Here is a 55282-nt window from a genome sequence, read left to right as displayed (position 1 = left end):
AGACCACGCGCGCCGCCTCGGTGTCGGCGTCGGAGCAGCCGATGACCTCGATCTTTTCGCCCTCGCCAAGCGCACTCCACAAGCGCTTCTCGAATACGTGCGGGTTGTTCGCGATCAGCGCGTTCGCGGTGTGCAGGATGCGGTTGGTGGAGCGGTAGTTCTGCTCCAGTTTGATTACCTCCAGGCGCGGGAAATCGTCCTGCAGGCGCACGAGGTTTTCCGGGCGCGCGCCGCGCCAGGCGTAGATCGACTGGTCGTCATCGCCGACCACCGTCAGTCCATCACTGACGCCAACCAGCAGGCGCACCAGTTGGTACTGCGCGGAGTTGGTGTCCTGGTACTCGTCGACCAGCAGGTGGCGGATGCGGTCCTGCCAGCGGTTACGCAGCTCCGGATCGTCGCGCAGGCAGTCCACCGGGCGCTTGATGAGGTCGTCGAAATCCACCGCGTTGTAGGCGCGCAGGGCGTCCTCGTAGCGTGGGTAGAGGTTGGCGGCGGCGATGGCCTCCGGGGCATCGGTCATCTGACTCGCCTCGTGCAGCGCCTCCGCCGGCGTCATCAGGTCGTTCTTCCAGCGGCTGATGTGGCCGACCAGTGCGTCCACCTCGGAGCCGGTGTCATCGCGGTAGGTGATTTCGCGCAGCAATTGCCGGCAGTCGCCCGGATCGAGGATCGAGAAGCCGGCACGCAGCCCGGCCGCCTGCAGTTCACGGCGCAGGAAATTGAGCCCGAAGGTGTGAAAGGTGGAGACGCTAAGCCCGCGTGCCTGCTCGCGCGCCAGGCGGCCCTGCACCCGCTCGCGCATCTCGCGCGCCGCCTTGTTGGTGAAGGTGATGGCAACAATGCGGCGCGCCTCGAGCCCGCGCTGCTCGATCAAGTGCGCGATCTTCTCGGTGATCACGCGCGTCTTGCCCGACCCCGCTCCGGCCAGCACCAGCAGTGGGTGGTCCGTGGTGGTCACGGCGGCCTGTTGTTGAGGATTCAGTTCAGACACCGGGGTGATCGATTCCTTCTCAGCGGGGCGCGTAAACTAACCCACGATCCAGCATTCATAAAGACAGTAACGGTGAGGGTAAGCCATTGACCGATGTGTCGGGCACTGCAGCCGCGGCCGGGACGGACGGGTCGCTCCCGCGTCTGACCCAGTTTGATTTTCATCAGCGCCTGATGGATGTGCCGGGCTCGGCGGTGATTCTGTTCACGCGCCAGGGCTGTGGCGCCTGCAAGGTGATGGGTCGGGTCCTGGCGGAGTGGCAGGCGGCCGCGGATGCGCCTGCCTTGTTCGTGGTGGACGCCGAGACGGATACCGCCCTGGTGCGCGAATTCGAGGTCTTCCATCTGCCGGCGCTGTTCGTGTTCCAGGCGGGCGCCTACCACGGTCGCCTGGAGGCCCCGCCCCGGTTGCCCCTGCTGCGCGAGGCGCTGACCGCCTGCCTCGCGCGCCCACCCGAGGAGGCACCATGACCTCGAGCGACATCGACTGGTGGCCGCCCGCGCGCGTGGTGGAAAGCCCGAACCAGGATGCCCGCCCGCCGGGACAGGACCCGGAGTTGATTGTGGTGCATGCGATCAGTCTTCCGCCCGGCGAGTTCGGCGGACCGCATATCGCCGAGCTCTTCCAGAACCGGCTGGATCCGCAGGCCCATCCCTACTTTGCCGAGATCGCGGCGTTGCATGTCTCCGCCCATGTGCTGATTAACCGCGACGGGTGGGCCACCCAGTTCGTGCCGTTCTCCCGCCGTGCCTGGCATGCAGGGGCGTCGCAGTGGTGCGGACGCGAGCGCTGCAACGATTTCTCCATCGGGATCGAACTCGAGGGGACCGACGAGGATCCGTTCACCCCGGCGCAGTACGCCGAACTGGCGCGGTTGGTGGGCTGGCTCCGGGCACGCTACCCCGGTATTGGCGCGGATGGGCTGGTGGGTCACAGCGACATCGCGCCGGGGCGCAAGACGGACCCCGGGCCCTGCTTCGACTGGACGCGCCTGCGGCGGGAATTGCAGGCGGTGACGGCATGATCGTGGATTTGTTGCGCCACGGGGAGCCGGAGGGCGGTCAGCGCTATCGCGGTCATGGCTGCGACGATCCGCTGAGCCCGCGCGGGTGGGCCCAGATGGAGCAGGCGGTGAAAGGCGAGGCCGGCTGGCAGTACGTGGTCAGTTCGCCGATGCAGCGTTGCCGCGCCTTCGCTGAACGCTTCGCCGCCGGACAGGATTTACCGCTGTCCCTGGCGCCGGATCTGCGCGAGGTGGGCTTCGGCGACTGGGAGGGGCGGACCCGGGTTGAGCTTCAGCGTGACCGGCCGGAAGAGTACCGCGCCTTCTACGCCGACCCAGTCCACGCGCGGCCGGCAGGGGCCGAGCCGCTGGCGGACTTTCGGCGGCGGGTGGAGACCGGCTTCGAGGCGGCGTTGCGGCCCCTGGAGGCCGAGCGCGTGCTGCTGGTCGTGCACGCCGGGGTGATCCGCGCCCTGGTGGGCTGGGTGATGGGGGTGCCGGACGCGCGGCTGTTCCAGTTGGAATGCGACTATGCCAGCCGCACCCGCCTGCACCGGCACCCGACCCGGGGCTGGCGCCTGATCCACGCCAACCGGGTTTGAGTCGGACGCCGCTCCGGTCTACCCGGCCTGGTTGCTGCGTTTGGGGACGGCCTTCACCGACAGGTAGAAGTCGTTGTTCAGCACGTCGATCAGACGATCGATGTTCGGGTGCTTGCCGGGGTTGGCGCGGGCGTCATCGGCGTGGTTGCCGTACATCAGCAGCCCCGAGTTGGCCGCCTTGGGGCCGATGCCGCCGAAGTCCAGCGCCAGCTGATAGTAGATCTGCAGCGACAGGCTCTGGCCTTCCACGTTTTCGATGGTCGCGGTGGGGTTGTAGTCTTCGCCAAACAATTCCAGGCGTTCGATATTGCTGACGTCGGGCAGCTTCTTGGACATGTCGGGCTCCTCGAAATAATGGCGGCATTATCGGGGCATGACCCGGTGGCGACAACCAACCCGCGAAGGCGGCAGGGTCGCGCCGGGTCAGCGACGAAGGCGCCACATGCTAAGATAGCGGCTTTTGTCGAGGGGACACGAACATGTCGCGAAGCGCGTTCATGGAGGCCGCCCAGGCCGCCGCCGATGCCGCCGAGAAGGTAATCCGCCACTATTACGAGGCGGGTGTCGACGTCGAAACCAAACCCGACGATACCCCGGTGACCCGGGCCGACGTGGAGAGCGAACAGGCGATCCGCCAGGTGATCCGCGAGCACTTCCCGGATCACGGTTTCTACGGCGAGGAGACCGGGCAGTCGGACATGGATTCCGACTATGTCTGGCTGATTGACCCGATCGACGGCACCAAGAGCTTCGTGCGTCGCTACCCGTTCTTCTCCACCCAGATCGCGCTGATGTACAAGGGCGACCTGATCCTGGGGCTGTCCAATGGCATCCAGTTTGGTGAGCGGGCCTGGGCGGAAAAGGGCCAGGGCGCGTTCCTGAATGGCGACCCGATCGCGGTCGAGAAGACCACCGATCTGGGGCGGGCCTCCCTGTCCACCGGTAACCTCAAGTCCCTGGCGCAGAATGCTGAAGGCTGGAAGGCACTGGGCGGCATCACGGCCGAGGTGAACCGCACCCGTGGCTACGGCGACTTCTACCACTACCACCTGCTGGCGCGCGGCAGCATCGACCTGATCGTCGAGTCGGACGTGAATATCCTGGATATCGCCGCACTGGCGGTGATCGTGCGCGAGGCGGGGGGCGTGTTCACCAACCTCTCTGGCGGCGAACTGGACCTGCAGACCGCGAATGTCCTGGCCGCGGCCACCCCGGAACTGCATCGTACGGCCCTGACCCGCTTGGGCTGGAAGGGCTAGTCAGCGCCTTCCCATGCGCCCCGATCGGGGCGCATGGGGTTGCCGGCGCCGGGGGTTATTCTCCGGCGCCGTTCCCGTTGGTTCCCACCAGTCCGTGGGTGCGCAGCTTCTTGCGCAGGGTGGCGCGGTTGAGCCCGAGCAGGGCCGCCGCGCGGCTCTGGTTGCCCCCGCAGCGCTCCAGCACGCTGGCCAGGAGGGGGCGCTCCACCTCGTTCATCACCAGCGCGTAGAGATCGTGGCTGCTCTGCCCATCCAGGGTCTCGAAGTACTGGTCCAGTGCATGGCGCACGGACTCGGCCAGCACACAGTCGGACGGGAGGACGCCTGCAACCGGCGTCTCGTGGACCTCTGGGTCCTGTTCGAGTGGCATGTTCATGCTCATGCAGCCTCGCTTGCGATTCCCGTCAGGTGGGCCCGAAGGCGCCACAGTTGTTCGCTGGCCGTGGGGGCGGCGAGAAGATCAGCCCGGGCCGCCCGGGTGCGGGCCTCGTCGAGACCCAGGCCCTGAAGATACCAGCCCAGGTGCTTGCGCGCGATGCGCACGCCCTGCGGTTCGCCGTATTGGGCGTGCAATTCGCCAATGTGCTCCTCGATCAGGGCCAGGCGGGCGGCGCGCCCGGGTGCCGGCGGTATCGGTTCGCCCGCCAGCGCGGCCCGGATCTGGCCCGGGAGCCAGGGCTGGCCCTGGGCGGCACGCCCGATCATCACGCCCGCCGCACGGGTCGTATCCAGTACCTGCAGGGCCTTTTCGGGGCCGGTGATGTCGCCATTGGCGAGCACGGGGATGGAAACGGCCCGGACGATGCGCGCGATGGCGGCGTAGTCCGTCTCTCCGCGATAGGCATCGGCCCGCGTGCGGCCATGCACGGTCAGCATCGCTATGCCGCAGTCCTCGGCAATGGCCGCGATGGTCTCGCCGTTGATCCGTTCGCGGTCGAGGCCCAGGCGCATCTTCAGGGTCACCGGGACCGTGACCGCGGTGGTGAGCGCCTGGAGCAGTTCGCGCACCCGTTCCGGCTCGCCCAGTAGCGCCGATCCGGCGGCCTTGCTGCAGACCTTCTTGGCCGGACAGCCGAGGTTCAGATCAATCACGTCGGCACCGCGGCGCACGTTCTCGCGCGCAGCCTCGGCCAGGGCCTCGGGTTCGTTACCCAGCAACTGTACGATGCGCGGGCGCGGCTCCTGGCGATGATCCAGGCGGTGGCGGCTCTTGTCGCTGGTCCATAGTCGGGTGTCGGAGGTCACCATCTCGGATACCGCCGCGCTGGCCCCCAGGCGGCGGGCCAGTAACCGAAACGGACGGTCGCTGACCCCGGCCATCGGCGCCAGAAACACGACAGGGTCGGGGAAGTGGTGAGTTCCGAGCTGCATCGGGGCTATCGGGTCGGGAGCAAGCGGGTCAGTCTAGCAGCTAACCTGCGCGGTTTCCGGTGCGGTCGATCGCGAAACCATGTGAATGCGCGCGAGCTTGGACCCGGGAATTACCGGGGCTGGATTTCGATGCCGGTGATGTGGCCATGAGGACTGGCAACGGCCAGACGCACGGAATGGGGGGAGTGGGCATTCATCGGTGCGTGGGTGTCGGTGTAGTCGTCGGGGGTTAGCCGGAGGGTGCCATGGGGCGTCCCAAGCTGGTCGGTCAGGCGGATATCGAGGATCGGCCAGGCCTGCCGGATCGGGCTCTCGAGCACGAATTGCAGGTGCAGAGTGCCATCGGTGGTGGTGAAGAAATCGGGCGCCGAGGTCCGGATTTGTCCAGGGGCGCGCCGCGGGTGCCAGGTCGGGCAGGGGAGGGCCGCGCACACTTGCGCCCGGGCCTGGGCCAGCTGGGGGCTCTGGTCCGGTGCCACGGGCGGGATTGCCAGTAGTTGCGCGCCCAGCAGCAGCATCAGGGCGGCGGCCAGCACGATCCCCGGCCAGGAGCGCCGGCGTGTTGCGTCTGCCGAGCCCAGGGGGCTTGCGTGGCGTTCGATGTTGAGGGGTATTGCAGCGCCCGGGGCCCGCTCGATGGCGTGGAGGGGCGCCTGCCGTGCCGGGAGGAGCCCTTGGCCCAGCACGCGTTCGCCCGCGCCGCCGATCTCCAGTGCCGGGAACAGATCGAACTCGGCATCGCAATTGGAGCAGTGCACTCGCCTCTGGCGGAGCTTGGCCCCGCGGGCGAGGGCGTGGGTGACGCCGCATTGGGGGCAGCGGGCCAGCATCCTACGGGCTGGGCGTCAGGTGTCGCGAGGATTCGCCCGATGGGGCCTGCTGATGGGCTTGCGGCGCGTTGCTGCAGCCGGGCGATCCTGTGCTTGCGGCGCCTTGCCGTTGAGAGCGATCGACTCGGCCGGGCGCGTCCATGACTCAGCGTCTCCCTAGCGCCGGCGGCCGCCGAGCAGGGCCCAGCCTTCGCGGCAGTCCTCGACGCCGATATCGAAGGTGTCAGAGTAGGCCGCGATGACTTCGTCTGCCTGGCGTTCGAGCAGCCCGGCGAGCAGGATGCGTGCGCCCGGTTTCGCCGCCCGAGCCAACTCCGGTGCCAGATCGATCAGCGGCTTGGCGAGGATGTTGGCCAGCACCAGGTCATAGGCCGCGTCGGGCACAGGGTGATCGGTCAGCCCCGTCTCCAGCTGTGCGGGCGGGATGGCGTTGGAGTCGGCATTGCTGCGGGTGGCTTGCACGGCCTGTTCATCGATGTCGATGCCCAGTGCATGGCGTGCGCCCAGCTTCAGGGCGGCGATCGCGAGGATGCCAGAGCCGCAGCCGTAGTCGAGGACCTCTTGATCGCGCGGTGGCTGCTGGGCCAGGGCGGCCAGGCACATCGCGGTGGTCGGGTGATTGCCGGTCCCGAAGGCAAGGCCGGGGTCCAGGCGCACGAAGGTGCCTTCCTCGATCGCCGGTTCATCCTCCCAGGAGGGCACGATCCAGAGTGCGCCGCCGCAATGGATGGCGCCAAGACCGTCCAGCCCGGCGCGGACCCAGTCCTGGTCCTCGATCGCCTGGACCTGGATCGCCTCCGGGGCCTGCGCTTGGCGCGCCAGCGCGGCGGCGGCGAGGTCCGCCTGGGTGGTGTCCGGGAACACCGCCTTCAGGCGCACGGTGGACCACAGGGGATGTGTGCCCAGGGGCGGCTCGAAGAGGGGTTCGTCTGCGGCGTCGAACAGCTCGACGCTGACGGCACCCAGTTCGAACAGGGTGTCCTCCAGCGGCTCGGCTTGTTCCGGGCTGATCTGGCATTCAAGTTCGGCAAGGCTCATGGCATCAGGCTCGTGGCGCGAGGGGGAAGGGTCAGGCCTGTGCCTTGAGCTTCTTCTCGAGATAGTGGATATCGGTCTCGCCGCGCTGGAAGTTCGCGTCGATCATCAGGTCGTGGTGCAGCGCGACGTTGGTCTGGATGCCGTCCACCACGATCTCGCCCAGGGCGCCGCGCATGCGCGCCAGCGCGATCTCGCGGCTGTTGCCGTGGGCGATCAGCTTGCCGATCATGGAGTCGTAGTACGGCGGCACCATGTAGCCGTTGTAGATGTGGGTATCCATGCGGATGCCCGGTCCGCCCGGCGCGTGGTATTGCTGGATGGTGCCGGGGCTGGGCATGAAGGTACGGGGGTCTTCCGCATTGATGCGGCACTCGATCGCGTGACCGGTGATGCGCACGTCGTCCTGCGTGTAGCCCAGGGGTTCCCCGGCGGCGATGCGGATCTGTTCGCGCACCAGATCGATGCCGGTGACCTGCTCGGTGACGGTGTGCTCGACCTGCAGCCGGGTGTTCATCTCGATGAAATAGAAGCCCCCGTTCTCGTACAGGAACTCGAAGGTCCCGGCGCCGCGGTAGCCGATCTCCTGACAGGCGCGGATCAGACGTTCGGCCATGGCCTGGCGCTGGTCATCGGTAATGCCAGGGGCCGGTGCCTCCTCGATGACCTTCTGGTGGCGTCGCTGCATGGAGCAGTCACGTTCGCCCAGGCAGACGGCGTTGCCGTGGCTGTCGGCGAGGATCTGGAACTCCACGTGGCGCGGGTGTTCCAGGTACTTCTCCATGTACAGGGCGTCATTGCCGAACCCCTGCTGCGCCTCGTTGCGGGTCAGCGATATGGCGTTCAGCAGCGCGCCCTCGGTGTGTACCACACGCATGCCGCGCCCGCCCCCGCCGGCGGCGGCCTTGATGATGACCGGGTAACCGATCTCGCGCGCCAGCGCCAGGTTGGTGTCCGCGTCGTCGCCCAGGGCGCCGCCGGAGCCGGGGACGCAGGGCACGTTGGCCTCCAGCATCGACTGCTTCGCGGAGACCTTGTCGCCCATCAGACGGATGGTCTCGGCGCGCGGACCGATGAAGGCGAAGCCCGAAGACTCCACTCGTTCGGCGAAGTCCGCGTTTTCCGACAGGAAGCCGTAGCCCGGGTGGATCGCTCCGGCGTCGGTGACCTCGGCGGCCGCGATCAGCGCGGGAATGTTCAGGTAGCTCTCGCCCGAGGCCGCGGGGCCGATGCAGACCGACTCGTCCGCCAGGCGAACGTGCTTCAGGTCGCGGTCGGCGCTGGAATGCGCGGCGACGGTGGCAATGCCCATTTCGCGGCAGGCACGCAGGACCCGCAGGGCGATCTCGCCGCGGTTGGCGATCAGAATTTTCTCAAACATGCTCGAACCTGTTTCCAGCGAAGCCGGGGATGTGACGCCCGACGGATGGGTTCATCCGATGATGAACAGCGGCTGCCCGTATTCCACCGGGTTGCCGTTCTCGACCAGAATGTCGCGGATGGTGCCGCCCTGGTCGGCCTCGATCGGATTGAGCATCTTCATGGCCTCGATGATGCAGAGGGTCTCGCCGGCCTCCACCGTCTGGCCGACCTCGACGAATGGCTTGGAGCCCGGGCTCGGGGCCCGGTAGAAGGTGCCGACCATGGGTGCGGTGACCCGATGACCGTCCATTTCCGGTGCGGCCTCCGTCGCGCCCGCCGGGGCTGCGGTCGGGGCCGCCGCGGCGGCGGGCGCCGCTGGGGGCAATGGGGCCGCCGGGGCGGCGGCCATGGGCGTCCCACTGGCGGAGCGGGTGATGCGCACCGACTCCTCGCCTTCGTGGATCTCGATCTCGTGGATGCCGCTCTCGTCGAGCAGGTCGATCAGTTTCTTGACCTTGCGAATGTCCATGGAAGCCTCTTAGTCCTTGATAGCTGCAAGCGCCGCATCCAGCGCCAGCCGGTAGCCAATGACGCCGAAGCCACTGACCAGGCCGGCGGCGACATCGCTCAGGCGCGAGGTCTGGCGGAAGGGCTCGCGGGCGTGGATGTTGCTGATATGGATCTCGTAGAACGGGATGGCGACGCCCAGCAGGGCATCGCGCAGACTGACACTGGTGTGGGTCAGGCCGCCCGGATTGATCAGGATGTGCTCCACGCCCTCGCCAGCGGCGGCGTGGATGCGGTCGATCAGGTCGCCTTCGTGATTGCTCTGGAAGCAGTCGAGGGTTGCGCCGGCCTGTTCCGCCCGGGCTTTAAGGTCGGTCTCGATGTCCGCCAGGGTCTGTACGCCGTAGCGCTCCGGCTCCCGCTGTCCCAGCAGGTTCAGGTTGGGGCCGTTGAGCAGCAGTATGGACGCCATGGCAGGGGGAATCGGTAGCGATCCTGTCGAGAATGGACGCGATTGCACCGAAAAATCACGATGCAGCGAATGATCGGGATTCTGCCGCAGGAAGGGTAGGAGTGTCCAGCGCGAGGCGCTGGAGACGTCGCCAGAATGGGGTCGGCCCGGCCTCGGCTAGCGTCGGGGTGCCGGGCCGGAACGTGCGGGTTAGTCGGCGGTGAGCGGGAACAGGGTGAGTTCGACGCGGCGGTTCTGTTCGCGGCCCGCATCGGTGTCGTTGGTAGCGACCGGCTGGTGCGGCCCGAGGCCGATGGTGTGCACCCGCACCGGCTGTACGCCACGGCGGATCAGGGCCTGACCCACGCTCTCGGCACGGCGCTCGGAGAGGTCCATGTTGTATTCCACCCGGCCGGTGCTGTCGGTGTGCCCGGCGACCTCGATCCCGGTCTGGTCGAACTCCTCCAGCACCAGTGTGACCGAGTCGAGGACGTCATGGAATTGCGGCTTGATCTCGCTGCGATCGAAATCGAAGGTGATGTTGCTCGGCATGTTGAGGATGATGTTGTCGCCATCGCGGGTCACGCTCACGCCGGTGCCGCGCAGCTGTTCGCGCAGGGCATCCTCCTGGCGGTCCATGTAGTTGCCGATGGCGCCACCGGCCAGGGCCCCGATGCCGGCGCCAATCATGGCGCGCTGGGTACGGTTGCGACTGCTGGTGACGCTGCCGAGCACCGCACCGGTGGCGGCCCCGATGCCGGCCCCGATGGTGGCTCGGGAGACGCGTTCTTCCCCGGTGTACGGATCCGTGGTGGTGCAGCCCACCACCAGTACCAGGGCGCTGGTGACGGCCAGGGCGAGAATGCGTTGCATGATGAATCTCCCAGTATTCGCTGGCCCCGTGCGGATACGGGGCAATAGGTTCAGCTTGCGCTGTGGCGCGTGAACCGTCCATGAACCCGGGTTGTGGGTGGGCTATTCGGGAGCGATTTCGTGACGCAGTTGACGCAGAATGGGATCCGTCTCGGGGTGCACCCCGCGCCAGATGGAGAAGGCCTCGGCCGCCTGTTCCACCAGCATGCCGAGGCCGTCGCTGCCGCGTACACAGCCCGCGCCGGCGGCCCAGTCCAGGAAGCGCTTGGCGCCGGCGCCGTAGACCAGGTCATAGGCCAGGCTGTCCGCGTGGACGAGGTGCTCGGGGAGCGCCAGTGCATCGTCGCCGAGACCGGTGGCGGTGGCGTTAACCACCAGGTCGAACGGACCCTGCGGCAGGGCGTCCAGGCCGCAGGCGGAGAGCCGGGTGGCCGGGGCGATATCCCGGAAGGCATCCACCAGCCCCTCGGCGCGGGCCACGGTGCGGTTGGCGATGATCAGCACCTCTGGTGCGCCTTCCAGCAGCGGCTGCAGCAGGCCGCGGGTGGCGCCTCCGGCCCCCAGGATCAGGACCTGGCGATTGCGCACGTCGAAGCCGAGGCGGTCGAGATCCCGACAGAATCCGACGCCGTCGGTGTTGTCGCCGTGGATCCGGTGGTCGCCGTCCCGCCACAGGGTGTTGACTGCCCCGGCATGGCGCGCCCGGTCGCTCAGCACCCGGGCCAGGGCGAAGGCCTCTTCCTTGAATGGAACGGTCACGTTGAGGCCCTTGAGCCCCTCGGCGAACCAGGCGTTGACCTCCTCGGCGAACTGCCCGGGGGTGCCCTGGCGGGCTTCGTACACGAGGTGTTGCCCGGTCTGTTCGGCGAACAGGGTGTGGATGCGCGGGGACAGCGAGTGGTGAATGGGGTTGCCCACCACCGCGTAGCGATCCGGACGCGGCTCTCTCATCGCGCCGCGTCCTCCGCCAGCCATTCGGCCACGGTGCGCGCATAGTAGGTGAGGATGCCGTCGGCCCCGGCGCGCTTCATGCCGGTCAGGGCCTCCAGCACGCAGGCACGCTCGTCCAGCCAGCCGCGCTCGGCGGCGGCCTTGAGCATCGCGTACTCGCCGGAGACGTGGTAGACGAAGGTCGGGCGCCGGAATTCGTCGCGGATGCGGCGCACCACGTCGAGGTACGGCATGCCCGGTTTGACCATCACCATGTCGGCCCCCTCGGCGAGATCCAGCGCGACCTCGTGCAGGGCCTCGTCGCCGTTGGCCGGGTCCATCTGGTAGGTCTCCTTGCCGCCCTTGCCGAGGTTGCCGGCCGAGCCCACCGCGTCGCGGAACGGGCCGTAGAAGGCGGAGGCGTATTTCGCGGAGTAGGCGAGGATGCGCGTGTGCACGTGCCCGCCGTCCTCCAGGGCGCCGCGGATCGCGCCGATGCGCCCGTCCATCATGTCGGAGGGGGCCACCACGTCGGCACCGGCCGCTGCGTGCGACAGCGCCTGCTTCACCAGGGCCTTGGTGGTGATGTCGTTCACCACGTAGCCGTCGTCGTCGATGATGCCGTCCTGACCGTGGGTGGTGAACGGGTCCAGGGCGACGTCGGTGATCACGCCGAGATCCGGGTGCGCCGCCTTCAGTGCGCGCACCGCGCGCTGGGCGAGGCCCTCGGGGTTCCAGGCCTCCTGTGCGTCCAGGCTCTTCTTCTCGCCCGGAACCACCGGAAACAGCGCCAGTGCCGGGATGCCCAGGCGCACGGCGGCGGCCGCCTCTTCCAGCAGCTGGTCGATGGAGACGCGTTCCACGCCAGGCATCGACGGCACCGCCTCGCGCACGCCCTCGCCCTCGGTGACGAATACCGGCAGGATCAGGTCGTCCGCGCGCAGGTGGTGTTCGCGCATCAGGCGGCGGGAGAAGCCGTCGCGGCGCATTCGGCGCGGGCGGCCGGCGGGATAGGGGGCGATCGGTGCGGTCATGCCAGGTCCTTGCGTGTTTGGAGTCAGCCGGCAGTCTCGGCGAGCCAGTCGCGCGGCTTCAGATAGCGTTCGTACAGTTCGGCCTCGGGCGTGCCGGGCGCCGGCTGGTAGTTGTACTCCCAGCGTACCAGCGGCGGCAGCGACATCAGGATCGACTCGGTGCGCCCGCCCGACTGCAGGCCGAACAGGGTACCGCGGTCGTAGACCAGGTTGAACTCGACATAGCGCCCGCGGCGGTAGAGCTGGAACTGGCGCTCGCGCTCGCCAAAGTCGGTGGCGCGGCGGCGCTCGACGATCGGGGCGTAGGCGTCGAGGTAGGCGTTGCCCACGCTCTGCATGTAGCCGAAGGCATGCTCGAAGCCGCCCTCGCTGAAGTCGTCGAAGAACAGCCCGCCCACGCCGCGCGGTTCGTCGCGGTGCTTGAGGTGGAAGTACTCGTCGCACCACTTCTTGTGCGCCGGGTAGAGGTGCTCGCCGAACGGGCGGCAGGCGGCCTCGGCGGTACGGTGCCAGTGGATGCAGTCCTCGTCGAAGCCGTAGTAGGGCGTCAGGTCGAAGCCGCCGCCGAACCACCAGATGGGGTCCTCGCCGGGCTTCTCGGCGATGAAGAAGCGCACGTTGGCGTGCGAGGTCGGAACAAAGGGGTTGTGCGGGTGGATCACCAGGGACACGCCGGTGGCCTGGAACGAGCGCCCGGCCATCTCCGGACGGTGGGCGGTGGCCGAGGCCGGGAGGTTGTCGCCCATCACGTGGGAGAAATTCACCCCGGCCTGCTCGAACACCGCGCCTTCGCGCAGCACGCGGGTACGCCCGCCGCCGCCAGCGGGGCGCTCCCAAGCGTCCTCCTCGAAGCAGGCCCGGCCGTCCAGGCCCTCGAGGCCCTGGCAGATGCGGTCCTGCAGGCCCTGCAGGTAGTCGATTACGTGCTCGATGGAGACGTTGTCCTGGCTCATGCTGCGTCCCGGTTGATCAGTGGTGGGTGTTCGCGTCGGGTTCCGGTCCACCCCGGAGCCAGGCCCCGGTGCGGGCGTCGCGGATCGCGCTGGGGGCGTCGCGCCCGCCACATTCTGCCTGCAGGATCGCATCGATGCCCGCCCCGAGTTGTGAGGTAACGCAATCCCAGGTGCGGCAGGGCTCCGCGCCGGCGCGGTTCGCGCTGGTCGAGACCAGCGCGCTGTCGGCGGCGGCGCACAGCGCACGTGTGGCTGGATGGGCGGTTACGCGCACGGCCAGGCTGTCGTGTTCGCCACGCAGTAGGATGGGGCAGTCAGGGGTTACGGGTAGCAGCCAGGTTGTGGGGCCGGGCCAGCTCGCGTCGATCTCGGCCTGGCGGTCGGCGGGCAGCGGGGCCAGCCAGGGGGCAAGGCGGTCGAGCCGGTCGCTGACCACGATCAGCCCCTTGGCCGCCGGTCGACCCTTCAGTGTCAGGATGCGTTCGATGGCCTCCGGCGCGTCCGGGCGGCAGCCAAGGCCGAAGACCGCCTCGGTGGGGTAGGCGATCACCCCGCCGTCGCGCACGTGGTGCGCGACGGGATCGATCTCGGCGGTCAGCAGCGGGGCGTTATTCCGATCCACGATCGCCGGAGGGCTCGGCACTCAGGCGGTTGTCGCCAGCGCCGGCGGACTTCGCAGTAGACGACTTCTTCGCCGGGGTCTTCTTGGCGGTGGTCTTCTTCGCGCCCGTCTTGCTGGCGGTGGCCTTCTTCTTGGTCGCCGGTTTTTTCGCGGATGTCGACTTGGCCGACGTCTTGCTGGCGGTCTTGCCCTCGGTCTTGCTAGAGGACTTGGCAGCGGTCTTGCCCGTGGACTTGGTCGCCCCCTTGCGTCCGCGGCCCTTGCGTTCCGGGGCGGCGGCGATCAGTTCCTGGCACTGTTCCAGCGTCAGGGACTTGGGGTCGGTCTCTTTCGGGATCTTGGCGTTCTTGTTGCCGTCGGTCACGTAGGGGCCGTAGCGCCCGTTCAGGACCTGGATGCCTTCCGCGTCGAAGCTCTTGATGAAGCGTTCGGCGTCCTTTTTCTTCTTCTCGGCGACGACCTCCAGCGCGCGTGGCAGCTCGATGCTCCAGACATCGTCGTCCGGGCCCAGCGACGCGTACTTGGAGCCGTACTTCACGTACGGGCCAAAGCGGCCGATGTTGACCATCACCGGTTCGCCCTCGGGGGTCTCGCCGAGATCGCGCGGCAGCTTGAACAGCTCCAGCGCCTCCTCGAGGGTGACCTTGTCCATCTTCTGCCCGGGCAGCAGGCCGGCGAAGCGCGGCTTCTCCTCGTCGTCCTTGGTGCCGATCTGCACGATCGGTCCGAAGCGGCCCAGGCGTACGCTGACCGGGCGCCCGCTTTGCGGGTCGGGGCCCAGTTCGCGCGACTGCACGGCCTCGGCGCGGGTCACGTTCTCTTCTTTTTCCTTCACCCGGTCGCGGAAGTCGCCCCAGAACGCTTCCAGCACCGGGACCCAGTCCTTCTCGCCGCGCGAGATGGCATCCAGCTCGTCTTCCAGCTTCGCGGTGAAGTCGTAGTCCACGTAGCGGTCGAAGTGCTGGGTCAGGAAGCTGTTCACGATCCGGCCGGTGTCGGTCGGGATGAAGCGCTTGCCATCCATCTCCACGTACTCGCGCGACTGCAGGGTGGAGATGATGCTGGCGTAGGTAGAGGGGCGGCCGATCCCGTATTCCTCCAACGTCTTCACCAGGCTGGCCTCGGTGTAGCGCGGCGGCGGCTCGGTGAAGTGCTGGTCGGCGGTGACTTCGTTCAGTTTGACGCTGTCGCCCTCGGCCATTTCCGGCAGGCGCTTGTCCTCGTCGTCGTCCTGCGTGTCGTCGCGGCCCTCCTGGTAGACCGCGATGAAGCCGGGGTCGACCAGGGTGGAGCCGGTAGCGCGGAACTGGTGCTGGGTCTCGCCCGGGACCAGGTCAGCAGCGACGGTGTCGAAGGTCGCGTGGATCATCTGGCAGGCGACGGTGCGCTTCCAGATCAGGTCGTACAGGCGTGCCTGGTCGCTGCTCAGGCGATCGCGTATCTCGTTCGGCACGTGGCGCACGGAGGTCGGGCGGATGGCCTCGTGGGCCTCCTGCGCGTTCTTGGACTTGGTCTTGTACTGGCGCGGGCTGTCGGGGACATTGTTGGCCCCGTAGCGCTCCTCGATCAGACCGCGGATTTCGCCGATCGCCTCGCCGGCCAGGGCCACCGAGTCGGTACGCATGTAGGTGATCAGGCCGATCGCGCCGGAGCCCAGATCGATCCCTTCGTAGAGCTGCTGGGCGGTGCGCATGGTGCGGCTGGCGGTGAAGCCGAGCTTGCGCGAGGCCTCCTGCTGCAGGGTCGAGGTGGTGAACGGCGCGGCCGGGTTGCGGCGGCGCTGCTTCTTCTCGACCTTGGCGACCCGGAGCTCGCCGCTGGCGGCGTCGGTCAGGCGTTTCTGGGCGTCGTGCGCCAGTTCGGTGCTGTTGAGGTCGAACTGGTCCAGCTTGTTGCCGTCCAGGTGGGTCAGGCGCGCGGTGAATGACTGGCCCTGACGCTCGGTCAGGGCGTCGAGCGTCCAGTACTCGCGTGCGACGAAGGCCTCGATCTCGTTCTCGCGCTCGGCAATCATGCGCAGGGCCGGACTCTGCACGCGCCCGGCGGACAGGCCGCGCTTGATCTTGCGCCACAACAGCGGCGAGAGGTTGAAGCCGACCAGGTAGTCCAGCGCGCGGCGCGCCTGCTGGGCGTCGATCAGCGGCTGGGCCAGGTCGCGCGGGTGCTCGATGGCTTCCTGGATCGCCTTCTTGGTGATCTCGTGGAACACCACCCGGTGCACGTCGCGGTTTTCCAGCAGGCCGCGTTCGCGCAGGACCTCGTGGAGGTGCCAGGAGATCGCCTCGCCTTCACGGTCGGGGTCAGTCGCGAGGATCAGGTCGTCGGACTTCTTCAGCGCCTTGGCGATCGCCTCGATCTGTTTCTCGCTGCGCTCGATGATGTCGTACTTCATCCGGAAGCCGTCTTCCGGATCCACCGCGCCCTCCTTGGGTACGAGATCGCGTACGTGGCCATACGAGGCGAGGACCTGGTAGTCGGGACCCAGGTACTTCTCGATGGTCTTGCCCTTGGCGGGGGACTCTACAATGACGAGGTGCTTGCTCATGTGGCTCGGGACCGTCTCCGTGGCAGCGGGTTCCGTGTCGGGGCGGTGGCGGTTGCAAGCGTGCAACCGGGTTCACGGGCGCTAAAGACTAGATGAGGAAAACGCCCGTGGCTACCGCATGACCTCGAAAGACGGGGAAGTCAGTGCAGATAATCCACGGCACTGGGGCCCGAGTCGTCGCGCATGACCTCTTCCAGGCGGGAATAGGCGATCGCGTCGTCGGGCTGGTTGAACAGCACCATCAACACCACCCAGCGCAGCTGGTCGAGGTCGATCTCCTCGGCATCCAGCTCCATGACGCGATCCAGCACCAGCTCGCGGGTGCCGGCCGTCAGCAGGCCGTTCTGCTCCAGGTGCAGCAGGAAGCCGTGAGACTCGGTGTCCAGGCGCTTGCGCTCCTCGGGGGCGTAGATCCGCTGGGCGGCACCGTCCCCGCCGCGGCCTGCCAACGGGGCCTCGCTCATCAGGCGGTCCAGCCAGCCGAGGGCGCGATCGATCTCGCGCCGGGCGAAACCGGCCTCCACCAGGTGGCGCTCCAGTTCCGAGCGGTCCGGCTCCTCGTCGGATTCCTCGTCGATGGTGTGCTCAAAGAGATACATGAGCACATCCAGCACGTTCTCGTTCATGATTCGGGGGATCCTGCGTCGAGGCGCTGGAAGCGCCCGTGGTCGAGGGCGGCCACGCGGCCATGGAGTTCAAGCAAAACCAGCATGGATGAAAGCTGTTCGATGGTCAATTTGGTGCGCTCGCGCAGGGTTTCCAGTGGGACCGGGTCGAAACCCATCGCGTTCAGCACGCGTTCCTGCTCCGGGTCCAGCGGTTCGCTGGTGGGTTCCGCCGGAACAACTGGGGCGTTGGGCGCCACGCCTAGCCAGTCCGCGAGGTCGTCGAGGATCTCGTCGGCCGACTCCACCAGTTGGGCGCCGTCGCGGATCAGTTGGTGGCAGCCCCGGCTGGCGGGGCTGAGTACCGAGCCCGGGACCGCATAGACCTGGCGCCCCTGCTCGGCGGCCAGCCGCGCGGTGATCAGCGAACCGCTCTTCAGGGCCGCCTCGACGACCAGGGTGGCCAGCGAAAGCCCGCTGATCACCCGGTTGCGCTGCGGGAAGTTCCGCGCCAGTGGCCGGGTATCGGTGGGCCATAACGAGACGACCAGGCCATGGTCCGCGATGCGATGGGCGAGCCGGCGATGCTGGGCGGGGTAGATGCGGTCGGGCCCGGTGGCGACCACCGCGATGGTGCGCCCGCCGGGTGCGGCCAGGGCGCCCTCGTGGGCCGCGCCGTCGATGCCGCGCGCCAGGCCGCTGGTGACCGTGAGCCCGGCCGTGGCCAGCTCGCGCGCGAATTCGCTGGCCAGGCGCTCGCCCTGCGGGGTCGCCTCGCGGCTGCCGACGATCCCCACTTGCGGGGCGCGCAGCAGTTCCGGGTTGCCGTTCAGGTACAGCACTGGCGGTGGGTCGGGGAGCTCGGCCAGCAGGGGCGGATAGGCGGGGTCGTCGAGGCACAGGAGGTGATGCCGGGGATCGGCATCGAGCCAGGCCCGGTCGGCTTCGGCCCCTTTGTCGCGGGCCTGGCGCGCGGCATCGTCCAGCCGGAGGTCGATGCCCGCGCGCTGCCATTCGGCGGTGGGGGCGTCGAGGGCGTTGCCCGGAGTGCCGAAGGCCTCGACCAGTTGCAGCATGCGCCGCGGGCCGAGGCCGGGGGTGTTGATCAGGCGTAGCCAGTCCTGGTGCGGAGCGGCCGCCGTTTCGGCATCACGCATGAAGCCGGGCCGCAAGTCCGGTCAGGGGGCGCGAACCTTGTCACCCTCGCGCAGGGTGCGTTCGGCCTCGGTTACCAGCACGTAGGAGACCTTCTCGAAGGTCTGGAAGACCATTACGGTGCCGACTTCTTCTTCCGGCAGGGTGACCACGTCGTTGGCGCGATCACTGATCGGGTCGCGCACCTCGCGTCCGGCGGTGAAGGCCGCGAAGACGTGACCGTTCTCGATGCCGTCGCGCTCGCCGCGGTTGATGATGGCGGCCTGCAACTGGCCGATCTGGCTGATGGCGTCGAACAGCGAGATGATCGTGCCCTCGGCGCCGGCCGGCGCGCGGCCAATGTCGAACAGCCGGTCCTGCTCTTCGGCATACGGCACCAGGCGGTCGCCACGGATGGCCTCGCGTTCGCCCTTGCGGATATCGGCGCGGGCGACGTTGCCCGGCTCGATGATCTCCGCCTCGCCCACCGGCAGGGTCGCGACGCCCAGCTCCTCGCCGGTATCCGGGTCGATCAGCATGCCGTCGTGGCGCACGATGTGGTAGAGCTCGTACTGTTCGGTGTCTTCGGCGTTGCGCACGTAGACGCGGTCGCCGGGGCCGAAGATCACGCGCTCGTCCTGCGAGGCGAGGACATACGGCGCGTTCTCCAGGGTCTCTTCGTCCAGCACCTGCGGCCGGAACATGAACGACTGCAGGGTGGAGATGGGGGAGATGTCCTCGTCGCGCTCCACCACCCGGGCCTCGGGCGACAGGCGATGGGTCGGGCGCACGCGCGGGCCGCCGTCGACCATGATGCGCGGCTGGCCATCCACGTAATGAATGCTCAGCACGTCACCCGGATAGATCAGGTGGGGGTTCTCAATCTCGGGGTTGACCAGCCAGATCTCCGGCCAGTACCAGGGGTCCTGCAGGAACATCGCGGAGATATCCCAGAGCGTGTCGCCCTTCTTGACGACGTAGCGTTCCGGCGCGGATTCGCGGATCTCCGGCTCGGCCTCGGCCTCGGCGGAGCTGCGTCGTTCCAGTGCGTTGCGCGACTCGCGGGCGGCAGCTTGCGTTTCGCTGGTGTCGGATACAGCCGTTTCGGCGCTGCCATTCTCTGGCGTGGCCGCGCAGGCGCTCAGCAACAGCGTTACACTGAAGAGAATGCCCGGCAGAACGAAGGTCGTGGTGGCCCTGGTCTTGTACATTTTAGTGTCCCCTGTCAGGTCCGCGCGCTCCCCGAGCCTTCCTGTGGCCCGGCCCCAGTCGGATGACGCAACTCCGCGGATATTGCGGTCCAACGTTAGCAGAATTGCGACGTCTGTACAGTACAAAGTTTGAGGTTTTTTCATGGCCAAGCGTGAAATCCTGCACTTCCCCGATCCCCGGCTACGCCTGAGGGCCGAGCCGGTCGCCGAGGTGGATGACGAGATCCGTACCCTGGTGGACGACATGTTCGAGACCATGTACGAGGCCCCGGGCATTGGCCTGGCGGCCACCCAGATCAACGTGCAAAAGCGAGTGCTGGTGGCGGATGTCTCCGATGATCAGAGCGCGCCGCATGCCTTGATCAACCCCGAGATCCTGGAAACCTCCGGCGAGGAGGAGATGGACGAGGGCTGCCTGTCCGTGCCCGGTTTCTACGAAAAGGTGCAGCGTGCCGACCGCATCCGCGTGCGCGCCCTGGGGCGCGATGGCCAGCCCTTCGAGCTGGACATCGACGGGCTGCTCGCGGTGTGCATCCAGCACGAGATCGACCACCTCGACGGCAAGCTGTTCGTCGATTACCTGTCCAGCCTGAAGCGCAGCCGCATTCGCAAGAAGCTGGAGAAGCAGGGCGTCCGCACCGGGGCGGGTGACAAGGCCGCGGTCCCCGCGGTCTGATGGGGGTGGCGGACACGGACGTCGACTCCCTGCGCATCGTCTATGCCGGGACGCCCGATTTTGCAGTCCCGGCGCTGAAGGCCCTGATCGAGAGCGGGCATGCGCCGGTCGCGGTCTACACCCAGCCGGACCGCCCGGCGGGGCGCGGGCGCAAGCTGCGCCCCGGGCCGGTCAAGCAGGTCGCCGAGGCCGCGGGGCTGCCGGTGGTGCAGCCGGAGAGTCTCAAAACCCCTGAGGCCCAGGCGGCGCTCGCGGCCTGGCGCCCGGATATCCTGATCGTGGCGGCCTACGGGCTGATCCTGCCGCGCGCGGTGCTCGCGATCCCGCCGCTGGGGGGGCTCAATATCCACGCCTCGTTGCTGCCGCGCTGGCGCGGCGCGGCGCCGATTCACCGTGCCATCCTCGCGGGGGATGCCGAGACCGGGGTCTGCCTGATGCAGATGGCCCCGGGGCTGGATACCGGCCCGGTGCATGCCTGCCGGGGTGTGACGATTACACCGGAGACCACCACTGGAAGCCTGCACGACGTTCTCGCCCGTGAAGGCGCCGAACTGCTGGTCGAGCAGCTCCCGGCGATTGCCGCGGGCGAGTCCGCGCCCTGGCCACAAGATGACGAGCAGGCCACGTATGCCCGCAAGCTGGAGAAACAGGAGGCCTGGATGGACTGGTCGCAACCGGCCGTCGCCCTGGATCGCCAGGTACGTGCCTTCAACCCCTGGCCGGTGGCCCAGACCGGCTGGCAGGGGCAGGTGGTGCGGGTGTTTAACGCGACCCCTCTTGCCGAACCGGCCGATGCGGCGCCGGGGACGATTCGAAATACTGGGGTGGACGGCGTCGACGTGGCCACGGGCGACGGCATCCTGCGGCTGCAAACGGTGCAGCTGCCGGGACGTCGCCCGGTCGCGGCGGCCGACTGGGCTCGTAATGCCGATCTGGTTGGCCAGACCCTGACGGGGGCGGTCTGATGGCAGGCAAGCAAAAGCGTGTGGTGCCCTCGCGGGTGGATTCGCGTTCGCCGCGTCAGCGTGCGCTGGAGGCGGTCGAGCGCGTGGTGCTGCAGGGGCAGTCGCTGACCCGGGCGGTGGAGCTGGTGACCGAGGGGCTCGCGTCGCGCGATGCCGCCTGGGTGCAGGCCCTGGCCTACACCACCCTGCGCTGGTATCCGCAGCTGGAGGGGCTGGTCGGCGGGTTTCTCGAGCGACCGCTGCGCAAGAAGGATGCCGTGATCGGCGTGCTGCTGGCGCAGGGCCTGGCCGAGGTGCTGCATTTCGGTACGCGGGATCATGCGGCGGTGCGCGAGACGGCCGAGCTGGCGCGCGAGATCCATCGACCCGGCGCGGTGGGGCTGATCAACGCGGTTCTGCGCCGTGCCCTGCGCGAGCAGGATGCGCTGGCCGCCCGGATCGAGGCGGAGCCGGGCCTGCGCTATGCGGTTCCGGCGTGGCTGCTGGAGGCGATTCGCGACGCCTGGCCCGAGGACTGGGAGGCGTTGCTGGAGGCCTCGACGCTGCCGGCGCCGATGACCCTGCGGGTGAACCTGCAGCGCGGCAGCCGCGAGGCGGCGCTGGAGGCGCTGGCCGCTGCGGGGACGCCGGCGCGGCCGCACCCGGTGCTCGCCAGCGCGCTGACCCTGGAGAATCCGGTCGACGTCGGGGCGCTGCCGGGGTTTGCCGACGGGGCGCTGTCGGTCCAGGACGCCTCGGCGCAATGGGCCGGGCACCTGCTGGATCCGCAGCCGGGCGAGCGGGTGCTGGATGCCTGTGCGGCCCCGGGCGGCAAGACCGGGCACCTTCTGGAGCGCGCCGGTGGCCAACTGGACCTCACCGCGCTGGACAACGACCCGGAACGCCTGGAGCAGGTGCGCGAGAATCTCGACCGGCTGGGCTTCGACGCCCGGCTGGTCGCCGCCGACCTGGAGGCCGCCGACGACTGGTGGGACGGCCAGGCCTTCGACGCGATCCTGCTGGACGTGCCTTGTTCTGCCACCGGCGTGATCCGGCGTCATCCGGATATCAAGACCCTGCGCCGAGCCGAGGACATCCCGCGTCTGGCGGCGGAGCAGGCCCGCCTGCTGGCCGGCGCCTGGCAGCTGCTGCGCCCGGGCGGGCGGCTGCTGTATGCCACCTGCTCGCTGCTGTCGCCGGAAAACGAGGCCGTTGTGGCCCCGTTCGTGGCCGCGACCGCGGATGCGCAGGTACTTCCCGTGAATGGCGATGCGGGGATCCCCGGAGGCCGGCCGCGCGAGGTCGGCGTGTCGCTGCCGCTGGGGCTCGAGGGCGGTGACGGCTTCTACTATGCGCTCCTGGAGAAGCGGGCCCCCTGATGCCGAGCGGCGCCTCCCCGTGGCGCGGGCCCTTCGTGGCGCTGTGCTGCCTGTTTGCTCTGCTGGCGCTGCCTGTGCCGGCCGCGGCGGTGGAGATCCGCGGCGCCAATCACCTGTGGCTGGACGACACCACCGTGCTGGTGCGTCTCGATATCGACATGCGTCTGCCCGCCGTGCTGGAAGCTGCCCTGGCCAACGGAGTGACCCTGGAGTTCGAGGCGGAAACCCGTCTGGAGCGCGGTCGCCGGGTGGGGCGCGACACCCTGGCGAGCGAGACCCGCCGGGTCCAGCTGCAATACTTTGCGCTGAACCGGCACTACCTGGTAACCGCGGTGACCGACGAGCGCATGGATCTGAAACCGACCCTGGGGGATGCCCTGGACCAGGTCGCCCGGCGGCTGGGCCGGCTGCGCCTGGACGGCATTCCCGCTTCGGCGCGCCCGAATCCCGGGGAGTTCGACCTGGCGGCACGCCTGATGCTGGTGTACTCGGCGCTGCCTCTGCCCCTGCAGCTGGATGCCGGGTTGCGCGGTGATCTGACGACACGACAGGAGTGGCGGCGATGGTCGCTGGATTAGGGAAAAGCTGGTCAACGTACGCGCTCGCTGCTTCGTCGCTTTTGCGTGCGAACAAGGCGCGGCGACCGCCGTGCAGTCATTCTGCACAAGGGTGCCGCAACGCCGTGCGCAGGCCCGTTTTTGATCACAACGGGCGGCCGAGCCCCTGCTTTCAATGGTTCGTGGGGTTGGTAACCCAGGTTCCCCGATCCGGCGTTGCGGCCCTTGCCGATAGAATGGCTACCGGCTGCGGACCGCGCCTTGTTTCGGAAAACCTGGGTTACCAACGCGAGGGTGTACGTTGATCAGCGTTTCCCTAAGGGGCTTCCCGTGGGGGCTGTTCGGCATCGGGCTCCTGTTCGTGCTGCTGCTGACCTCGCTGGTGGTGATGGGCGATGCCGCGCAGAACCAGGCGCGCTTCGAGCAGCTGTTCCTGTGGCTGCTGGTGTTCCACGTCGCCGTGCTGGTGGCGCTGGGCGGGCTGATCATCTATCAGGTCGCGCGCATGGCGATCCAGTATCGCCGCGGGGTCCCCGGCAGCCGGCTGACCCTGCGCCTGGTCGCGGTGTTCATGCTGGTGGCGGTGCTGCCGGTGTCCGTTGTCTATTACTTCTCCTTCAAGTTCCTGAACGAGGGCGTGGATTCCTGGTTCGACGTGCGCGTGGAGTCGGCGCTGGAGGATGCGCTGGAGCTGTCGCGCTCGTCGCTGGATCTGCGGGTGCGCCAGCTGGCGAACGAGACCCAGGAGCTGATGAGCGATCTCGAGGGGGTCTCGGAGGGGCTGGTGCCGCTGGCCCTGAACGACTATCGCCGCCAGGTCGGGGCGCAGGAGCTGACCCTGGTCGGCTCCAACAACCGCATTATCGCCTCCAGCACCGACAGCCCAATTCGTCGTCTGCCGACCCCGCCCGGGTCCGACATTCTGATGCGGGTGCGCCCGGAACAGCCGTATTCGCGGCTGGAGCCGCAGCCCGACGGCTCGCTGATCATCCGCGTGGTGGCCACCACCAGCAGCCGCCGCCCGGGCTCGGAGAACCGTATCCTGCAGGGCATTTACCCCGTGGACCCGCGCATGAGCGCGTTGTCGCTACGGGTGCAGGACGCCTTCGCCGACTATCGCGAATTCGCCTACCTGCGCGGGCCGATGATCCAGGGCTTTGTGTTCACCCTGTCACTGGCGCTGGCGATCTCGCTGATGGCGGCACTCTGGGCTGGGCTGCTGGTGGCGCGGCGCATGGTGCGCCCGATCTCCGACCTGGTGCAGGGCACACGCATGGTCGCCCAGGGCGACTACAGCACCCGCCTGGCGGTGCAGCGCGCCGACGAGCTGGGTTTCCTGGTGCAGTCGTTCAATACCATGACGCGCACCCTGAACGAGGCGCGCGACGAGGCGGAACGCAACCGCCGCCTGCTGGACGCCGAGCGCGCCTATCTGGAGAGCGTGCTGCAACATTTGCGCTCCGGCGTGCTGGCGCTGGATGGCAGCCTGCGCCTGCGTACCGCGAACGCCGCGGCCAGCGAGATCCTGGAGTGCGACCTGCAGCGGGCGCGCACCCGGGTGATGTCGGAGGTGGGCGCCGAGTGCCCGCTGGTGGCGCAGTTTTTCGAGGCGATCAGCGATGCCCTGGTGCGCCAGGAAGAAGAATGGTCGCGCCAGGTGGTGGTGTTCACCCGTAGCGGGCGCAAGGTGCTGATGACCCGTGCCGTGTGGCTGCCGACCTCGGGGTCCAGCCGCGGTCTGCACGCGATCGTGTTCGACGATATGACCGAGTTCCTGAAGGCCCAGCGTGACGCCGCCTGGGGTGAGGTGGCGCGCCGCCTGGCGCACGAGATCAAGAACCCGCTGACCCCGATCCAGCTGTCCGCCGAGCGCCTGTCGCGGCGTCTGGGCAAGGTGCTGGAGGGGGCGGATCGCGAGGTGCTGGATCGCGCCACCGGTACCATCGTGCAGCAGGTGGAGGCGATGAAGACCCTGGTCAACGCCTTCCGCGACTATGCCCAGGCCCCGCAGCTGGAGCGCGCGTCGGTGGATCTGAACCAGCTGATCCGGGACGTCTGCGAGTTGTACCTGGACCAGGACGGGCGCTCGCGCGTCGATGTCACGCTGGATGCGTCCCTGCCGCGAATCCATGGCGACGCCGGGCGTCTGCGCCAGTTGCTGCACAACCTGATCAAGAACGCCCTGGAGGCGGGCGAGGGCCACGAGGACATGGAGGTGCATGTCGCCACGGCGTATCTCGACGACTCGGCCGGGCCGCATATCGAATTGCGCGTGATCGACACCGGTCCGGGCATCAAGCCGGAGTTCCTCGAGCGCATCTTCGAGCCCTACACCACCGACAAGCCGCGTGGAACCGGTCTCGGTCTGGCCGTCGCGCAGAAGATCGTGGAGGAGCATGGCGGCATGATTGAGTGCCATAATGCAGAGTCCGGGCCGGGCGGGGCGGTCTTCCGCATCCGCATCCCGGTGGAGCATGGTCCGGTGGTTCACGAGGAGCCCGAATGAGCGAAGCCTACATACTCGTGGTCGACGACGAGCCGGACATCCGCATGCTGCTGCAGGATGTGCTGGAGGACGAGGGCTATCAGGTAGCACTCGCCGGCTCCGTGGCCGAGGCCAAGGCACAGCGTCGCAGTCGCCGCCCGGACCTGATCCTGCTGGATGTCTGGATGCCGGACGGTGACGGGATCTCCCTGCTCAAGGAGTGGGGCGATGACGAGGGGCTGCCCTGCCCGGTGGTGATGATCTCCGGTCACGGCAACGTCGAGACCGCTGTGGATGCCACGCGCCTGGGTGCCTACGACTTCATCGAGAAGCCGTTGTCCATCGACAAGCTGCTGATCACCCTGAACAATGCCCTGGAGGCCGCACGCCTGCAGCGCGAGAACGTGGGCCTGAAGCGCCACGCCGGTACGGTGGCCGACCCGGTGGGCGACAGCGCCACCATGGTGAACCTGCGCGACCAGGTGCAGCGCATGGCGCAGCACGATACCTGGGTGCTGATCACCGGTGAGCCAGGCGTGGGCAAGCAGACCTTCGCGCGGCTGCTGCATGCGCGCAGCGCGCGCCGCGAGAGCCCGTTCATCGTGGTCTCGGTGGGGTCGCTCTCGGGCGAGGAGGCGATCGCCGAGCTGTTCGGCAGCGAGCAGGGAGAACATGTGCGCTATGGCCTGCTGGAGCAGGCGGCGGGTGGCGTGCTGTTCCTGGACGAGGTCGCGGAGATGGATCTGCAGACCCAGGGGCGGTTGCTGCATGCGCTGGATACCCAGCGCATCACCCGCATCGGCGGCAACCAGCCCATCAGCGTGAACGTGCGCGTGATCGCAGGGAGCCAGTACGACCTGGCCGAGGCGGTCAAGCAGGGCCACTTCCGCGAGGACCTGTACTACCGGTTGAATGTCCTGCCACTGACCATCCCGCCCCTGCGCGAGCACCCCGAAGACATCCCGGAACTGCTGGAGTGTCATATGCGCCACCTGCACCAGCAGGAAGGGCTGCCGCCGCGCGCCTTCCAGCGTCCGGCCCTGGAGCGGCTGCAGCAGTACCACTGGCCGGGCAACGTGCGCGAACTGCGCAACCTGGTGCAGCGGCTGATGATCCTGGGCTCGGGCGACGAGATCACCCGTGACGAGGTGGAGCGGACCCTCAGCGGGCAGCCGCAGCGCGCCGAGGAGGGCGGCGAGGGGGCGGTCGCCATCCCCGATCTGCCGCTGCGCGAGGCGCGCGAACAGTTCGAGCGCGAATACCTGCAGCAACAGCTGGAGCGCTCCGAGGGCAACATGACGCGCCTGGCGGAACGGGTGGGGCTGGAGCGCACGCACCTGTACCGCAAGTTCAAGGCGCTGGGGATCGACCCCAAGCGCGTGAAATCCGATAGCTGAACCCGCTTCGGGACGGGAGACGCATGAAGCACATCATCATCCTCGGGGCCGGGCAGGTCGGTCAGTCGCTGGCGGAGGCGCTGAGCGCCGACGGGATCGACATTACGGTGGTCGATTACCGCGCCGAGATGCTGGCGGAGCTGGAGGATCGTTTCGACATCAAGACCGTGCACGGCTTTGCCGCGCACCCCTCGGTGCTGGAGGCAGCCGGTGCGCAGGACGCGTCCATGCTGATCGCGGTCACCAACTCGGACGAGACCAACATGGTCGCCTGCCAGGTGGCCTCCACGCTGTTCAATATCGAGACCAAGATCGCCCGGGTGCGGGCCCGCGACTACCACGAGACCCCGGCGCTGTTCGCCCAGGACGCGATGCCGGTGGACATGCTGATCTCGCCCGAGGCGATCGTGACCAGCCACATCCAGCGCCTGATCGAGCACCCCGGTTCGCTCCAGGTGCTGGAATTCGCCGAGGGCCGAGTTTCGCTGGTGGGGGTGCGCGCCTACTACGGTGGCCCGCTGGTCGGGCACGAGCTGAAAAATCTGCAAAACGACATGCCGGGCATCCAGACCCGGGTGGCCGCGATCTTCCGCAAGGATCGCTCGATCCAGCCGGATGGTTCCACGGTGATCGAGGCCGATGACGAGGTGTTCTTCGTCGCGGCGAAGAAGAACATCCGCGCGGTGACCTCGGAGCTGCGCAAGCTGGAAAAGCCCTACAAGCGAATCATGGTGGCCGGTGGCGGCAACATCGGCGAGCGCCTGGCCGAGACGCTCAGCAAGCGCTACCGGGTCAAGGTGATCGAACGCGATTCCGAACGTGCCGATCATCTGGCGCGGACGCTACCCAGCAATGTCCTGGTGCTGCACGGGGACAGCTCGGATGACCGCTTCCTCGAATCCATCAACGTCGAGCACAGCGACGTGTTCTGCGCGGTCACCAACGACGACCAGGCGAACATCTTCGCCGGGATGCTGGCCAAGCGCTGGGGCGTGCGCAAGGTGATGTCGCTGATCAATCGGCCGAGTTACGTGGACCTGCTGCAAAGCGGGACGATCGATGTCGCGATCTCGCCACAGCAGGCGACCATCGGTGCGCTGCTGGCGCGGGTGCGCGAGGGCGGAACCGCCACCGTGCATGCCCTGCGCCGCGGTGCGGCCGAGGCGATCGAGACCGTGGTCAACGGCGATGCCCGGACGTCGCAGGTGGTCAGCCGCCGGATCGACGAGATCGACTTTCCCGAGGGCACTCGCGTCGGAGCGGTGGTGCGGGGCGAGGAGGTCATCATCCCCCATCGCGACACGGTCATCGAGGCCGGCGACCACGTGATTCTGTTCGTGACCGATCGGCGCAAGGTGAAGCAGGTGCAACGCCTGTTCCAGCCCACGGCGCTGTTCTTTTAGGGAAACACTGATCAATGTACACACTCGCGTTGGTATCCCAGGTTCCCCGATCCTGCGTTGCGGCCCTTGCCGGTAGAACCACTACCGGCTGCGCACCGCGCCTTGTCTCGGGGAACCTGGGTTACCAACCCCGCGGGGCTCGGCCGCTTTTGCGCGCGCACGGCGTTGCGGTTCCCTTGTGCAGAATGACTGCACGGCAGTCACCGCGCCTTGTTCGCACGCAAAAGCGACTCGAGCGCGAGTGCGTACATTCATCAGTGTTTCCCTAGGCGGAGCGCGCGGATGCTCCATCTCGCCTCCACGGCCCGGCTGCTGGGTGTCCTGCTGACGCTGTTCAGTCTGGCGATGCTGCCGCCGGCGGCCATCGGCTTTCTGTACGGGGAGTCCACCGCGTATGTGTTCCTGCAGGCCTTCGCCCTCCTGTTGCTGATGGGCGGGCTGCTGTGGGCGCCGTTGTACCGCATGCGCCAGGAGCTGCAGGCGCGCGACGGCTTCATCCTGGTGGTGCTGTTCTGGCTGGGACTGGGGATCGCCGGGGCGACACCGCTGTACCTCGACCCGAGCCTGCAGGTGTCCTTCACCGATGCCGCCTTCGAGTCGATGTCCGGCCTGACCACGACCGGCGCCACGGTGCTGACCGGGCTGGATGATCTGCCGCGGGCGCTGCTGTGGTATCGCCAGCAGCTGCAGTGGATGGGCGGCATGGGGATCATCGTGCTGGCGGTGGCCATCCTGCCGCTTCTGGGCGTGGGCGGCATGCAGCTGTTCAAGGCCGAGACCCCGGGGCCGATCCGCGACAACAAGCTGACGCCGCGTATCGCCGAGACCGCGCGCAACCTCTGGTACATCTACCTGGGCCTGACCGTGGCCTGCGCGCTGGCCTACTGGGCCGCCGGCATGGATGCCTTCGATGCGATTGCGCACTCCTTCACCACCGTGGCGATTGGTGGCTTTTCGACCTATGACGCCAGCATCGGTCATTTCGACTCCGTGGCGATCGAGATGGTCGCCATCGCGTTCATGGTTCTGGGCGGGATGAACTTTGCTCTCCACTTTCTGGTGCTGCACCGCGCGACCTGGAAGCCTTACCGGCGGGACGAGGAGTTACGCGCCTACCTCCTGGTGCTCGGCTCGGCGATCGTCCTGGTGGTCGGTTTCATGCTCTGGAGCGGGTTTACCGATCAGTTCGGGGATGCATTGCGCCGCGGGGTCTTCCATGTCGTGTCCATTGCGACCACGACGGGATATGCCACCGACAGCTTCTACCTGTGGCCCGGTTTCCTGCCTGTGTTGTTGATCCTCCTGTCGTTCATCGGTGGCTGTACCGGTTCCACCGGTGGTGGCATGAAGGTGGTGCGCGTGCTGTTGCTGGTGAAGCAGGGGCTGCGCGAGATCAAGCGTCTGATCCACCCGCACGCGCGGATCGCCGTGAAGGTCAACGGGAAGGAGGCCCCGGATCGCGTCGTGCAGGCGGTGTGGGGCTTCCTGGCGGCCTACGTGATGGTGTTCGTAGTGATGATGCTGGGGCTGATGGCATCCGGTCTGGATCAGGTGACCGCGTTCTCGGCAGTGGCGGCCTCGCTGAACAACCTGGGTCCCGGTCTGGGCGAGGTCGGGCCCAACTTCCAGTCGATCAACGATTTCAGCAAGTGGGTCCTGGTGGTTGCGATGCTGATGGGGCGCCTGGAAATCTTTACCGTGCTGGTGCTTCTGTCGCCCGCCTTCTGGCGGCGTTAGCCTGACTGTACGTATCGGCACGCGCCGAGGGAGGTACCCCATGAGCGACATGATCGAACGCTTCCAGAATATGCTCGACGGCGGTCAGGATTCCGCCATGCTGCGTTTCTCGCTGGGCAATGCCCTGGCGACCGATGGCCAGCTGGAGGCCGCAGTGCCCCATCTGCAGCGGGCGCTGGATCTGGACGGCGGTTATTCCGCGGCCTGGAAGCTGCTGGCGAAGACGCTGGTGGAGCTGGAGCGCCCCGAGTCGGCCCTGTCCACCTGCGAGCGCGGTATCCGCGTGGCCACCGAGAAGGGTGATCTGCAGGCCGCGAAGGAGATGGAGGTCTACGCCAAGCGCGCCCGCAAGCAGCAGGCCGCCACGGACGGGCCCACCGACGGTGCCGGGGGCGCATGAGCGCTGTCGACGACGAAACCGGGCGGCGCGAGGACGCTGGTGCCTACCAGGCCCCGCTGACCGCCGCGCACTTCGCCCCGCGTTACTGGGGCAGCTGGCTGTTGCTGGGCCTGGCCTGGGTGCTGCAGGAGTTGCCGCGCCCGGCCGTGCGCGGTCTCGCCGGCGGGCTGGGCCGGCTGATTCGCCGGCTGGCCGGGCGCAGTCGGGCGGTGGTCGAACGGAACCTGGAGCTGTGCTTCCCGGCGATGACCGCTGCGGAGCGCGCCCAGCGCCTGGAGGCCTATTACCGCTACCAGGCGCAGACGGCGCTGGACTACGGGTTGCTGTGGTTCGGCAAGCCCGGCCAGCACGCCGCCCGCATTCGCATCGAGGGTCTGGAGCACTACGAGCGCCTGCGCTCCGGCGGGACGCCAGTGATCATCCTGGCGCCGCATTCCCTGGGGCTGGATTACGGCGGTGTGCGCATGAGTCAGATGTTCGACGGCGTGTCCTTCGCCAAGCCGATGAAGAACCCGGTGCTGGAGTGGATCAACCACCGCAGCCGCACGCGCTATTCCGGCGATATCTTCGCCCGCGACCAGGGCCTGCGCCCGGCCATTCGCCAGCTCAAGCGCGGTCGCTTCTTCTATTACCTGCCGGACGAGGACCTGGGCGCCGAGGGCGCGGTATTCGTGGATTTCTTCGGTGTGCAGAAGGCCACGCTGACCGCGCTGGCGCGTCTGGCGCGCATGTCGAAGGCGGCGGTCCTGCCCAGCTTCGCCTGGTATGACGCGGCGGCGGACCAGTACGTGATGCGCCTGTGGCCGCCCCTGGAAGACTATCCCTCGGGGGATGATGCCGTCGATGCGCGGCAGATGAACGCCGCCATTGAGCGTGGCATCGAGCAGGCCCCGGCGCAGTACCTATGGTCCATGCGCCTGTTCCGCACCCGCCCCGAGGGCGAGCCGCGCCTGTACCCCGCGCGCGAGCGCTGATCCCGCCCGCATGCCCGAGGGCGACACGATCCACAAGCTGGCCGCCGCGTTGCGGCCGGTACTGGAGGGCGCAACGCTGACTGCGGTAGCGACCCGCACCCGGCGCGGCGATCCGTTGCTCGAGCATGGCGCGATGACCGCCGGGACCGTGCAGGCCCGGGGCAAGCACTTGTTGCTGGATCTTGCAGCTGCGGATGGCCGGCCGTGGCAATTGCGCACCCACCTGGGCATGTACGGGACCTGGCACCAGTACGCCCCGGGTGTCGCCTGGCACAAGCCGGCCTCCAGTGCCTGGGCCGTCCTCAGCCTCCCGGAGCGGGTACTGGTCTGCTTTCATCCTCGCGAGCTGCAGTGGCGCCCGCGCACGGCGGGGGCGGCGGATGTCCCGCGTCTGGATGCCCGTGTCGGCCCTGATCTGCTGGACCCGGCGATCGACCTGGATGCCGTGGTCATGCGGGTGCGGACCGTCGCGGACCCGGCGCGCCCGATCCTGGATGTGCTGCTGGATCAGTCGCTGGCGGCGGGCATCGGAAACATCTACAAGTCAGAGGTGCTGTTCCTGCAAGGCTGTCACCCGCTGTGGCCTCTCGGGCAGGTGTCGCAGCGTGTGCTGGCGGGGCTGTACCGCGATGCCGAGCGGTTGCTGCGGCGCAACCTGAAGCCGGGTCCGCGCATCACCCGCGAGCGCGCGGAGGAGGGAGCGTTCCTGAACGTCTATGGCCGCCGTGGCGAGCCCTGCCGACAGTGCGGCGTACCGGTCGAATATGCCCTGCTGGGCGAACACGGCCGCTCGACGTACTGGTGCCCTGTCTGCCAGCCGAGGGAACCCGCCGCCTGAACACAGGTACCAATGGACATCGGACCGAACAAGGAGCGAGCCATGAGCAAGCGCAAACATATCCTGGGACGTGTAACGGTGGTTCCCATGACCGTGGGCCTTCTGGTGGCATGCACCGGGTCCTCCGGGGTCTCGGCCGAGGGCCTGGAGGGCGGGCAGCAGGATCTGCAGGTCAGCGTGCTGCACGAGGAACTGAATCACCCCTGGGCCATCGCCTTCCTGCCCGACGGCGGTGCACTGATCAGCGAGCGCCCGGGCACCCTGCGCTGGTTCGAGGACGCCGAGGCCTTCGACGGGCGGGGCGCGCTGGTCCCGGGGTTGCCGGACGACCTGCAGGCGCGCAACCAGGGCGGTTTGCTGGATCTTGCCCTGCATCCGGAGTTCGCCGAAAACCGCTGGCTGTACTTCACCTACTCGGCGAGCGTGGAGGGCGGACTGACGACCCGCCTGGCGCGTGGGCGCTTCCAGGATGGCGAGCTGCAGGACGTGGAGACGCTGTTCACCGCCGAGCCGGGTGTCAGCGGCGGCCGGCACTTCGGCAGCCGCATCGTGTTTGACCAGGCCGGGTACGTGTACATCAGCGTGGGTGACCGCGGCGATCGCGATCATGCGCAGGACACCTCCACCCATATCGGCAGCATCATCCGGCTGCATGACGATGGTTCGGTGCCGGATGACAACCCGTTGGTGGATGAACCCGACGCCCGCCCGGAGATCTGGGCCTGGGGTGTGCGCAACCCGCAGGGCATGGTGATGGACCCCGAGACCGGCACCTTCTGGCAGAACGAGCATGGCCCGCGCGGGGGTGACGAGGTCAACATCATCGAACCCGGCCTGAACTACGGCTGGCCGGTCATCACCCACGGCGAGGAATACCGTGGCGGCCAGGTGGGCGAGGGTCTGACCGAGAAGGAGGGGATGGAGTCACCGCTGCATCACTGGACGCCTTCCATTGCCCCGTCCGGCATGGCGATCCTGCGCGATCCGGCCTTTGCCGACTGGGATGGTGATCTGCTGGTCGGCGGACTGGTGCACCAGACGCTGCGCCGCCTGACCTTCGACGGGCGCGACCTGGTCAATGAGTCCGAGGTGCTGCCGGATCTGGATCGCCGCGTTCGCGACGTGCGCGTGCACGAAGGCGCAATCTACGTACTTACCGACCACAACCCGGGGGAGCTGATCCGGCTCACCCCGGCTGACTGATGGAGTCGCCGATGTTCGCATTTTCCGAGCCGCGCATGCCTGCGCCCGAGCAGGCCTTGCCCGGGCGCGAGGAGCCGATGCCGGTGCCCGGGCGCCACATGGTGCTGGGAACCCCGTTGGCACCGCCGTACCCCGAAGGCATGCAGGTGATCCAGTTCGGCATGGGCTGCTTCTGGGGCGCCGAGCGCCTGTTCTGGCAGCTGGACGGGGTGTACTCCACCAGCGTCGGTTACGGTGGGGGCTATACCCCGAATCCAACCTATCGCGAGGTATGCAGCGGCCAGACCGGGCACACCGAGCTGGTGCGTGTGGTATTCGATCCGCGGCGAGTCGACCTGGATGCGCTGTTCCGCACCTTCTGGGAAGGCCACGACCCGACCCAGGGCATGCGCCAGGGCAACGACGTCGGTACCCAGTACCGCTCCGCGATCTACACCACCGATGCGGACCAGCTGGCGGCCGCCGAGACCAGCCGCCAACGCTTCCAGGCCGCGCTGGACAAGGCACGGGGCGGAACGATCAGCACCGAGATCGGCGAAGGGCCGGCGTTCTATTTCGCCGAAGAGGATCACCAGCAATACCTGGCCAGGGTCCCCCACGGCTACTGCGGCCTCGGCGGCCTCTCCGTGCCGTACCCGGCCTGAGCGCCTGCCCTTCTTCGTGTCTTCTTGGTGAATCGGGTTTTAGCCGGTATTGGCGGCGGCCCGAACGAGGGCGTGGAACAGACGCTGGTGGCGGCGCTTCTGGGGCAGGTATTCCGGGTGCCACTGCACGCCGATGCACCAGCCGCGGTCGGCTTCGATCGCCTGTACCACGCCGCTGCTCTCGCGGCCGGCGACCCTTAGCCCGCGACCCAGGCCATCCACCGCCTGATTGTGCAGGGCGTTCACGTGCAGCGTGGCGTCGCCCAGGATGTCCGCCAGGTGGCTGCGCGGCTCCAGCTGGACCGGCTTGACCGGCAACAGGCTGCGGGCCTGTGGTGTTTCCACGTAGAACTCGGCCAGATCGCGCTGCAGCGTGCCGCCGCGCACCACGTTGACCAGCTGCATGCCGCGGCAGATGCCGAGGATCGGGCGGTGATCGTCCAGCGCGCGGTGGATCAGGGCCTTCTCCAGGCGGTCGCGGTCGACGTCCAGTACCCCGCCGTGCGACTGGAACAGCCGGCGCAGCAGCCACAGGGCCGGGTAGAAGAGGTAGCCGATCAGGCGCTGCGAGAGGCGGCGCTCCGCCTGGCGGATGGCGGCCGCATCCGGCCCGTCGGGCAGGGTCTCGCCGTAGAGCTCGGGGTCGACATCCGCCCCGCCGCCCACGATCAGTCCGTCGAACGGGCAACGGCCGCGCGGCTTTCCCGGGCGCAACCGCAAAGGGCGGCCTCCCGCGCGCCACACCGCCAGGGCGGTGAACAGCCAGGCCGGACCCCCGCCCTGGTCCGGCCCGGTGATCGCGATCACCGGGCGACGGGCTTGGGGCGTGACCCGGCTGGTTGCATTGGGAGCCGAGTCAGAACCAGTCACGGAGGCGCTGGCTCCAGTCGTCGGCCCAGCGGCCGAGGGCCTGGCCGGGGCGGTCCAGGTATTCCCGCGACAGGCGCTCCAGGCGTTCCGGATCCGCCGCCAGGCGTTCCACCTCGACCCAGCCATTGAACGGTCGCGCCAGGCTCCAGTCCGGGTCGTCGATCTCGCAGTTCGGCAGGCGGTAATGGAAGGCCGGGCGCGGTTTGATCAAGTCGTGTTCCACCGGTGCGGCGTTGACCCGTTCCGGGTCCAGGTGGGCAAACAAGGGCAACAGGTCCAGTGGTCGGTTGCGGGTTGGGCTGTGCGCCAGGTAGGCATCGATCAGGCCGGCCTGATCGGGTTGGAAGTCCGGGTCCAGCATGTGGCGTACAAAGGGCCCGGGAAACGCGCGAATGTAGGGCGACAGTCGCCGTGCCAGGTCGATTGCGCCGGCCGCGGTGAGGGCCTCGGCCATCAGCAGGAAGCTGCGCAGGATCGCCAGCAGCCACTCGGCATCGGTACGGTGGATCTCGATATTGATCTGCAACCCGAAGGCGTAGAGAAACGAGCGTTCGGTGCCCTGGGCACCGGCCTCTTGCAGGGCCGCGCGTACCCGGTCCAGGCGGGGCAGGTCGGCCACCGGGATCGGCGGGGCCACGATTTCATGCGGCACCAGGCGGCCGGCGGCGTCGGCCAGCCAGCGATCCAGCGCCGCCTTGTCGGAGTCGTCCAGTTCGATGCCGAGGCGCGCGAGATGCTCGCGGTAGGCCCGGTCCTTCAGCACCCGGGCGTCCAGTTCCAGCTGGAAGTCGCCGACGTCGGTATCGCGCACGCGGGCGACGAACGCATTGTCCGGTTCGATCTGCCCTCCGAATTCGGCCTTTACTGCTTCGGCCATAATCTCCAGCGAGACCCCGGCCATCTCGATTTCTACCCCGATGCGGCGCGGTTCGCCCTCGGGGGTGTCGGGCCACGGGAGGTCGTGGAAGGGCTCGCTCATGCGTGTCTCGAAGCCGTGCAAGGAGAGCTCCATGATAACGGCTCGGTGTACCTCGTGCGGCCCGGGCAGTAGGATAGGCGCCGACCTACAGGAGCCCGCCGAGCCCATGGATCGAATCTATCTGCGCGACCTCGAAATCGATGCCGTTGTCGGTGTCTACGACTGGGAACAGCGGATCCAGCGCCGCCTGCGATTCGACATCGAACTGGCGGCGGATACCCGCATCGCCGCCTATTCCGGCGAGATCGGCGATACCGTCGATTACGAGGCGGTGGCCAACGCGGTGCGGGCCATCGTCACGCGCGAGCCGCACGCGCTGCTGGAATCCCTGGCCGAAGAGATCGCCGAGGCCCTGATGGCCCAGTTCGGCACCCCCTGGGTGCGCATCAAACTGGGCAAGCCCGGGGCCGTTCCCGGTGTACGCGAGGTCGGCATCGAGATCGAGCGCGGCACCCTCGCGACGTCCGACTAGCCCCTCTTCTCCTACGGGCCCTTCCGGCCCGCTTTCCTGTCTCTTGTTCCGCGTCTGGCCCGTGCGGGGACCGGACCGTGTTCACACTTTTCGTTGATTGCACGCTTTTGGTGCGTGTGCACTTTTAGTGCGCACCATCCAGAGGCAAAACCTCGTGGTTCGGCCGCAACACGTGTTGTGAAAAGCCGATTTTGCTCCCTTTTGGTACTTGGCACAGCCCGTGCAAGGACCGGGTGTCGACTACGCGACACTCGATTGACCAATCTGGGAGATGACCAATATGAAGAAGTTCACCCGTTCCGCGCTGGCCGCTGCTGTCCTCACCGTAGGCTCCACCGGTGGCGTCGCGTTTACCTCCACCGCCGCCGCGGAGCTGTCCGTGAACATTGGTGCGGTGTCCAACTACTACTTCAGGGGCTTTTCCGAAAGCGATGACGGTGCGGCCATTCAGGGCGGCATTGATTACGAGCATGCCTCCGGGTTTTACGCCGGAACCTGGCTGTCGAACGTCGATTTTGGTGATGACACCAGCTACGAACTCGATCTCTATGCCGGATTCGCCGACGAGTTCGCCAGCGGGTTCGGATACGACGTTGGCTACATCTACTATGCCTACCCCGATGCCCGTGATGACACCGGCTCCCTGAGCGCCGACTTTGGCGAGATCTACGGTGAAGTCAGCTTTGATACTGGCACCGTCGGTCTCTACGGCGGTATGGCCTATGTTGTTCACGACAGTGATGACTCGGCCTTGCAGGATGACGACATGTACTTCTACGCCGGTCTGGATATCCCGTTCATGGATGTCTACAGCGCCGGGTTCCTTGTGGGGCGTACCAGCTTCGACGATTCCGATGCCGAAAACTACACCCATTACACCGCCAGCCTGGCGCGCGACGCCGGGGACTGGGGCGAGTTCAGCCTTAACCTCGAGTACGTCGACGAATCCGACGAGGACCTGGGCGCCTGGGTGGGCTGGTCCAAGACGTTCTGAAGCCGGCTATTACCTCTTAATGCAAAGGCGGGTCCGTGGATCAGCGGACCCGCCCACAGGAGTCTGACATGAAGATGATTACCGCCGTGATCAAGCCGTTCAAGCTTGATGATGTTCGCGAGGCGATCTCGGAGATCGGCGTGCAGGGCATGACCATGACCGAAGTGAAGGGTTTTGGTCGCCAGCGCGGTCATACCGAGTTGTATCGCGGTGCCGAGTATGTAGTCGATTTTCTGCCCAAGGTGAAGCTTGAAGTGGCCGTTGACGAAAACCTGGTCGACCAGGTCGTCGAGGCCATTTCAAAGTCCGCCAGCACGGGCAAGATCGGCGACGGCAAGATCTTTATTACGCCGGTGGAGCAGGTCGTGCGTATTCGCACGGGCGAAACCGGACCGGAAGCGCTTTAAACCTTTGCCTTCCAGCGAATGAGGAATTTCAATCATGGAAATTGAACAGCAAGTTGTCGAACTCGCCTATGCGATGGACACCTTTTACTTTTTGGTGGCCGGTGCACTGGTGATGTGGATGGCCGCGGGCTTTACCATGCTCGAGGCCGGTATGGTGCGCACCAAGAGTGTGGCCGAAATCGCAACCAAGAATATCGCCCTGTATTCGATCGCCAGCATCATGTACATGCTGATCGGCTACAACATCATGTACAGCGATGGTCTCAGCTCCATTATCCCGGGACTGGGCTTCCTGATCAGCGGCGACAACGCAGTCGCGGACGTGCTGGGTAGCGGTGGCGACATCTACTACTCCGATCGTGCCGACTTCTTCTTCCAGGTCGTGTTCGTCGCCACCGCGATGTCCATCGTCTCGGGTGCCGTGGCCGAGCGCATGAAGCTGTGGGCCTTCCTGGCCTTTGCGGTCGTGCTGACCGGCTTCATCTACCCGATCCAGGGCTTTTGGAGCTGGGGTGGCGGTATCCTCGACCAGATCGGCTACCTCGACTACGCCGGTTCCGGCATCGTCCATTTCACGGGTGCCGCTGCGGCGCTGGCTGGTGTGTTGCTCCTCGGGGCGCGCAAGGGCAAGTACGGCGCGGATGGCAAGATCAACGCCATTCCGGGTTCCAACATGCCGCTGGCCACGCTGGGTGTGCTGATCCTGTGGCTAGGTTGGTTCGGCTTTAATGGCGGGTCCGAGCTGAAGGTGTCGGACATCGAGTCTGCCAATGCCGTGGCCGCCGTGTTCGCCAACACCAACCTGGCCGCGGCCGGGGGTGTGGTGGCCGCGCTGATCACCACCCGTCTGATCTTCGGCAAGGCCGACCTGACTATGGCCCTGAACGGAGCGGTTGCAGGCCTGGTGTCCATCACCGCCGAGCCGCTGATGCCCAGCCCGGTCCTGGCGATGATCATCGGTGCCGTGGGTGGTGTGATCGTGGTGTTCTCGATCGTCGCGCTCGACAAGCTGAAGATCGACGACCCGGTTGGTGCGATCTCCGCGCACGGTACCGCCGGTATCTGGGGTGTGATGGCGGTGCTGCTGTCCAACCCGGACGCGACCTTCTTCGGCCAGATCGTGGGCCTGCTCGCCATCTTCGTGTTCGTCTTCGTGGCCAGCCTGATTGTCTGGGCGATCCTCAAGGCGGTGATGGGCATCCGCCTGAGCGAAGAGGACGAGGCCATGGGCGCCGATATCGCCGAGTGCGGTCTCGAGGCCTACCCGGAGTTCACCGGGAAGCAATAAAGCCTCGTTAACCTGAAACCGGGGTCGGGCCGTAACCCGGCTCGATCCCGATACATCGTCTCCTCCGACGCCGACAAGACAGTCTCCCAGGACTTGGATGTTGGCCTTTGGGCGCCCCTTTATCGGGCGCCCTTTTTTTGTTCGACACACCGGGCGGGAGAGGGCTTGCCCGCGAAGCCCCCGCCCGCGGCGGTTCTTGCGACTGATGCCCGCGGGCTACTAACACCCCGGCCGGCTCTCTTCCCAGCAAGCAGGGTCTCCCGGTCGGGCCATTCATCCCCGTACCCCGGCTTCGGTTACGATCCCGCTTTTGCCGCACCGGAAGCCTGTCGCATGGATCGCCTGCTGGACGTCCGACAACTGAAAACAGCCCAGCTGGGCCCGCTGGACCTGGCGGTTCAGCCGGGCGAACTGGTGCAGGTCACCGGCGCCTCGGGTGCCGGCAAGTCGCTGCTGTTGCGCGCCCTGGCGGATCTCGACCCCAGCACGGGGGAGGTGATGCTGAACGGCGAGGCGCGCGACGCCATGCTGCCGGTCCAGTGGCGCCGGCGCGTGGCCTATGTGCCGGCCGAGACCGCCTGGTGGGGCGAGCGCGTGGACGAACACCTGCCCGCCGATTTCTCGCGTGAGGCGGCCCTGCACCTGCTGGAACAGGTCGCGTTGCCCGAGGCCTCGCTGGGCTGGGAGGTCGAGCGTCTCTCCAGCGGCGAGAAGCAGCGCCTGGGTCTGGTGCGCGCGCTGCTGAACCGGCCCCGCGTCCTGCTGCTGGACGAGCCCACCGCCAACCTGGATCTGGAGAACACCAAGCGCATCGAACGCGCGGTGCGGGCGTATCTCGCCGAGGAAGATGCGGCGGCGCTGTGGGTCAGCCACGACACGCTGCAGCGTCAACGCCTGGGCGGGCGCATCCTCACCATCCACGAAGGGCAGCTGGAGAACACGGCATGGAGCTGATCTCGCTTTCCGCGCTGGATCTGACGTTGGCGGCGCTGCTGGTCGTGGCCCTGGCTGGCCTGACCATCTGGGCGCGCATGGGGCTGGGGCGCAGTCTGCTGATCGCCGGGGCGCGCACCGTCATACAGCTGCTGCTGATCGGCCTGGTGTTGCAGACGCTGTTCGACCACGCGCACCTGGGCTGGGTGGCGCTGATGGCGCTGGTCATGGTGTCGATCGCCGGCTACGAGGTGATGGCGCGTCAGCAGCGCCGTTTTGCCGGGCTGTGGGGCTACGGGATCGGTGCGGTCACCATGTTCGTTTCGGCCTTTGCCGTCACCGTGCTCGCGCTGACCACGATGGTGGGACCCTCGCCTTGGTGGGAGCCGCAGTACGCCATCCCGCTGCTGGGGATGCTGCTGGGCAACACCATGACCGGCATCGCGCTGGGGCTGGACCGCCTGACCCAGACGGTCTGGCGCGAGCGCCGCACCATCGAGGCCCGCCTGGCGCTGGGCTCGGGCTGGAGCGAGGCCGTCGCCACCATGCGCCGCGAGGCGGCCCGCTCCGGCCTGATGCCAACCATCAATGCCATGGCCGCGGCCGGCATCGTCAGCCTGCCGGGCATGATGACGGGCCAGATCCTCGCCGGCGCCCCGCCGGTGGAGGCGGTCAAGTACCAGATCCTGATCATGTTCCTGATCACTGCCGGCACCGGCTTCGGCACCCTCGGCGCGGTCTGGTTCGCCTCCCGCCGCCTGTTCGACACCCGCGAACGCCTGCGCCTCGACCGCCTCAAGCCGGGCCGCCACACGTAGCCATATCCACCACGAACGGTGCATTTCGCATTCGCTCAATGCGCCCTGCGACGCGCGGCCGAGCCCTCGTAGGATGCGCTGAGCGCAGCGAACCGCATCACATGGCGTGTGTTTCGCGACCCCCTGCGCGTGCAGACCCTACGAGCCGCGTTTCAAATCTCGGTAGAAGTTTTCGTGTGTGCCCAGCAGTAGCAGGAGGCGGGTGGTGGGGTCGTACTCGTAGGCGAGCAGCATCAGTTGCTCGCGCGACTTGAACTTGTAGACCATGACCCCGGCCAGATCGCCTTTCTTGCTGGTGCCGATCTCGGGGTTGCGGACGATCTCGGCAACCGCTTCGTCCACGTCGGTCTTCTGGGCGGGATGGAGGCGCTTGTAGGCGCGCCGGAAGCGAGTGCTTTGCAGCACCTCCACGTCCGCGGCCATTAGTCGCGTTTGCCCTCGGGGGTGAACGGGGTGGCGAGTTCCCGGCCCTCGGCGCGAGCGATCAGCAGTTCGCAGACGAAGTCGATGGGCAGGTCCGGGTTGTCCATGGCGGTGCGCCCCACTTCGGCCCAGAACTCGATCTGACCGGCGATGGTCCGGTGCTCGGCTTTGGCGTGGGCCCGGGCCTGCTGATACAGCGTCTCATCAATGCGGACGGGCAAACTCATGGCGTGCCTCCTCTACTACAAATGTAGGCAGATTAGCGCGGCCCTGCATGGTTCGCAATGACGGGGCCAGCAAGCACCGTCATCGCGAGGAGCGCAGCGACGTGGCGATCTCCGTGGGCGCCCCAGCGCCGGCCCGGGCAAACGTCGGGGTTGCGTCGGGAGGTTACTCGCTGCGCTCGCCCTTCGGGCCGGCCTGCGGCCGTTCAACGCGCTTCGCGCTTTTGTGCCACGGCCCCTTCGGCGCCTCGCAATGACAGGAAGGGAATCCCGTCATTGCGAGCGCAGCGAAGCAATCTCCCGACGATGGCACCGCGCTAAGGGGAGTTTGGCCGGGATCAGGCGAACAGCTTGCGGCGGAAGAACTCGGGCGTGGCCCCGGCGGCGCGGTGGATGGCGGCGTTGTAGTAGTGGGTGACAAACGCCGCCTCCTCGGCGGCTTCCTCGCGCAGGAAGGACACCGGGGCGTCCTTCGCCGCGATGGTGCAGGTCCACCAGCCGGAGGGGTAGGTGGGTTGTGGGAAGTGCATCGTCAATGCATCGATGAAGCCGGCCGCGCGCAGGCTGTCGTGCATCGGGCGGATGATGCTCTCGGCATGCAACAGCGGCGATTCGCTTTGCTGTACCAGCAGGCCATCCGGGCCCAGGGCCTTCACGCAGTCCTTGTAGAAGGCGGTGGAGAACAGGCCTTCGGCCGGGCCCACCGGATCGGTGGAATCGACGATGATCACGTCGACGGAGCCGGGCGTGGCGTCCTGCAGGTACTGCACGCCGTCGTCGAACAGGAGCTCGGCGCGCGGGTCGTCGTTGGCGTCGCACAGCTCCGGGAAGTACTGCTCGGCCAAGCGGGTGACGCGCTCGTCGATATCTACCTGCACGGCCTTTTGCACCTCGTCGTGCTTGAGCACTTCGCGCAGGGTGCCGCAGTCGCCGCCGCCAATAATGACCACGTTCTTCGGGGCGCTGTGCGAGTAGAGCACCGGGTGCGACATCATCTCGTGGTAGATGAAGTTGTCGCGTCCGGTGAGCATCACGCAGCCGTCGATCACCATCAGGTTGCCGAAGGCCTCGGTCTCGTAGATCTCGATCTTCTGGTAGGGGGTCTGTTCTTCGTGCAGCTTCTGCTTGATGCGCAGGGACAGCGCCATGTTTTCGTGCGGTTCGCTGAACCAGTTGTTGTCGAGTGCCATTGGGCGGCTCCCCTTGCGGATGCGGTGGACGGTATGATGCGCCGCTATGATAGTGCCCTGTATCCTGCGGGCAACTCTGAACCTCCCCGTCATTGCGAGGAGCCGCAGGCGACGAAGCACAAAAGCAGCTTAGCTGCGTTGAACGGCCGCCGGCCGGCCCGAAGGGCGAGCGTAGCGAGTAATCTCCTGAACGAGGGCAGTGCGTTTGGTTGCGCTGCTCGCCCTGGACGTTCCGGTGGACATGGAAGGCGATTGCCGCGTCGCTTCGCTCCTCGCAATGACGGGGATATACCCGCTGTGAAACCCGGAACCGCCATGTCTGTCACGCCCTGGAATCTGGATGAGGCCCGCGCCACCTACGGGATCGACCACTGGAATGGTGGCTTTTTCGATCTGAATGACGCTGGCCATGTAGTGATGCGGCGACCGGATTGGCCGGATCACCCGGGTGTCGATCTGCATGAGCTGGCCGGGCGTCTGCGCGAGGAACATATCGGGCCGCCGGTGCTGGTGCGTTTCCAGGACGTGCTGGACGGGCGTGTGCGCCGCCTGGCGCGGGCCTTCGATGCGGCCGCACGCGAGCTGGACTACCAGGGCGCGTTCACGGCGATCTATCCGATCAAGGTGAACCAGCAGCGCAGCGTGGTGGATCAGATCCTGGCGGCGGGCGACACGCCGGATGCCGATGGCTTTACCCCACGGGTGGGGCTGGAGGCCGGCAGCAAGCCGGAACTGATGGCCGTGCTCGCGCAGTCGCGTCCGGGCGCCGCGATCATCTGCAATGGCTACAAGGACCGCGAATACGTGCGTCTGGCGCTGATCGGGCGCCAGCTCGGGCATCGCGTGTACATCGTGATCGAGAAGCCCTCGGAGCTGGAGGAGGTCATCCGCCAGGCCGAGCATATGGATATCGCGCCCCTGCTCGGGCTGCGCGTGCGCCTGGCGTCGATCGGCAAGGGCAAGTGGCAGAACACCGGCGGCGAGAAGGCCAAGTTCGGCCTCTCCGCGGCGGATGTGCTGGGCATCCTCGAGCGCCTGCGCGGCCTCGGCTGGCTGGATCGGCTGCAGCTGCTGCACTTCCACATGGGCTCGCAGATCGCGAACATCCGCGACATCCAGAACGGCATGGGCGAGGCGGCCAGCTACTTCGCCGCGCTGACCGAAGCGGGTGCCGCGCTTCAGGTGGTGGATGTCGGCGGCGGCCTGGGTATCGACTACGAGGGATCGCGCTCGCGCAACGAATGCTCCATCAACTACTCGGTGGAGGAGTACGCGCTGAACATCCTGCGCCCGCTCAAGCGCATCTGCGAGGAGCATGATCTCGCCATGCCCGAGGTGTTCAGCGAGTCCGGGCGGGCCCTGACCGCGCATCACGCGGTGTTGATCACCAACGTGATCGACTGCGAGCCAGCCCCGGGGGATGGTGCTATACCGCCGGCGCCGGACGACGAGCTGCCCGAGATCGCCGCGATGCGCGCACTGCTGGACGAGCGCGACCGCCCGGCCTCCGAGATCTACCACGATGCGGCCTTCGGCCTGTCTGACCTGCAGGCGCGTTTCGCCCGCGGGATGCTGTCGCTGGCGGACCGGGCCCGCGCCGAGGCGATCTATTTCGCCCTGTGCCAGCGGCTGCTGGCACAGCCGGATGCGCTGCCGGCCGAGATCCATGCGGAGCTGACGGACAAGCTGGCGGACAAGGTTTTCTGCAATTTCTCCGTGTTCCAGTCGATCCCGGATACCTGGGCGATCAACCAGGTCTTCCCCATCATGCCGCTGCACCGCCTGAACGAGGCCCCGACCCGCCGCGCCGTGCTGCAGGATCTGACCTGTGACTCCGACGGCCACATCGAGCACTACGTGGAGCGCGAGGGTACGCACACCACCCTGGCGCTGCACCCCTGGAAAACGGGCGAGGCCTACTATCTCGGCATCTTCCTGGTCGGGGCCTACCAGGAGATCCTCGGCGACCTGCACAACCTGTTCGGCGACACCGACACGGTGAACGTGGAACTGACCGAGCAGGGCGGCTACCGCCTGCTGAACCCCGAACGCGGCGACACCGTGGATGAGTTGCTCTCCTACGTGCACTTTGCCCCGGACGACCTGCGCCGCGCCTTCCGCGCCAAGATCGATGCCATCGGCCTGCGCGGCGAGGCCGCCGGGCGCCTGCTGGCGGAACTGGAACACGGCCTGACCGGCTACACCTATCTCGAGGACTGAACCCATGCAGTGTTACGTCTACCGCGCGACCAAGCGTGCCGATACCTATGTGTATCTCCCGGAGAAGGATGATTTCTCCGAACTCCCCGAGGGCGTGGTTCGGGCGCTCGGTCGCCTGGAGTTCGCGCTGGAGTTCGAGCTGACCCCGGAACGCACCCTGGCCCAGGAAGATCCGCAGAAGGTCCTCGCCAACCTGGATGAGCAGGGCTTCCACCTCCAGTTCCCGCCCCCGGAAGAAGACCGCTAGCCCTGACCCATCTGCGCGCGCCCTTTCCGTCGGCGGGGGGCTTTCCGTCACCCCGGATCGTTGCATACCGTCGTTACCCTGCCGCCGGCGCCCTCTTCGGCGTCCTGGGCACCGGCCTCTCCCCCGTAATCCCGGACACCGCGCAGCGGTGATCCGGGATCTTGTGCGCCGTGGTCTGGCCAGGCCTTGGGGGTATCCGACGTGGGAGATCCCGGCTCTTCGCTGCGCTGCGGCCGGGATGACGACGTGGGGGCACCGCATGGTCGCGGCGAGCGGCGGCCGGGATGACGACGTCGCTCGGCATTGTCGGGGCGCGAACTGCGCCGCGCTTTGGCCGGGATGACGGGCGCAAGCGTGCGGAGCCTGCGCTGAAAACGTGGAAGTCTCAGCGCGCCAACGCATAACTCTGTATAGTGTCGGCCCTTTTGCCAGTATCTAGAGTTTGCATTCCATGACCGAGAAGCTTCGCAATATCGCCATCATCGCCCACGTTGATCATGGCAAGACCACGCTGGTCGACCAGCTCCTGCGCCAGTCCGGCACCCTCGACAAGCGTGGCGATCACGGCGAGCGGATCATGGACTCCAACGCCATCGAGAAGGAACGCGGGATCACCATTCTCGCCAAGAACACGTCCATCGAATGGAAGGACTACCGCATCAACATCGTCGACACCCCCGGACACGCCGACTTCGGTGGCGAGGTCGAGCGTGTGCTGTCGATGGTCGACTCGGTGCTGCTGCTGGTGGACGCGGTGGACGGCCCGATGCCGCAGACCCGCTTTGTCACCCAGAAGGCCTTCGCCATGGGCTTCAAGCCGATCGTGGTGATCAACAAGGTGGACCGCCCCGGCGCGCGCCCCGACTGGGCCGTGGATCAGGTCTTCGACCTGTTCGATCGCCTGGGCGCGACCGACGAGCAGCTGGACTTCCCGATCGTGTTCGCCTCCGCGCTGAACGGCTTTGCCGGCATGGATTCCAGCGTCACCGAAGGCGACATGACCTGCCTGCTGGAGACCATCGTCGAGCATGTGTCCCCGCCGAACGTCGATGCGGAAGGCCCGTTCCAGATGCAGGTCTCCTCGCTGGACTACAACAGCTACCAGGGCCTGATCGGCATCGGCCGCGTGAAGCGCGGGCACATCAAGCCGAACAGCCCGGTGAAAGTGGTCGACCGCGAAGGCGGCGTGCGCAATGGCCGCATGCTGCAGATCATGGGCTTCCACGGCCTGGAGCGCGTGGAGGTCGAAGAGGCCCGCGCCGGCGACATCATCACCTTCACCGGGATGGACAAGCTGTTCATCTCCGACACCCTGTGTGATCCGAACCACGTCGAGGCGATGGAACCGCTCACCGTCGACGAGCCGACCGTGAGCATGACCTTCCAGGTCAACTCCTCGCCGTTCGCCGGGCGCGAAGGCAAGTACGTCACCTCGCGCGTGCTGCGCGATCGCCTGCAGGAAGAGCTCAAGCACAACGTGGCGCTGCGCGTCGAAGAGGGCGAGGACCCGGACAAGTTCAAGGTCTCCGGCCGCGGCGAGCTGCATCTCGGTATCCTGATCGAGAACATGCGTCGCGAGGGCTACGAGCTCTCCGTTGCGCGCCCCGAGGTGGTCATCAAGGAAGTCGACGGCGTGCGGCAGGAGCCCTACGAAGCCGTCACCGTGGATGTCGAGGAGCAGCACCAGGGCACGATCATGGAGAAGCTCGGCGAACGCCGCGGCGACATGACCAACATGGTCCCCGACGGCAAGGGCCGCGTGCGCCTGGACTTCATCATCCCGTCGCGCGGGCTGATCGGCTTCCAGACCGAGTTCATGACCGCGACCTCCGGCACCGGCATCCTGCACCACATCTTCGACCACTACGGCCCGTACCAGCCCGGTTCGGTCGCCTCGCGCCAGAACGGCGTGCTGATCGCCAACGCCACCGGCAAGGCGCTGGGCTTTGCCCTGTTTAACCTGCAGGATCGCGGCAAGATGTTCATCGGCCCCGGCGAAGAGGTCTACGAGGGCATGGTCATCGGGCTGCACTCGCGCGAGAACGACCTGGTCGTGAACGCGCTCAAGGCCAAGCAGCTCACTAACGTCCGCGCGTCCGGCACCGACGAGAACATCCAGCTCACCCCGCCGATCCGCATGACGCTGGAGCAGGCCATCGAGTTCATCGACGAAGATGAGCTGGTCGAGGTCACCCCGGAGAGCCTCCGCATCCGCAAGAAGTTCCTGGTGGAACACGAGCGCAAGAAGGCCTCCCGCGCCTCGGCGTAACCGCTAGCGCCAACGCCCCTTCAGGGGCCAAGGGAAAGAAAAGCGCCCGGTCGGTTCAGCCGCCGGGCGCTTTTGATGTGTCGACTCCGAAGCTTCGGCTCCAGCCCGCTGTCGCCCTCCTGGAAATCGCGAAACCGTTATTGAGGATAGGGCGCCAGGCAAAGAGGCAAGGTTTGATCCCGGTTGTACTAAAATCCGGGACAAGTGACGTCAGTTTGATCACACCATTGGCGATAGAACTCCCCTGCGTTATTGGCCAAGGGGGCTCCGTCTGTTGTGGTATCCCAACCGAGGAAATCGACGATCTGCTCGTTCGCGTCTTCGAGCGCGGACTTCGCTTGAGTGGGGGTGCGCTGCCCCGTGATTTGGTCGAATACAAAGTGCTGGCCAAAATCGATGAGTTGATAGTCATCGTCGAAATAATCCGCGTAATCAACGTTTGGACCACCTGCGCTTTCACGTGTCACGTACTCCGGAGGGGCGCTGTCACTGGCGTCGAACGCCGGTGGCAGCCAGGTGGGGCGGATACCGTCGGCGGAGTCGCGCTCGACGAGGGCCTGCACCAGCGGGTGGGTCATCCCGAGCTCTGCGCGCTGCCATATCCCGCTGCCCCGGAAGGCCCGGCGGATCGAGACGGACGGTTCGGTGACTCGGGGTTCGTTATCCCCCGAATCTGCGAGGTCGAACTCGGGGTCGCCCACTGCGATTGCGCCACTTTGGTCGGACACGTCGATTTGAGAGTCGCGGACGGCGATATTGCCGAACCATCCCCGTCCCACGTAGCATCGATAAAAGAACGTCTCGGGTTCGAATTCAGGGATGTCGTTGTTTACGCAATAGCCGGAATCGGAGACGCGGGCACGCAGAGTATCGAATTGATCGTCGTCAAATAGACGGATTACCAACCCCGAGATCGTGCTGAATCCCAGAGAAAGGTCGGTTTCGAGAAGAACGGTCTCGGTCCCGTCCGTGTCAATGCGGACCAGTTGGCGACGATCATCATCTGCGCGCATCTCCATCCGTCCAAACCCTCGGTCATCAGGCAGCTCGGCCAGCGTCGTTGCGTCTGACGGGTCAATTGGGTCCCCGCCAGTGCGGGCGTCACCGGAGGGCGATGCGATATTCTGGCCGCCGGGGAGGCGTCCCCGCGCCTGGTTAAGGCTCAGAAGGGGGTCGGTCCAGTAGAGTACGCTCGCGACTTGAACGCTCTGTTCTTCATCTCTCGCGTTGTCCCAGAATGCTGTCAGCTCGATTGTGGTGGTGCCATCGAGGGAGTTGATGGTTCCTTCGTCAAGCTCAAAACGAAAATTTGCATTGGTCCCGGTGAAGCCTTCGGTCAATGCATCCTTCGCAAGGTTGAAATCTGTCTCCGTGAGGGAATCACGCATCTTGTCGATGCGGGACTCCATGACCTGGACGGCTTCCGCCCGGGCCTTGGAGTCTGCCGTCGAGACCATCAGGTCCCCGTACAGCTTGGACAACGCAAGGATTCCGAGGCCGATCACCGCCAAGGCAATTAGTGCCTCGATCAACGTGATTCCGAACGTGCGCTGTTTAGGGTGAGACATCATCTTTGAACCTCTGTACGCGAAGCGTGACGGGGCTGTCGTTGGATGCAGGCGGGCGGTGGTGCTTGCTTTAGTCAACGCCATGGGTCCAGTCGCGCCAGCTTCCAGATACCAGAGAGCGTGCCCCTACGCTGCCCGCACCGCCAGCTGCGATCGGATCAAAGTAGAAGAAGGGTGTACCGGAGACCTCTGCGTCGTCAGGTACGTCCGTACGCCCCTGGACAATGGCGGCACCAAAGAACCGGGGATTGCCTCGCGCGATAAGGTCGCCGGTAATGTAGAGAATGCCGTGAAAGTCTTGGAAATTACCCGTTGTCCTGAGGTCACCTTCCACAACTAGCAGTACGGGGTTTTCGCGGCTACCCAAGGTCCCAGTCAGTTCGGCATCGCCTTCGATCCAGATCGTCTGGCCCCATTCGCTTGCGTCAAATTCGAATCGGTCTCCGTTTGATTCGAGGACATTTTCGATTTGGTTTTCCTTGTATGACTCCATGCTGGAGCCCATGAATGATTCGAAGAACTCATCTCCGGTGACGCCAAAGTTGTCGTCTCGGTCGATGACATCAAGGCCCAGCAGGTCACCGCGAGACTCCTGGACATAAGTCCCGTCCCCGTCCAGAGGGACTGGGTCTGGGTTGGCTGGGTCCGTGGAAGGGCGGGATTCGCCCTCGCGCAAGAGGAAACTGTTACCTGTACCACCACCGCTGATGTTGATTTCACCACCGGAGCGGATGGTGGTGTCCGTGTACGCGTTGTAAACCGCAGCTGTACCGGAGATTGCGAGGCCTCCTCGTGTCACGAGGGGATTGTCAGGTGGATTCGCGATTGATGGACCGGCCTGTACGCCGACCAGTATCGCCTTCCGTCCGGCTCGGTCATCGCTCCAGCCGCAAGAAAGGGCCACGGCATTCCGGATGTTTGTTTCTTCGTCAGCGCTGGTGAGCAGCAAAGGATCGCCGGAAGCAGAGTTTAGGTTGGCCACTGCTTGAGCAAAGGCGTCCGGAGTATTGCCGCAGATTGCATCCGCGGTGCCGAAGGCTTCACTCGCAGCCGTAGGCGCAAGGAAGGCCGCTCGGGCCGCGTATCGGTCTGTCTCCAGCATGAGGAACGAATCTCCATTGTCTTCCCAGCCCGGGGGGCGGTTGTTCTCCGCTGCGTAGGCCAGTGCTACTTCCAGTCCCGCCTGCGCGGCGTTGTTGGTCTGTTTCATGCGCAATTCGTTGGCTGACATGCGCTGTTCGAGAATGGCGGTCTGGGAGGCGAAGATGATCACCAGGGTGATGGCGACCAGGATGATCACCGTGATCAACAGGGTCGCAAGGCCTTTCTGGTGGCCTCTGCGCGGTAACCTGGAAAAATACGATGTCATGCAGTTGCTCCGTTGTAGCGGGTCAGTCGTCGCTACCATTAAAGATTCGCGCGTTGCGGACTCCGACGGTCAGGCTGGTATCTCGGTCGTCGCTGTCAGTGAACGAGACCCGTGTGTCGGGCTCGTCGGCGTGCTGCGCATCCAGCTGGATGGTTACGCGTCGGTTCTCGAAGTAAAAATCTTCGTCGCCGCCGTTGTCGGGGCAAAGGCCGGCTGTCTCGGTGGCGTTCCCGTCTGCGTTTAGGTGCAGGCAGGACGACCGGTCAAGCGAGAAGTCGAGCAGGGTGACGTTAGTTGTTGTCGGGTCTGTGAGGGTTTCCCAGCCGTCATTCTGGTCACATGATCCGGTTGACTCGATCTGGCCGGTCAGCATCTGAATCGAATTCCCTGCCAGGCGGTAGCCGAACACGTACTGTTCGTCGATCTCGTCCAGTGCCTGCAACGGATCCTCGATGATGTAGCCGTAAGTTGGGTCGTAGCTGAGCAGGATGCAGCTGCCGCCTTCGTGAATTGCCAGGTTCAGGTCCGAGGCCATGAAGGGGTTTCTCGGAAGCGCATCGGATTCTTCGTCGAACTCAATGCGGTCGGGGTGCGAATAGCCCGTGCGACGGATGTCGTTGGCCATTAGATCCAGCGCAATGCGCGTTTCCTGCGTAAGCCGGGCTTCCTGGGTGACGAAGGTGGCGCCTCGTATGGCCGTGATGTATAGGGCAATCACCGCGGCGATCACGATCGTTCCGACCAGGATCCCGATCATCAGCTCGATGAGCGTGAAGCCCCCAGCGCCGTTGCGGCGGCGCGAAGGAATCGGCGCAGTGTTTCTAGCTCGGTTCAGCATTCGCTATACGCCCCCATGGCACGGTTGGTTCCGCAGGCGCGAGGACGTCCGATCGGATTGATCTGGACCTGCATCCCAAAGTTGTTTGGCGATGACGTGAAGAGGAGATCGGACCGGTCGCCCTGCACGGTGCCGCGCACGTGATTGAAGGTGATGGTCTGTTCGCCCGTCATCGAGACATTGCGGTAATCATCCGAGCTGGTCGTGCGCAGCACTGCGTCCTCGTCACCTGCCATCACGATGGTGCATGCGTTCGCGGCGGCCGGGTCCTCGACCGTGCAATCGCAGGCGGGTGTGCTTGTTATGCCGTGACACCAGGCGTCGCCGTCCACCTGGCTCACGAAGCGGATATCGCGCCCCTGCTTGATGGCCTCGGTGCGGGCCATCTGGATCTGGTCGAGGGCGCTTTCGGCGGCGCCGATTACACGGCGCTGCTCGGCGAGGTTGAAGGCTGGGGCGGCCAGCGTGACCAGGATCACCAGCACGGCGATGGTGATCATGAGCTCGATCAGGGTGAAGCCGAAGGGTTTTTGTGGTGCGGCCATGCGCGGTCCCCGGGCAGGAGGTAGGGAGGTCTCGACTCCCATTATACGGTTTGGGGTATCTTGGGCATGTCGTCTGGCTACCGCTCGTCGTGCGAATGCTTCCACTCGCGATATTGACAGGGCTCGCTGGCGGGCGGTTGTGGTGGAATCGGGTTTGGCGAAAACGGAAGTCTCCGAGGGGATAGAGCGATGAAGGCAGCAAACACGAAGGCGCTGGGATTTACCCTGATCGAGCTGATGATCGTGGTCGCGGTCGTGGCCATCCTGGCGGCAATCGCTTACCCGTCGTACCAGAACTACATCTTGAAGTCGCAACGAGCGGATGCGCATGACTCACTACTGCGTATTCAGATGGAACAGGAGCGCTGGCGGGCAAATAATCCGGCCTACACCGGAGACCTTTCGGATCTGGGGCTGACCGCCGAATCGGACGATGGGCATTACCAGCTGGCGATATCCAACGAGTCGGGGTCGAGCTTTACCGCGACCGCCACCGCGCAGGGGCGCCAGGCGAATGACTCCAATTGTCAGAGCATTACGCTCGCGGTTACCGGAGGGAGCGCGGACCGGGATGGAACCCCGGGTGGCGATGATTGCTGGTGATCCGTACGTTCCTGACCGAACGTTTTTCGCGCGCTGAGGACAACGCTAGTCAGGACAGCTCTTCGATGGCTCGCTTCGCGGCCGCCCGATGCTGCTGACAATTACGCGCCGGCCTTCGTGGCCGTTGCCGCAAACGGTAAAGCTGCCCATCTGCAGTGCGCCGCTCGTGCGCCGGGTTGTTCCCCGGGCTACGTAGGACACGTAGTCCCGGACCGGGGTGTTCCCCTTGATCGAGAGCATGTCCTGTAGCCCTGGATTCTCGTAGCCGATGAGTGGGTCTTCCTCGGAGCGCTCGCCCGAGTGTTCCGGGTCGGCAAACCAGATCCAGCCGTATGCCCAGTCGCCGTCTTCGCGGCAGGTCTCGCCGTCGCTGGACGGACAAAGGGTAACGCGCTCGTTGCGCTTGATCGCCTCGCTGCGTGCAAGATGCATGGCGTTGAGCAGGCTGTTGGTGGCGCCGATGACGCGTTGACGCTCGAGCATCTGGTTGAAGCCCGGGGCGGCGAGCATGGCCAGGATGGCGAGCACGCCCAGCGCGACCATCAGCTCGATGGCCGTAACTCCCTTGCAGGTCCGCATCGTCGTCTCCTCCCTGAGATCGCGTGCATGCGAGAGCATAGACGAGCGCGGCGCCCGAGGCCACGGGCCCGTCGGGTGGTGCTGGAACGTTGCCGGTGACAGGTTGCCTACAAGTCAGAGGTCCCGGCAGGCATGCGGGCGGTGGTTTTGGCTGGATGCCGCGGATGCGACAGGAGATTGCTTGGCTTCGCTCGCAATGACGGGGCGGTGTAGCGATGTCATTCGTAACGACGCGGCGTGTCAGGTGCGGGGGAATTGAAGGTGCTGGAGGTTAGCAGGGTCATGGTGAAGGACGTGCAGCGGATGGATCAGGCGGATCTGCTGGATTTGCAGCAGCAGGCGGCGCGTCAGGCGGGGGTGTCGGTTGGGTTTCGTGACGACGCGCGTTCCGGCGCGTCGACGCCGGAGCTGCAGGTGATTCCGGCCGGGGAGTTCGAGATGGGTTCGGATGCCTCGGAGTACGGCCATCAGCCACACGAGGCACCGCGGCGCTTCGTGGCGCTGGAGCGACCCTTTGCGCTGGGGCGCTATCAAGTCACCCGCGAGGAGTGGGAGGCCTTCCAGGCGGCGACCGGCTGGGAACCCTGGGAGTGGCTGGTGTGGCCCAGCACCCCGCGCATGCCGATCTTCAACATCAAGCCGGACAGCATCCAGCAGTATCTCGACTGGCTGAGCGAGGAGACGGGCAAGCGCTATCGCCTGCCGACCGAGGCGGAGTGGGAATACGCCTGTCGGGCGGGCACGCGCACGCCGTTCGCCTTTGGCGAGGTGGTGGGGTGCCGCGACGTGCACTTCAATTCGCTGTTTCCGTACGAGGAGCGGCGCCAGCGGCGCAGGTGGTATATCCCGGCGTGTTTCCCGTTGTCGCGCCCGCTGGATGTGGGCAGCTTCCAGCCGAACCTCTGGGGGCTGTACGACATGCACGGTAACGTGCAGGAGTTCACCTCCACCCCCTGGCACGACGGACACCAGTCGCTGCCGCGTGACGGCGTCTATCGCCGAGACCCGGAAAACGAGTGGGTGGTGACCAAGGGTGGCTCCTGGTTCGACCCTGCCGTGAACACGCGCAGCGCCGCCCGTCGCCGCCGCAACATCGACGAGATGGACACCAATCTGGGCTTCCGCGTCCTGCGCGAGTTGGACGATTAGTCGCTTCGCCCGAGGGCAATGCGTTTCGCTGCGCTCAACGCATCCTACGGCGTTCGGGTAATTATCGAGGGTAGGGTGCACTGAGCGAAGCGAACTGCACCGCGTGTTTACCGCTTACCGTTAAGCGTTATATCATGTGACCATGATCAGAAGCTTTCGGTGTAGGGAAACCCGGGCACTGTTCGAAACGGGCAGAAGTCGACGTTGGTCAAGCGTCCGAACGATCGCGGAACGCAAGCTGATCCAGCTTCAAGCGGCGGAGACGCTGCAGGATTTGCGGTCACCGCCGGGAAACCGGCTGGAACCCCTGTCTGGTGACCGCGCAGGACAGCACAGCATTCGCATCAACGCCCGGTGGCGCATCTGTTTCCGGTGGACCGACGAGGGTGCCGAGGACGTGGAGATCGTCGATTACCATTGAAGGGTTCCCGAAGGAGGTTAGAGCATGACTACAAACGGTATGCGGCCCATCCATCCAGGCGAGGTCCTGCGCGAGGAGTTTCTTGCTCCGCTAGGGCTTAGTGTGAACGCGCTTGCCGGGGCATTGCACGTGCCGACGACGCGCATGAATGACATTGTGCGCGAGCGCCGGGGCGTCTCCGCCGACACGGCCATGAGGCTGGCGCGTTATTTCGGCACAACTGAACGTTTCTGGCTAAACCTGCAGGTTGAATACGAATTGCGGCGTGCCCAGATCGAACTCGCCGACCGCGTGCGTAGCGAGATCGAACCCCGCGCCGCGTGATAACGGTTGGACGTAGGGTGCACTGAGCGAAGCGAATTGCACCGTTTGCAGGAAGGGGCTACAGCCAGCGGGCGAGCCAGAGGCGCAGGCGCAGTTCGAGCGGCGGAGCGTAACCCTGCTTGCGGAAGACGATTTCGCCGTCGGGTGTGATGATGAAGCTGGCCGGGACGCCGCGCACGTTGTAGCGCGCGGCGAGGGCGCCCTCCGGGTCGTTGATCACGGCGAGTTCGCGCTCCTGTTCGGTCATGTGTTCGAGCAGCTCTTCGTCCACGCCGGACTGCATGGCGACCGTCAGAACCGGGTGGCCTTGCGACAGGCGCACGATTTCGCCTGCCTCCAGGCGGCAGATCGGGCACCAGGTGGCCCAGAAGTGCAGCAGCATGGGTTCGTCCGCGTAGTCCGCAAGCGACACGGGTGTGCCGTCCAGCAAAAGGGCCTCGAATTGGGGCGCCGGGCCCTCGACCATGTCGCGCGCCATCCAGGCGCGCACCGCCAGGAAGATCACCAGCGCGAGCCCGATCTGGATGCCCCAGCTGAGCGCGCGGCGGCGCCGCGAGGGCTTGGGGCGTTTCGGCTTTTCTGGCGGGGTCTCGG

59 protein-coding genes (2 of these 59 cut by a window edge) are annotated in these 55282 nt (G+C 66.5%); 30 read left to right on the top strand and 29 right to left on the bottom strand.

What is annotated here, in order from left to right; translation table 11 throughout:
- On the bottom strand, positions 1 to 994 hold the beginning of the coding sequence (locus G335_RS0106800) for a UvrD-helicase domain-containing protein (protein WP_018176258.1). It extends 1058 nt beyond the left edge of the window; 994 of the gene's 2052 nt are visible here — the first part of the coding sequence; its start codon is at positions 992 to 994; its stop codon lies beyond the left edge, outside the window.
- 86 nt (positions 995 to 1080) lie between these two features.
- Here G335_RS0106800 and G335_RS0106795 point away from each other — a divergent pair, with 86 nt between their 5' ends.
- The 3 genes from G335_RS0106795 to G335_RS0106785 are packed head-to-tail and all read left to right on the top strand — an operon-like array spanning position 1081 to position 2599.
- Positions 1081 to 1464 carry a thioredoxin family protein gene (locus tag G335_RS0106795; protein WP_018168378.1) on the top strand — a complete coding sequence of 128 codons (384 nt, stop codon included), beginning with the start codon at positions 1081 to 1083 and terminating at the stop codon, positions 1462 to 1464.
- Positions 1461 to 2018: a 1,6-anhydro-N-acetylmuramyl-L-alanine amidase AmpD gene (ampD, locus tag G335_RS0106790; RefSeq protein WP_018168377.1), complete on the top strand. Its 558-nt coding sequence runs from the start codon at positions 1461 to 1463 to the stop codon at positions 2016 to 2018. Before G335_RS0106795 ends, ampD begins: the two co-directional genes overlap by 4 nt.
- Positions 2015 to 2599, top strand: a complete 585-nt coding sequence (locus G335_RS0106785) for a histidine phosphatase family protein (RefSeq protein ID WP_018168376.1) — start codon at positions 2015 to 2017, stop codon at positions 2597 to 2599. Before ampD ends, G335_RS0106785 begins: the two co-directional genes overlap by 4 nt.
- An 18-nt stretch (positions 2600 to 2617) precedes the next feature.
- Here G335_RS0106785 and G335_RS0106780 read toward each other — a convergent pair whose 3' ends face one another.
- Positions 2618 to 2935: a DUF2322 family protein gene (locus tag G335_RS0106780; protein WP_018144666.1), complete on the bottom strand. Its 318-nt coding sequence runs from the start codon at positions 2933 to 2935 to the stop codon at positions 2618 to 2620.
- 161 nt (positions 2936 to 3096) lie between these two features.
- Here G335_RS0106780 and G335_RS0106775 point away from each other — a divergent pair, with 161 nt between their 5' ends.
- On the top strand, positions 3097 to 3858 hold the full coding sequence (locus G335_RS0106775) for an inositol monophosphatase family protein (RefSeq protein ID WP_018176257.1): 762 nt from the start codon (positions 3097 to 3099) through the stop codon (positions 3856 to 3858).
- Between the two features lie 55 nt (positions 3859 to 3913).
- Here G335_RS0106775 and G335_RS0106770 read toward each other — a convergent pair whose 3' ends face one another.
- From G335_RS0106770 to G335_RS0106695, 16 genes are all read right to left on the bottom strand, one after another.
- Positions 3914 to 4240, bottom strand: coding sequence for a helix-turn-helix domain-containing protein (locus G335_RS0106770; RefSeq protein WP_018144664.1), 327 nt, complete (start codon positions 4238 to 4240; stop codon positions 3914 to 3916).
- Positions 4237 to 5229, bottom strand: coding sequence for a tRNA dihydrouridine synthase DusB (gene dusB / locus G335_RS0106765; RefSeq protein WP_018176256.1), 993 nt, complete (start codon positions 5227 to 5229; stop codon positions 4237 to 4239). The genes G335_RS0106770 and dusB overlap by 4 nt, the downstream gene beginning before the upstream one ends.
- Before the next feature lie 110 nt (positions 5230 to 5339).
- A complete protein-coding gene (locus G335_RS0106760; protein ID WP_018176255.1) occupies positions 5340 to 5987 on the bottom strand; it encodes a DUF3426 domain-containing protein in 648 nt (215 codons plus the stop codon).
- Between the two features lie 228 nt (positions 5988 to 6215).
- Positions 6216 to 7097, bottom strand: a complete 882-nt coding sequence (prmA, locus tag G335_RS0106755; RefSeq protein ID WP_018168372.1) for a 50S ribosomal protein L11 methyltransferase — start codon at positions 7095 to 7097, stop codon at positions 6216 to 6218.
- A gap of 31 nt (positions 7098 to 7128) precedes the next feature.
- Positions 7129 to 8475 (bottom strand): acetyl-CoA carboxylase biotin carboxylase subunit, encoded by a 1347-nt coding sequence (gene accC / locus G335_RS0106750; protein ID WP_018168371.1) that lies wholly within the window; start codon positions 8473 to 8475, stop codon positions 7129 to 7131.
- Positions 8476 to 8526: 51 nt separating this feature from the next.
- A complete protein-coding gene (accB, locus tag G335_RS0106745; RefSeq protein WP_018168370.1) occupies positions 8527 to 8985 on the bottom strand; it encodes an acetyl-CoA carboxylase biotin carboxyl carrier protein in 459 nt (152 codons plus the stop codon).
- A gap of 9 nt (positions 8986 to 8994) precedes the next feature.
- A complete protein-coding gene (aroQ, locus tag G335_RS0106740) occupies positions 8995 to 9435 on the bottom strand; it encodes a type II 3-dehydroquinate dehydratase (protein WP_018176254.1) in 441 nt (146 codons plus the stop codon).
- Positions 9436 to 9624: 189 nt separating this feature from the next.
- Positions 9625 to 10287: an OmpA family protein gene (locus G335_RS0106735; protein ID WP_018176253.1), complete on the bottom strand. Its 663-nt coding sequence runs from the start codon at positions 10285 to 10287 to the stop codon at positions 9625 to 9627.
- Positions 10288 to 10389: 102 nt separating this feature from the next.
- The gene (gene aroE, locus G335_RS0106730; protein WP_018176252.1) at positions 10390 to 11238 is read right to left on the bottom strand and encodes a shikimate dehydrogenase; all 849 of its coding nucleotides are present in this window, start codon (positions 11236 to 11238) and stop codon (positions 10390 to 10392) included.
- Complete coding sequence (gene hemB / locus G335_RS0106725; RefSeq protein WP_018176251.1) at positions 11235 to 12251, bottom strand: porphobilinogen synthase; 1017 nt, start codon at positions 12249 to 12251, stop codon at positions 11235 to 11237. The genes aroE and hemB overlap by 4 nt, the downstream gene beginning before the upstream one ends.
- A 23-nt stretch (positions 12252 to 12274) precedes the next feature.
- Positions 12275 to 13204 carry an oxygen-dependent coproporphyrinogen oxidase gene (hemF, locus tag G335_RS0106720; protein ID WP_018176250.1) on the bottom strand — a complete coding sequence of 310 codons (930 nt, stop codon included), beginning with the start codon at positions 13202 to 13204 and terminating at the stop codon, positions 12275 to 12277.
- A 16-nt stretch (positions 13205 to 13220) separates the two neighbouring features.
- Positions 13221 to 13826 carry an L-threonylcarbamoyladenylate synthase gene (locus G335_RS0106715; RefSeq protein ID WP_018176249.1) on the bottom strand — a complete coding sequence of 202 codons (606 nt, stop codon included), beginning with the start codon at positions 13824 to 13826 and terminating at the stop codon, positions 13221 to 13223.
- Positions 13813 to 16371, bottom strand: a complete 2559-nt coding sequence (locus G335_RS0106710) for a DNA topoisomerase I (RefSeq protein ID WP_018176248.1) — start codon at positions 16369 to 16371, stop codon at positions 13813 to 13815. The genes G335_RS0106715 and G335_RS0106710 overlap by 14 nt, the downstream gene beginning before the upstream one ends.
- A gap of 140 nt (positions 16372 to 16511) precedes the next feature.
- Positions 16512 to 16997, bottom strand: a complete 486-nt coding sequence (locus G335_RS0106705; RefSeq protein WP_018144651.1) for a DUF494 family protein — start codon at positions 16995 to 16997, stop codon at positions 16512 to 16514.
- The gene (gene dprA, locus G335_RS0106700; protein WP_018176247.1) at positions 16994 to 18133 is read right to left on the bottom strand and encodes a DNA-processing protein DprA; all 1140 of its coding nucleotides are present in this window, start codon (positions 18131 to 18133) and stop codon (positions 16994 to 16996) included. The genes G335_RS0106705 and dprA overlap by 4 nt, the downstream gene beginning before the upstream one ends.
- A 21-nt stretch (positions 18134 to 18154) precedes the next feature.
- Positions 18155 to 19321, bottom strand: coding sequence for a LysM peptidoglycan-binding domain-containing protein (locus G335_RS0106695; RefSeq protein ID WP_018168362.1), 1167 nt, complete (start codon positions 19319 to 19321; stop codon positions 18155 to 18157).
- Between the two features lie 142 nt (positions 19322 to 19463).
- On the opposite strand from G335_RS0106695, the gene def reads away from it, so the two are divergent.
- From def to msrA, 13 genes are all read left to right on the top strand, one after another.
- Complete coding sequence (def, locus tag G335_RS0106690) at positions 19464 to 19997, top strand: peptide deformylase (RefSeq protein WP_018168361.1); 534 nt, start codon at positions 19464 to 19466, stop codon at positions 19995 to 19997.
- A complete protein-coding gene (gene fmt, locus G335_RS0106685; RefSeq protein WP_018168360.1) occupies positions 19997 to 20962 on the top strand; it encodes a methionyl-tRNA formyltransferase in 966 nt (321 codons plus the stop codon). The genes def and fmt overlap by 1 nt, the downstream gene beginning before the upstream one ends.
- The gene (gene rsmB / locus G335_RS0106680; protein ID WP_018168359.1) at positions 20962 to 22320 is read left to right on the top strand and encodes a 16S rRNA (cytosine(967)-C(5))-methyltransferase RsmB; all 1359 of its coding nucleotides are present in this window, start codon (positions 20962 to 20964) and stop codon (positions 22318 to 22320) included. Before fmt ends, rsmB begins: the two co-directional genes overlap by 1 nt.
- Positions 22320 to 22898 carry a DUF4390 domain-containing protein gene (locus G335_RS0106675; RefSeq protein ID WP_018168358.1) on the top strand — a complete coding sequence of 193 codons (579 nt, stop codon included), beginning with the start codon at positions 22320 to 22322 and terminating at the stop codon, positions 22896 to 22898. The genes rsmB and G335_RS0106675 overlap by 1 nt, the downstream gene beginning before the upstream one ends.
- 280 nt (positions 22899 to 23178) lie before the next feature.
- Positions 23179 to 25383 (top strand): ATP-binding protein, encoded by a 2205-nt coding sequence (locus tag G335_RS0106670; protein WP_018176246.1) that lies wholly within the window; start codon positions 23179 to 23181, stop codon positions 25381 to 25383.
- Entirely contained in the window at positions 25380 to 26759 is a 1380-nt protein-coding gene (locus tag G335_RS0106665; protein ID WP_018176245.1) for a sigma-54 dependent transcriptional regulator, read from the top strand. The genes G335_RS0106670 and G335_RS0106665 overlap by 4 nt, the downstream gene beginning before the upstream one ends.
- 23 nt (positions 26760 to 26782) lie before the next feature.
- A complete protein-coding gene (gene trkA / locus G335_RS0106660; RefSeq protein WP_018144642.1) occupies positions 26783 to 28162 on the top strand; it encodes a Trk system potassium transporter TrkA in 1380 nt (459 codons plus the stop codon).
- 282 nt (positions 28163 to 28444) lie between these two features.
- On the top strand, positions 28445 to 29899 hold the full coding sequence (locus tag G335_RS0106655) for a TrkH family potassium uptake protein (RefSeq protein ID WP_018168356.1): 1455 nt from the start codon (positions 28445 to 28447) through the stop codon (positions 29897 to 29899).
- 40 nt (positions 29900 to 29939) lie between these two features.
- Positions 29940 to 30299: a tetratricopeptide repeat protein gene (locus tag G335_RS0106650; RefSeq protein ID WP_018144640.1), complete on the top strand. Its 360-nt coding sequence runs from the start codon at positions 29940 to 29942 to the stop codon at positions 30297 to 30299.
- Complete coding sequence (locus G335_RS0106645; RefSeq protein ID WP_018168354.1) at positions 30296 to 31273, top strand: lysophospholipid acyltransferase family protein; 978 nt, start codon at positions 30296 to 30298, stop codon at positions 31271 to 31273. Before G335_RS0106650 ends, G335_RS0106645 begins: the two co-directional genes overlap by 4 nt.
- Positions 31274 to 31283: 10 nt before the next feature.
- Positions 31284 to 32111 (top strand): DNA-formamidopyrimidine glycosylase family protein, encoded by an 828-nt coding sequence (locus G335_RS0106640; protein WP_018176244.1) that lies wholly within the window; start codon positions 31284 to 31286, stop codon positions 32109 to 32111.
- Positions 32112 to 32153: 42 nt separating this feature from the next.
- Positions 32154 to 33314, top strand: coding sequence for a PQQ-dependent sugar dehydrogenase (locus G335_RS0106635; protein ID WP_018176243.1), 1161 nt, complete (start codon positions 32154 to 32156; stop codon positions 33312 to 33314).
- An 11-nt stretch (positions 33315 to 33325) separates the two neighbouring features.
- Positions 33326 to 33958 carry a peptide-methionine (S)-S-oxide reductase MsrA gene (gene msrA / locus G335_RS0106630; RefSeq protein WP_018176242.1) on the top strand — a complete coding sequence of 211 codons (633 nt, stop codon included), beginning with the start codon at positions 33326 to 33328 and terminating at the stop codon, positions 33956 to 33958.
- Between the two features lie 39 nt (positions 33959 to 33997).
- Here msrA and G335_RS0106625 read toward each other — a convergent pair whose 3' ends face one another.
- Positions 33998 to 34765, bottom strand: coding sequence for a gamma-glutamyl-gamma-aminobutyrate hydrolase family protein (locus G335_RS0106625; protein ID WP_018168350.1), 768 nt, complete (start codon positions 34763 to 34765; stop codon positions 33998 to 34000).
- A gap of 49 nt (positions 34766 to 34814) precedes the next feature.
- Positions 34815 to 35840: an amidoligase family protein gene (locus tag G335_RS0106620; RefSeq protein WP_018176241.1), complete on the bottom strand. Its 1026-nt coding sequence runs from the start codon at positions 35838 to 35840 to the stop codon at positions 34815 to 34817.
- 73 nt (positions 35841 to 35913) lie between these two features.
- On the opposite strand from G335_RS0106620, the gene folB reads away from it, so the two are divergent.
- The 6 genes from folB (at position 35914) to G335_RS0106590 (ending at position 40719) form a co-directional block, all read left to right on the top strand.
- The gene (gene folB, locus G335_RS0106615; protein WP_018144633.1) at positions 35914 to 36279 is read left to right on the top strand and encodes a dihydroneopterin aldolase; all 366 of its coding nucleotides are present in this window, start codon (positions 35914 to 35916) and stop codon (positions 36277 to 36279) included.
- A 280-nt stretch (positions 36280 to 36559) separates the two neighbouring features.
- Positions 36560 to 37273, top strand: a complete 714-nt coding sequence (locus tag G335_RS0106610; protein ID WP_026304777.1) for a TorF family putative porin — start codon at positions 36560 to 36562, stop codon at positions 37271 to 37273.
- A gap of 68 nt (positions 37274 to 37341) precedes the next feature.
- Complete coding sequence (locus G335_RS0106605; protein ID WP_012981610.1) at positions 37342 to 37680, top strand: P-II family nitrogen regulator; 339 nt, start codon at positions 37342 to 37344, stop codon at positions 37678 to 37680.
- Between the two features lie 34 nt (positions 37681 to 37714).
- Positions 37715 to 38968, top strand: coding sequence for an ammonium transporter (locus G335_RS0106600; protein WP_018144631.1), 1254 nt, complete (start codon positions 37715 to 37717; stop codon positions 38966 to 38968).
- 333 nt (positions 38969 to 39301) lie between these two features.
- Positions 39302 to 39922, top strand: a complete 621-nt coding sequence (locus G335_RS0106595) for an ATP-binding cassette domain-containing protein (RefSeq protein WP_018176239.1) — start codon at positions 39302 to 39304, stop codon at positions 39920 to 39922.
- Positions 39913 to 40719, top strand: a complete 807-nt coding sequence (locus tag G335_RS0106590) for an ABC transporter permease (protein WP_018176238.1) — start codon at positions 39913 to 39915, stop codon at positions 40717 to 40719. Before G335_RS0106595 ends, G335_RS0106590 begins: the two co-directional genes overlap by 10 nt.
- Before the next feature lie 138 nt (positions 40720 to 40857).
- Here G335_RS0106590 and G335_RS0106585 read toward each other — a convergent pair whose 3' ends face one another.
- From G335_RS0106585 to speE, 3 genes are all read right to left on the bottom strand, one after another.
- A complete protein-coding gene (locus tag G335_RS0106585; protein ID WP_018176237.1) occupies positions 40858 to 41142 on the bottom strand; it encodes a type II toxin-antitoxin system RelE/ParE family toxin in 285 nt (94 codons plus the stop codon).
- On the bottom strand, positions 41142 to 41369 hold the full coding sequence (locus G335_RS0106580; protein WP_018144627.1) for a ParD-like family protein: 228 nt from the start codon (positions 41367 to 41369) through the stop codon (positions 41142 to 41144). Before G335_RS0106580 ends, G335_RS0106585 begins: the two co-directional genes overlap by 1 nt.
- Before the next feature lie 335 nt (positions 41370 to 41704).
- Positions 41705 to 42556, bottom strand: a complete 852-nt coding sequence (gene speE / locus G335_RS0106575; RefSeq protein WP_018176236.1) for a polyamine aminopropyltransferase — start codon at positions 42554 to 42556, stop codon at positions 41705 to 41707.
- Between the two features lie 315 nt (positions 42557 to 42871).
- Here speE and speA point away from each other — a divergent pair, with 315 nt between their 5' ends.
- From speA to typA, 3 genes are all read left to right on the top strand, one after another.
- Entirely contained in the window at positions 42872 to 44776 is a 1905-nt protein-coding gene (gene speA / locus G335_RS0106565) for a biosynthetic arginine decarboxylase (protein ID WP_018176235.1), read from the top strand.
- A gap of 4 nt (positions 44777 to 44780) precedes the next feature.
- Positions 44781 to 45023 (top strand): YcgL domain-containing protein, encoded by a 243-nt coding sequence (locus tag G335_RS0106560; protein ID WP_018144623.1) that lies wholly within the window; start codon positions 44781 to 44783, stop codon positions 45021 to 45023.
- Between the two features lie 451 nt (positions 45024 to 45474).
- Positions 45475 to 47292: a translational GTPase TypA gene (gene typA, locus G335_RS0106555; RefSeq protein WP_018168341.1), complete on the top strand. Its 1818-nt coding sequence runs from the start codon at positions 45475 to 45477 to the stop codon at positions 47290 to 47292.
- Positions 47293 to 47480: 188 nt separating this feature from the next.
- Here typA and G335_RS0106545 read toward each other — a convergent pair whose 3' ends face one another.
- From G335_RS0106545 to G335_RS0106530, 4 genes are all read right to left on the bottom strand, one after another.
- Entirely contained in the window at positions 47481 to 48863 is a 1383-nt protein-coding gene (locus tag G335_RS0106545; RefSeq protein ID WP_018176234.1) for a hypothetical protein, read from the bottom strand.
- Between the two features lie 67 nt (positions 48864 to 48930).
- Entirely contained in the window at positions 48931 to 50229 is a 1299-nt protein-coding gene (locus G335_RS0106540) for a PilX N-terminal domain-containing pilus assembly protein (RefSeq protein WP_018176233.1), read from the bottom strand.
- A gap of 22 nt (positions 50230 to 50251) precedes the next feature.
- Complete coding sequence (locus G335_RS0106535; RefSeq protein ID WP_077277013.1) at positions 50252 to 51067, bottom strand: prepilin-type N-terminal cleavage/methylation domain-containing protein; 816 nt, start codon at positions 51065 to 51067, stop codon at positions 50252 to 50254.
- Positions 51061 to 51612, bottom strand: a complete 552-nt coding sequence (locus G335_RS0106530) for a GspH/FimT family pseudopilin (RefSeq protein WP_018176231.1) — start codon at positions 51610 to 51612, stop codon at positions 51061 to 51063. The genes G335_RS0106535 and G335_RS0106530 overlap by 7 nt, the downstream gene beginning before the upstream one ends.
- Positions 51613 to 51801: 189 nt before the next feature.
- On the opposite strand from G335_RS0106530, the gene G335_RS0106525 reads away from it, so the two are divergent.
- Positions 51802 to 52215: a type IV pilin protein gene (locus G335_RS0106525; RefSeq protein WP_018176230.1), complete on the top strand. Its 414-nt coding sequence runs from the start codon at positions 51802 to 51804 to the stop codon at positions 52213 to 52215.
- 45 nt (positions 52216 to 52260) lie between these two features.
- Here G335_RS0106525 and G335_RS0106520 read toward each other — a convergent pair whose 3' ends face one another.
- A complete protein-coding gene (locus G335_RS0106520) occupies positions 52261 to 52794 on the bottom strand; it encodes a GspH/FimT family pseudopilin (protein ID WP_018176229.1) in 534 nt (177 codons plus the stop codon).
- A 282-nt stretch (positions 52795 to 53076) separates the two neighbouring features.
- Here G335_RS0106520 and G335_RS0106515 point away from each other — a divergent pair, with 282 nt between their 5' ends.
- The 3 genes from G335_RS0106515 to G335_RS0106510 all read left to right on the top strand — a co-directional run bounded on the left by G335_RS0106515 (position 53077) and on the right by G335_RS0106510 (position 54688).
- Entirely contained in the window at positions 53077 to 53943 is an 867-nt protein-coding gene (locus tag G335_RS0106515) for an SUMF1/EgtB/PvdO family nonheme iron enzyme (RefSeq protein ID WP_018176228.1), read from the top strand.
- Positions 53944 to 54085: 142 nt separating this feature from the next.
- The gene (locus tag G335_RS13830; protein WP_077277016.1) at positions 54086 to 54364 is read left to right on the top strand and encodes a type II toxin-antitoxin system RelE/ParE family toxin; all 279 of its coding nucleotides are present in this window, start codon (positions 54086 to 54088) and stop codon (positions 54362 to 54364) included.
- Between the two features lie 24 nt (positions 54365 to 54388).
- Positions 54389 to 54688, top strand: a complete 300-nt coding sequence (locus G335_RS0106510; protein WP_018176227.1) for a HigA family addiction module antitoxin — start codon at positions 54389 to 54391, stop codon at positions 54686 to 54688.
- A 58-nt stretch (positions 54689 to 54746) separates the two neighbouring features.
- Here G335_RS0106510 and G335_RS0106505 read toward each other — a convergent pair whose 3' ends face one another.
- A protein-coding gene (locus tag G335_RS0106505) for a protein disulfide oxidoreductase (protein ID WP_018176226.1) crosses the window boundary here: on the bottom strand, positions 54747 to 55282 show its 3' portion. It continues 4 nt past the right edge of the window; 536 of the gene's 540 nt are visible here — the last part of the coding sequence; its start codon lies beyond the right edge, outside the window; it ends in the stop codon at positions 54747 to 54749.

Origin of the sequence: Thioalkalivibrio sp. AKL8, assembly GCF_000380525.1 — a bacterium.
In the GTDB taxonomy this organism is placed as follows: domain Bacteria; phylum Pseudomonadota; class Gammaproteobacteria; order Ectothiorhodospirales; family Ectothiorhodospiraceae; genus Thioalkalivibrio; species Thioalkalivibrio versutus.
Note: the sequence above shows the minus strand (reverse complement) of the source record. Positions and strands in the feature narration are given on the sequence as shown.

Coding starts and splice junctions, on each gene's coding strand:
- aroQ (WP_018176254.1), bottom strand. CDS start 9,435: ATGGCGTCCATACTGCTGCTCAACGGCCCCAACCTGAACCTGCTGGGA.
- G335_RS0106640 (WP_018176244.1), top strand. CDS start 31,284: ATGCCCGAGGGCGACACGATCCACAAGCTGGCCGCCGCGTTGCGGCCG.
- G335_RS0106675 (WP_018168358.1), top strand. CDS start 22,320: ATGCCGAGCGGCGCCTCCCCGTGGCGCGGGCCCTTCGTGGCGCTGTGC.
- G335_RS0106785 (WP_018168376.1), top strand. CDS start 2,015: ATGATCGTGGATTTGTTGCGCCACGGGGAGCCGGAGGGCGGTCAGCGC.
- G335_RS0106590 (WP_018176238.1), top strand. CDS start 39,913: ATGGAGCTGATCTCGCTTTCCGCGCTGGATCTGACGTTGGCGGCGCTG.
- dusB (WP_018176256.1), bottom strand. CDS start 5,229: ATGCAGCTCGGAACTCACCACTTCCCCGACCCTGTCGTGTTTCTGGCG.
- G335_RS0106780 (WP_018144666.1), bottom strand. CDS start 2,935: ATGTCCAAGAAGCTGCCCGACGTCAGCAATATCGAACGCCTGGAATTG.
- G335_RS0106655 (WP_018168356.1), top strand. CDS start 28,445: ATGCTCCATCTCGCCTCCACGGCCCGGCTGCTGGGTGTCCTGCTGACG.
- folB (WP_018144633.1), top strand. CDS start 35,914: ATGGATCGAATCTATCTGCGCGACCTCGAAATCGATGCCGTTGTCGGT.
- G335_RS0106540 (WP_018176233.1), bottom strand. CDS start 50,229: ATGACATCGTATTTTTCCAGGTTACCGCGCAGAGGCCACCAGAAAGGC.
- G335_RS0106775 (WP_018176257.1), top strand. CDS start 3,097: ATGGAGGCCGCCCAGGCCGCCGCCGATGCCGCCGAGAAGGTAATCCGC.
- typA (WP_018168341.1), top strand. CDS start 45,475: ATGACCGAGAAGCTTCGCAATATCGCCATCATCGCCCACGTTGATCAT.
- G335_RS0106585 (WP_018176237.1), bottom strand. CDS start 41,142: ATGGCCGCGGACGTGGAGGTGCTGCAAAGCACTCGCTTCCGGCGCGCC.
- G335_RS0106510 (WP_018176227.1), top strand. CDS start 54,389: ATGACTACAAACGGTATGCGGCCCATCCATCCAGGCGAGGTCCTGCGC.
- msrA (WP_018176242.1), top strand. CDS start 33,326: ATGTTCGCATTTTCCGAGCCGCGCATGCCTGCGCCCGAGCAGGCCTTG.
- G335_RS0106515 (WP_018176228.1), top strand. CDS start 53,077: ATGGTGAAGGACGTGCAGCGGATGGATCAGGCGGATCTGCTGGATTTG.
- trkA (WP_018144642.1), top strand. CDS start 26,783: ATGAAGCACATCATCATCCTCGGGGCCGGGCAGGTCGGTCAGTCGCTG.
- G335_RS0106665 (WP_018176245.1), top strand. CDS start 25,380: ATGAGCGAAGCCTACATACTCGTGGTCGACGACGAGCCGGACATCCGC.
- fmt (WP_018168360.1), top strand. CDS start 19,997: ATGGGGGTGGCGGACACGGACGTCGACTCCCTGCGCATCGTCTATGCC.
- G335_RS0106710 (WP_018176248.1), bottom strand. CDS start 16,371: ATGAGCAAGCACCTCGTCATTGTAGAGTCCCCCGCCAAGGGCAAGACC.
- accB (WP_018168370.1), bottom strand. CDS start 8,985: ATGGACATTCGCAAGGTCAAGAAACTGATCGACCTGCTCGACGAGAGC.
- speE (WP_018176236.1), bottom strand. CDS start 42,556: ATGGCACTCGACAACAACTGGTTCAGCGAACCGCACGAAAACATGGCG.
- G335_RS0106600 (WP_018144631.1), top strand. CDS start 37,715: ATGGAAATTGAACAGCAAGTTGTCGAACTCGCCTATGCGATGGACACC.
- G335_RS0106560 (WP_018144623.1), top strand. CDS start 44,781: ATGCAGTGTTACGTCTACCGCGCGACCAAGCGTGCCGATACCTATGTG.
- G335_RS0106770 (WP_018144664.1), bottom strand. CDS start 4,240: ATGAGCATGAACATGCCACTCGAACAGGACCCAGAGGTCCACGAGACG.
- ampD (WP_018168377.1), top strand. CDS start 1,461: ATGACCTCGAGCGACATCGACTGGTGGCCGCCCGCGCGCGTGGTGGAA.
- G335_RS0106580 (WP_018144627.1), bottom strand. CDS start 41,369: ATGAGTTTGCCCGTCCGCATTGATGAGACGCTGTATCAGCAGGCCCGG.
- rsmB (WP_018168359.1), top strand. CDS start 20,962: ATGGCAGGCAAGCAAAAGCGTGTGGTGCCCTCGCGGGTGGATTCGCGT.
- G335_RS0106605 (WP_012981610.1), top strand. CDS start 37,342: ATGAAGATGATTACCGCCGTGATCAAGCCGTTCAAGCTTGATGATGTT.
- G335_RS0106520 (WP_018176229.1), bottom strand. CDS start 52,794: ATGCGGACCTGCAAGGGAGTTACGGCCATCGAGCTGATGGTCGCGCTG.
- speA (WP_018176235.1), top strand. CDS start 42,872: ATGTCTGTCACGCCCTGGAATCTGGATGAGGCCCGCGCCACCTACGGG.
- prmA (WP_018168372.1), bottom strand. CDS start 7,097: ATGAGCCTTGCCGAACTTGAATGCCAGATCAGCCCGGAACAAGCCGAG.
- G335_RS0106645 (WP_018168354.1), top strand. CDS start 30,296: ATGAGCGCTGTCGACGACGAAACCGGGCGGCGCGAGGACGCTGGTGCC.
- def (WP_018168361.1), top strand. CDS start 19,464: ATGGCCAAGCGTGAAATCCTGCACTTCCCCGATCCCCGGCTACGCCTG.
- accC (WP_018168371.1), bottom strand. CDS start 8,475: ATGTTTGAGAAAATTCTGATCGCCAACCGCGGCGAGATCGCCCTGCGG.
- G335_RS0106525 (WP_018176230.1), top strand. CDS start 51,802: ATGAAGGCAGCAAACACGAAGGCGCTGGGATTTACCCTGATCGAGCTG.
- aroE (WP_018176252.1), bottom strand. CDS start 11,238: ATGAGAGAGCCGCGTCCGGATCGCTACGCGGTGGTGGGCAACCCCATT.
- G335_RS0106650 (WP_018144640.1), top strand. CDS start 29,940: ATGAGCGACATGATCGAACGCTTCCAGAATATGCTCGACGGCGGTCAG.
- G335_RS0106530 (WP_018176231.1), bottom strand. CDS start 51,612: ATGGCCGCACCACAAAAACCCTTCGGCTTCACCCTGATCGAGCTCATG.
- G335_RS0106705 (WP_018144651.1), bottom strand. CDS start 16,997: ATGAACGAGAACGTGCTGGATGTGCTCATGTATCTCTTTGAGCACACC.
- G335_RS0106695 (WP_018168362.1), bottom strand. CDS start 19,321: ATGTACAAGACCAGGGCCACCACGACCTTCGTTCTGCCGGGCATTCTC.
- G335_RS0106635 (WP_018176243.1), top strand. CDS start 32,154: ATGAGCAAGCGCAAACATATCCTGGGACGTGTAACGGTGGTTCCCATG.
- G335_RS13830 (WP_077277016.1), top strand. CDS start 54,086: ATGATCAGAAGCTTTCGGTGTAGGGAAACCCGGGCACTGTTCGAAACG.
- dprA (WP_018176247.1), bottom strand. CDS start 18,133: ATGCGTGATGCCGAAACGGCGGCCGCTCCGCACCAGGACTGGCTACGC.
- hemF (WP_018176250.1), bottom strand. CDS start 13,204: ATGAGCCAGGACAACGTCTCCATCGAGCACGTAATCGACTACCTGCAG.
- G335_RS0106545 (WP_018176234.1), bottom strand. CDS start 48,863: ATGATGTCTCACCCTAAACAGCGCACGTTCGGAATCACGTTGATCGAG.
- G335_RS0106735 (WP_018176253.1), bottom strand. CDS start 10,287: ATGCAACGCATTCTCGCCCTGGCCGTCACCAGCGCCCTGGTACTGGTG.
- G335_RS0106535 (WP_077277013.1), bottom strand. CDS start 51,067: ATGCTGAACCGAGCTAGAAACACTGCGCCGATTCCTTCGCGCCGCCGC.
- hemB (WP_018176251.1), bottom strand. CDS start 12,251: ATGACCGCACCGATCGCCCCCTATCCCGCCGGCCGCCCGCGCCGAATG.
- G335_RS0106610 (WP_026304777.1), top strand. CDS start 36,560: ATGAAGAAGTTCACCCGTTCCGCGCTGGCCGCTGCTGTCCTCACCGTA.
- G335_RS0106595 (WP_018176239.1), top strand. CDS start 39,302: ATGGATCGCCTGCTGGACGTCCGACAACTGAAAACAGCCCAGCTGGGC.
- G335_RS0106620 (WP_018176241.1), bottom strand. CDS start 35,840: ATGGAGCTCTCCTTGCACGGCTTCGAGACACGCATGAGCGAGCCCTTC.